The sequence below is a fragment of the Pseudorhodoferax sp. Leaf265 genome, assembly GCF_001422365.1.
GTDB lineage: Bacteria > Pseudomonadota > Gammaproteobacteria > Burkholderiales > Burkholderiaceae_C > Pseudorhodoferax.
The window spans coordinates 111,736-168,239 of the sequence record NZ_LMMT01000034.1; the positions used below are offsets into that span (position 1 = coordinate 111,736).

48 protein-coding genes and 1 pseudogene (2 of these 49 only partly in view) are annotated in these 56,504 nt (G+C 71.0%); 16 read left to right on the top strand and 33 right to left on the bottom strand.

Annotated features, from left to right (window positions below):
* From ASF45_RS22130 to ASF45_RS22170, 9 genes are all read right to left on the bottom strand, one after another.
* A protein-coding gene (locus ASF45_RS22130) for an urea amidolyase family protein (RefSeq protein ID WP_056667998.1) crosses the window boundary here: on the bottom strand, window positions 1-1,111 show its 5' portion. The gene continues 479 nt to the left of window position 1, outside the view; 1,111 of the gene's 1,590 nt are visible here — the first part of the coding sequence; it begins with the start codon at window positions 1,109-1,111; the stop codon falls past the left edge of the window.
* Between the two features lie 20 nt (window positions 1,112-1,131).
* Entirely contained in the window at window positions 1,132-1,887 is a 756-nt protein-coding gene (locus ASF45_RS22135) for a LamB/YcsF family protein (RefSeq protein WP_056668001.1), read from the bottom strand.
* 25 nt (window positions 1,888-1,912) lie between these two features.
* Window positions 1,913-2,701: a putative hydro-lyase gene (locus ASF45_RS22140; protein WP_056668770.1), complete on the bottom strand. Its 789-nt coding sequence runs from the start codon at window positions 2,699-2,701 to the stop codon at window positions 1,913-1,915.
* 19 nt (window positions 2,702-2,720) lie between these two features.
* Window positions 2,721-3,425 carry an ABC transporter ATP-binding protein gene (locus tag ASF45_RS22145; RefSeq protein WP_056668773.1) on the bottom strand — a complete coding sequence of 235 codons (705 nt, stop codon included), beginning with the start codon at window positions 3,423-3,425 and terminating at the stop codon, window positions 2,721-2,723.
* Complete coding sequence (locus ASF45_RS22150) at window positions 3,418-4,191, bottom strand: ABC transporter ATP-binding protein (RefSeq protein WP_056668004.1); 774 nt, start codon at window positions 4,189-4,191, stop codon at window positions 3,418-3,420. The genes ASF45_RS22145 and ASF45_RS22150 overlap by 8 nt, the downstream gene beginning before the upstream one ends.
* Window positions 4,188-5,234 carry a branched-chain amino acid ABC transporter permease gene (locus ASF45_RS22155; protein ID WP_056668007.1) on the bottom strand — a complete coding sequence of 349 codons (1,047 nt, stop codon included), beginning with the start codon at window positions 5,232-5,234 and terminating at the stop codon, window positions 4,188-4,190. Before ASF45_RS22155 ends, ASF45_RS22150 begins: the two co-directional genes overlap by 4 nt.
* Window positions 5,234-6,112, bottom strand: coding sequence for a branched-chain amino acid ABC transporter permease (locus ASF45_RS22160; protein ID WP_056668010.1), 879 nt, complete (start codon window positions 6,110-6,112; stop codon window positions 5,234-5,236). The genes ASF45_RS22155 and ASF45_RS22160 overlap by 1 nt, the downstream gene beginning before the upstream one ends.
* Window positions 6,113-6,128: 16 nt before the next feature.
* On the bottom strand, window positions 6,129-7,376 hold the full coding sequence (locus ASF45_RS22165; protein ID WP_056668013.1) for an ABC transporter substrate-binding protein: 1,248 nt from the start codon (window positions 7,374-7,376) through the stop codon (window positions 6,129-6,131).
* 390 nt (window positions 7,377-7,766) lie between these two features.
* A complete protein-coding gene (locus tag ASF45_RS22170) occupies window positions 7,767-8,210 on the bottom strand; it encodes a VOC family protein (RefSeq protein WP_056668016.1) in 444 nt (147 codons plus the stop codon).
* A 145-nt stretch (window positions 8,211-8,355) separates the two neighbouring features.
* Here ASF45_RS22170 and ASF45_RS22175 point away from each other — a divergent pair, with 145 nt between their 5' ends.
* Window positions 8,356-9,243, top strand: a complete 888-nt coding sequence (locus ASF45_RS22175) for a LysR substrate-binding domain-containing protein (RefSeq protein ID WP_056668019.1) — start codon at window positions 8,356-8,358, stop codon at window positions 9,241-9,243.
* A 263-nt stretch (window positions 9,244-9,506) separates the two neighbouring features.
* Here the strand turns inward: ASF45_RS22175 and ASF45_RS36145 are convergent, their stop codons facing one another.
* The 9 genes and pseudogenes from ASF45_RS36145 to ASF45_RS22220 form a co-directional block, all read right to left on the bottom strand.
* Window positions 9,507-9,758, bottom strand: a complete 252-nt coding sequence (locus ASF45_RS36145) for a hypothetical protein (RefSeq protein ID WP_056668022.1) — start codon at window positions 9,756-9,758, stop codon at window positions 9,507-9,509.
* Between the two features lie 19 nt (window positions 9,759-9,777).
* Window positions 9,778-10,392, bottom strand: a complete 615-nt coding sequence (locus ASF45_RS22185) for a DJ-1/PfpI family protein (protein WP_056668025.1) — start codon at window positions 10,390-10,392, stop codon at window positions 9,778-9,780.
* A gap of 5 nt (window positions 10,393-10,397) precedes the next feature.
* Window positions 10,398-10,682: pseudogene (locus tag ASF45_RS22190) on the bottom strand (cysteine hydrolase); the annotation flags it as partial.
* 79 nt (window positions 10,683-10,761) lie between these two features.
* Window positions 10,762-12,045, bottom strand: a complete 1,284-nt coding sequence (locus ASF45_RS22195) for an FAD/NAD(P)-binding oxidoreductase (protein ID WP_056668028.1) — start codon at window positions 12,043-12,045, stop codon at window positions 10,762-10,764.
* The gene (locus tag ASF45_RS22200) at window positions 12,042-12,293 is read right to left on the bottom strand and encodes a (2Fe-2S)-binding protein (RefSeq protein WP_056668030.1); all 252 of its coding nucleotides are present in this window, start codon (window positions 12,291-12,293) and stop codon (window positions 12,042-12,044) included. Before ASF45_RS22200 ends, ASF45_RS22195 begins: the two co-directional genes overlap by 4 nt.
* Window positions 12,290-13,393, bottom strand: coding sequence for an FAD-binding oxidoreductase (locus ASF45_RS22205; protein ID WP_056668033.1), 1,104 nt, complete (start codon window positions 13,391-13,393; stop codon window positions 12,290-12,292). Before ASF45_RS22205 ends, ASF45_RS22200 begins: the two co-directional genes overlap by 4 nt.
* A gap of 10 nt (window positions 13,394-13,403) precedes the next feature.
* Complete coding sequence (locus tag ASF45_RS22210; RefSeq protein ID WP_056668036.1) at window positions 13,404-14,345, bottom strand: 4-hydroxyproline epimerase; 942 nt, start codon at window positions 14,343-14,345, stop codon at window positions 13,404-13,406.
* Window positions 14,346-14,361: 16 nt separating this feature from the next.
* Window positions 14,362-15,495 (bottom strand): branched-chain amino acid ABC transporter substrate-binding protein, encoded by a 1,134-nt coding sequence (locus tag ASF45_RS22215; protein WP_056668039.1) that lies wholly within the window; start codon window positions 15,493-15,495, stop codon window positions 14,362-14,364.
* A 129-nt stretch (window positions 15,496-15,624) separates the two neighbouring features.
* Entirely contained in the window at window positions 15,625-15,999 is a 375-nt protein-coding gene (locus ASF45_RS22220; protein WP_056668042.1) for a hypothetical protein, read from the bottom strand.
* Between the two features lie 29 nt (window positions 16,000-16,028).
* Between ASF45_RS22220 and ASF45_RS22225 the strand changes: the two genes are divergently transcribed.
* Window positions 16,029-16,235, top strand: a complete 207-nt coding sequence (locus ASF45_RS22225) for a hypothetical protein (protein ID WP_056668045.1) — start codon at window positions 16,029-16,031, stop codon at window positions 16,233-16,235.
* 11 nt (window positions 16,236-16,246) lie between these two features.
* Here the strand turns inward: ASF45_RS22225 and ASF45_RS22230 are convergent, their stop codons facing one another.
* From ASF45_RS22230 to ASF45_RS22240, 3 genes are all read right to left on the bottom strand, one after another.
* Window positions 16,247-17,335, bottom strand: a complete 1,089-nt coding sequence (locus tag ASF45_RS22230) for a DUF3616 domain-containing protein (protein WP_056668048.1) — start codon at window positions 17,333-17,335, stop codon at window positions 16,247-16,249.
* A gap of 67 nt (window positions 17,336-17,402) precedes the next feature.
* Complete coding sequence (locus tag ASF45_RS22235; RefSeq protein WP_056668051.1) at window positions 17,403-17,639, bottom strand: 4-oxalocrotonate tautomerase family protein; 237 nt, start codon at window positions 17,637-17,639, stop codon at window positions 17,403-17,405.
* Between the two features lie 10 nt (window positions 17,640-17,649).
* Complete coding sequence (locus ASF45_RS22240) at window positions 17,650-18,360, bottom strand: SDR family NAD(P)-dependent oxidoreductase (protein WP_056668054.1); 711 nt, start codon at window positions 18,358-18,360, stop codon at window positions 17,650-17,652.
* 104 nt (window positions 18,361-18,464) lie between these two features.
* Here ASF45_RS22240 and ASF45_RS22245 point away from each other — a divergent pair, with 104 nt between their 5' ends.
* Window positions 18,465-19,358, top strand: a complete 894-nt coding sequence (locus ASF45_RS22245) for a LysR family transcriptional regulator (protein ID WP_056668057.1) — start codon at window positions 18,465-18,467, stop codon at window positions 19,356-19,358.
* Between the two features lie 70 nt (window positions 19,359-19,428).
* Here ASF45_RS22245 and ASF45_RS22250 read toward each other — a convergent pair whose 3' ends face one another.
* On the bottom strand, window positions 19,429-21,435 hold the full coding sequence (locus ASF45_RS22250; protein ID WP_056668058.1) for a U32 family peptidase: 2,007 nt from the start codon (window positions 21,433-21,435) through the stop codon (window positions 19,429-19,431).
* Window positions 21,436-21,706: 271 nt separating this feature from the next.
* Here ASF45_RS22250 and ASF45_RS22255 point away from each other — a divergent pair, with 271 nt between their 5' ends.
* Both ASF45_RS22255 and ASF45_RS22260 read left to right on the top strand, forming a co-directional pair.
* Window positions 21,707-23,608: an ATP-binding protein gene (locus ASF45_RS22255; RefSeq protein WP_063887745.1), complete on the top strand. Its 1,902-nt coding sequence runs from the start codon at window positions 21,707-21,709 to the stop codon at window positions 23,606-23,608.
* Window positions 23,609-23,618: 10 nt separating this feature from the next.
* On the top strand, window positions 23,619-24,998 hold the full coding sequence (locus tag ASF45_RS22260; protein WP_056668061.1) for a sigma-54 dependent transcriptional regulator: 1,380 nt from the start codon (window positions 23,619-23,621) through the stop codon (window positions 24,996-24,998).
* Here ASF45_RS22260 and rrtA read toward each other — a convergent pair.
* The 9 genes from rrtA to ASF45_RS22305 form a co-directional block, all read right to left on the bottom strand.
* Window positions 24,964-25,584 (bottom strand): rhombosortase, encoded by a 621-nt coding sequence (gene rrtA, locus ASF45_RS22265; protein WP_056668065.1) that lies wholly within the window; start codon window positions 25,582-25,584, stop codon window positions 24,964-24,966. The two genes, ASF45_RS22260 and rrtA, sit on opposite strands and share 35 nt — an antisense overlap.
* A 105-nt stretch (window positions 25,585-25,689) precedes the next feature.
* Window positions 25,690-26,640 (bottom strand): transporter substrate-binding domain-containing protein, encoded by a 951-nt coding sequence (locus tag ASF45_RS22270; RefSeq protein ID WP_082551230.1) that lies wholly within the window; start codon window positions 26,638-26,640, stop codon window positions 25,690-25,692.
* 224 nt (window positions 26,641-26,864) lie between these two features.
* Entirely contained in the window at window positions 26,865-28,670 is a 1,806-nt protein-coding gene (locus ASF45_RS22275; RefSeq protein ID WP_056668068.1) for a hypothetical protein, read from the bottom strand.
* A gap of 68 nt (window positions 28,671-28,738) precedes the next feature.
* The gene (locus ASF45_RS22280) at window positions 28,739-30,892 is read right to left on the bottom strand and encodes a M14 family zinc carboxypeptidase (protein ID WP_056668071.1); all 2,154 of its coding nucleotides are present in this window, start codon (window positions 30,890-30,892) and stop codon (window positions 28,739-28,741) included.
* Between the two features lie 324 nt (window positions 30,893-31,216).
* Window positions 31,217-31,903, bottom strand: coding sequence for a Fe2+-dependent dioxygenase (locus ASF45_RS22285; protein WP_056668074.1), 687 nt, complete (start codon window positions 31,901-31,903; stop codon window positions 31,217-31,219).
* Between the two features lie 19 nt (window positions 31,904-31,922).
* On the bottom strand, window positions 31,923-34,199 hold the full coding sequence (locus ASF45_RS22290) for a TonB-dependent siderophore receptor (protein WP_063887746.1): 2,277 nt from the start codon (window positions 34,197-34,199) through the stop codon (window positions 31,923-31,925).
* Between the two features lie 104 nt (window positions 34,200-34,303).
* The gene (locus ASF45_RS22295; protein ID WP_056668078.1) at window positions 34,304-36,688 is read right to left on the bottom strand and encodes a TonB-dependent siderophore receptor; all 2,385 of its coding nucleotides are present in this window, start codon (window positions 36,686-36,688) and stop codon (window positions 34,304-34,306) included.
* The gene (locus ASF45_RS22300; RefSeq protein ID WP_056668081.1) at window positions 36,661-37,617 is read right to left on the bottom strand and encodes a FecR domain-containing protein; all 957 of its coding nucleotides are present in this window, start codon (window positions 37,615-37,617) and stop codon (window positions 36,661-36,663) included. The genes ASF45_RS22295 and ASF45_RS22300 overlap by 28 nt, the downstream gene beginning before the upstream one ends.
* 59 nt (window positions 37,618-37,676) lie before the next feature.
* Window positions 37,677-38,174 carry a sigma-70 family RNA polymerase sigma factor gene (locus tag ASF45_RS22305; protein ID WP_056668084.1) on the bottom strand — a complete coding sequence of 166 codons (498 nt, stop codon included), beginning with the start codon at window positions 38,172-38,174 and terminating at the stop codon, window positions 37,677-37,679.
* 170 nt (window positions 38,175-38,344) lie between these two features.
* On the opposite strand from ASF45_RS22305, the gene imuA reads away from it, so the two are divergent.
* From imuA to ASF45_RS22355, 10 genes are all read left to right on the top strand, one after another.
* Window positions 38,345-39,067, top strand: coding sequence for a translesion DNA synthesis-associated protein ImuA (gene imuA, locus ASF45_RS22310; protein WP_056668086.1), 723 nt, complete (start codon window positions 38,345-38,347; stop codon window positions 39,065-39,067).
* Window positions 39,039-40,334 carry a hypothetical protein gene (locus tag ASF45_RS22315; protein ID WP_056668089.1) on the top strand — a complete coding sequence of 432 codons (1,296 nt, stop codon included), beginning with the start codon at window positions 39,039-39,041 and terminating at the stop codon, window positions 40,332-40,334. Before imuA ends, ASF45_RS22315 begins: the two co-directional genes overlap by 29 nt.
* A gap of 76 nt (window positions 40,335-40,410) precedes the next feature.
* The gene (locus ASF45_RS22320; RefSeq protein ID WP_056668786.1) at window positions 40,411-43,635 is read left to right on the top strand and encodes an error-prone DNA polymerase; all 3,225 of its coding nucleotides are present in this window, start codon (window positions 40,411-40,413) and stop codon (window positions 43,633-43,635) included.
* A 75-nt stretch (window positions 43,636-43,710) separates the two neighbouring features.
* A complete protein-coding gene (locus ASF45_RS22325) occupies window positions 43,711-44,586 on the top strand; it encodes a serine protease (protein WP_156473144.1) in 876 nt (291 codons plus the stop codon).
* A 111-nt stretch (window positions 44,587-44,697) separates the two neighbouring features.
* The gene (locus tag ASF45_RS22330) at window positions 44,698-45,198 is read left to right on the top strand and encodes a sigma-70 family RNA polymerase sigma factor (RefSeq protein WP_056668094.1); all 501 of its coding nucleotides are present in this window, start codon (window positions 44,698-44,700) and stop codon (window positions 45,196-45,198) included.
* On the top strand, window positions 45,195-46,163 hold the full coding sequence (locus tag ASF45_RS22335) for a FecR domain-containing protein (RefSeq protein ID WP_056668097.1): 969 nt from the start codon (window positions 45,195-45,197) through the stop codon (window positions 46,161-46,163). Before ASF45_RS22330 ends, ASF45_RS22335 begins: the two co-directional genes overlap by 4 nt.
* Before the next feature lie 72 nt (window positions 46,164-46,235).
* The gene (locus ASF45_RS22340; RefSeq protein WP_056668100.1) at window positions 46,236-48,686 is read left to right on the top strand and encodes a TonB-dependent receptor; all 2,451 of its coding nucleotides are present in this window, start codon (window positions 46,236-46,238) and stop codon (window positions 48,684-48,686) included.
* 70 nt (window positions 48,687-48,756) lie between these two features.
* Complete coding sequence (locus ASF45_RS22345) at window positions 48,757-50,097, top strand: sigma-70 family RNA polymerase sigma factor (RefSeq protein WP_056668103.1); 1,341 nt, start codon at window positions 48,757-48,759, stop codon at window positions 50,095-50,097.
* 176 nt (window positions 50,098-50,273) lie between these two features.
* Window positions 50,274-52,748, top strand: coding sequence for a TonB-dependent siderophore receptor (locus tag ASF45_RS22350; RefSeq protein WP_235581001.1), 2,475 nt, complete (start codon window positions 50,274-50,276; stop codon window positions 52,746-52,748).
* Between the two features lie 37 nt (window positions 52,749-52,785).
* Complete coding sequence (locus ASF45_RS22355; protein WP_369802156.1) at window positions 52,786-54,153, top strand: NAD(P)/FAD-dependent oxidoreductase; 1,368 nt, start codon at window positions 52,786-52,788, stop codon at window positions 54,151-54,153.
* Window positions 54,154-54,157: 4 nt separating this feature from the next.
* Here the strand turns inward: ASF45_RS22355 and ASF45_RS22360 are convergent, their stop codons facing one another.
* The gene (locus ASF45_RS22360; protein WP_056668113.1) at window positions 54,158-54,943 is read right to left on the bottom strand and encodes an alpha/beta fold hydrolase; all 786 of its coding nucleotides are present in this window, start codon (window positions 54,941-54,943) and stop codon (window positions 54,158-54,160) included.
* Window positions 54,940-55,698, bottom strand: coding sequence for an SDR family NAD(P)-dependent oxidoreductase (locus tag ASF45_RS22365; protein ID WP_056668115.1), 759 nt, complete (start codon window positions 55,696-55,698; stop codon window positions 54,940-54,942). The genes ASF45_RS22360 and ASF45_RS22365 overlap by 4 nt, the downstream gene beginning before the upstream one ends.
* A 110-nt stretch (window positions 55,699-55,808) precedes the next feature.
* Between ASF45_RS22365 and ASF45_RS22370 the strand changes: the two genes are divergently transcribed.
* Window positions 55,809-56,504: the 5' portion of a tripartite tricarboxylate transporter substrate binding protein gene (locus ASF45_RS22370; RefSeq protein WP_056668119.1), read on the top strand. 282 nt of this gene lie beyond the right edge of the window; 696 of the gene's 978 nt are visible here — the first part of the coding sequence; it begins with the start codon at window positions 55,809-55,811; its stop codon lies off the right edge, out of view.

Below are 56,504 nucleotides of genomic sequence, written 5' to 3' on the forward strand. Positions count from 1 at the left end.
GGCCGATGAAGGCGAGCGTGTCGGTCGAGCGGCTGCCCAGCACGGGCGCGACGTCGAAGCCGCCGCGCACGGCCAGGTAGGCGCGCACGCCGTGGCGCGGTGCGCCCAGGTGCAGGCGGTCGCCGGGCCCCAGGGCCAGCGCCTGGTGGCTGGAAACCGGCCACCGACGCCCGTCCGGCGCGTGCAGCGTGGCGGGAACATCTGCGCCCGTGACGGCCACCACCAAGTCGCCCTCGCTCTCGACCTCGAAGCCGCCGTAGGCCACGAGCTCGATGCAGGCCTCGCGGCTGTCGTTGCCGACCAAGCGGTTCGCGGCACGCAGCGCGCCCTGGTCCATGGCGCCGCTGGCCGACACGCCCTGCGCCACCTGCCCGCTGCGGCCCTGGTCCTGCAGCAAGGCCTGCAGGCCGGGTCGGCGCAGCAGCAATGCGTTGTCGCTGACGGCAGGCGGCTGTTCAGCCGGCGGCGCGGAGGTCGGAACCGGGCCTGCGAACACGCGCGCGCCCTGTTCGACAAAACGCACCTGGAAGCCCGGCTGCAACAATGCCGGCACCGGACGCGCCAGATCCCACATCGGCAGCTCGGTGGTGCCGATGATCTGCCAGCCGCCCGGGCTGGCCTTGGGGTAGATGCCGCTGAAGGCGCCGCCCAGCGCGACCGAGCCTTCCGGCACCTTGGTGCGCGGCGAGCTGCGGCGCGGCACCTTGAACACCGGGTCGCCGCCGGCCAGGTAGGCGAAGCCCGGCGCGAAACCGCAGAAGGCCACGTTGTACAGGCTGCCGGTGTGGCGCTGCACGACCTCGCGGCGCGTGAGGCCCAGCAGCCGGGCCACATCGTCCAGGTCCTCGCCGTCGTAGCGCACGGGCACCTCGACGAGCGTGGTGTCGCGCGCGACGCGCAAGCCCAGGTCCAGCGCCGCGATGTGGCGCTGCAGCGCCGCGCGCGTGACCGCGGATGGACGGAAGTTCACGAGCAGCGTGCGCGCGGCGGGCACGAGCTCGACGATGCCCGGCAGCGGCTGGGCCTGCAGCGCGTGCAGCAGCGCCAGCGTCTGCTCCAGGTCGGCCAGCTCGACCAGCAGCACATTGAAGTTGACGGGAAGAAAACGCAAAGCGGTCTCCGGTCGGGGCTTCAGGCAAACGGCGCCAGCGTCACGCCGGCGCCTTCCAGCACATGGCGCAGCTGCGCGGCCATGGCCAGCGCACCAGGGCTGTCGCCGTGCACGCAGATCGAGTCGGCGCGCACGCGGGCCAGGCTGCCATCCGCGGCCTCCACCACGCCGTCCTGCACCAGCCGCTGCATGCGCTGGGCCACGCGCACCGGGTCGTGCAGCACGGCGCCCGGCGTGCCGCGCGGCAGCAGCGTGCCGTCGGGTGCGTAGCCGCGGTCGGCGAAGGCCTCGGCCACCACGCGCAGTCCGGCATCGGCGGCCCAGCCGGCCAAGGGCGCACCGGCCAGCACGACCAGCGGCAGGCGGGGGTCGACGGCGCGGATGGCCGCGATCACGTCCCTGGCCTGGCGCGCATCGTGCGCGATGGTGTTGTAGAGCGCGCCGTGCGGCTTGACATAGCGCACCTTGGTGCCGGCCACGCGCGCCAGCGCCTGCAGCGCGCCGATCTGGTAGACCACGCCGGCCACCAGGTCGGCGCTGGCGATGTCCATGGCGCGCCGGCCGAAGCCGACGAGGTCGGGGTAGGCGACGTGGGCGCCAATGGCGATGCCGCGCTCGGCCGCGGTCTTGAGCGTGGCCAGGATGCCGGCCGGGTCGCCCGCGTGGAAGCCGCAGGCCACGTTGGCGCTGGTGACGATGCCGAGCATGGCGGCGTCGTCGCCCATGCGCCACACGCCCAGGCTTTCGCCCAGGTCGCTGTTCAGGTCGATCTTCATGGGTGGTTCTCTCGCTGGGGGCGGCTCAGAGGGCCGCCAGCTCGCTGTTGCGCACGTCGGCCACCAGCATGTAGCCGGGCTTGTGCGTGACGGCCAGCGGCGGGCGCGCCACGCGGATGGCCTGCTGCGGCGTGACGCCGCAGGCCCAGAACACCGGCACCTCGCCCGGGCGGATCTCGACCGGCATGCCGTAGTCCGGGCTGTCGATGTCGGCGATGCCGATGGCGGCCGGGTCGCCGAAGTGCACGGGGGCGCCGTGCACGGCCGGAAAGCGCGAGGTGACCTGGATCGCGCGGATGGCCTGTGCGGTGCTCATGGGCCGCATGCTGACGACCATGTTGCCGCCGAAGCGGCCGGCCGGCCGGTTGGCGATGCTGGTGTTGTACATGGGCACGGGATGGTCGTTCTCGATGTGGCGCACCGGCACGCGGGCGTCCTGTAGTGCGGCCTCGAACGACAGCGAGCAGCCCAGCACGAAGCCGACCAGGTCCTCGCGCCACAGCGCGCGCAGGTCGGCGACCTCCTCGACGAGTTCTCCATCGCGGAACACACAGTAGGCCGGCACGTCGCTGCGCAGGTCGATGTCCTCGCCGAGTTCGGGCACGGCGGGCTCGCCGGGCTCGCTCATGCCGATGACCGGGCAGGCCTTGGGGTTGAGCCGGCAAAAGCGCAGGAACTCGTCGGCGTGGTCGCGCGGCAGGATGGCCAGGTTGCCCTGGGCGTGGCCGGGCGCCTGGCCGGCGGTGTGGTGGCGGAACTCGCCGCGGCGGATGGCCTGGCGCAGGGCGGCAGGCTGCTGCCAGATGTGGGGCATGGTCATGGGGTTCTGTGTCTCACATGCCGAGGTAGGCGCGGCGCACCTCGGGGTTGTCGCTGATCTCCTGGGCCGAGCCGCTCAGCGTCACGCGGCCGGTCTGCAGCACATAGGCGCGGTCGGCGATCTCCAGGCTCTCGACCAGGCGCTGCTCGACCAGAAGCACCGTGACGCCGCTGGCGCGGATGGTCTTGACGGCCTCGAAGATCTCGTCGACGAGCTTGGGCATGATCCCTTGCGAGGGCTCGTCCAGCATGAGCAGGCGCGGGCGCGTCATGAGCGCGCGGCCGATGGCCAGCATCTGCTGCTCACCGCCCGACAGCGTCTCGGCGCGCTGGGGCAGCCGCTCCTTGAGCCGCGGAAACAGGCTGAACACCTGCTCCAGCGGGGCCTCGCGGTCGGCGCGCTTGCGGAACAGGTAGCTGCCCAGGCGCAGGTTGTCGGCCACCGACAGGCGTGGGAACAGCCGCCGGTTCTCCGGGACGTAGGCCAGGCCGCAGGTCGGGATGCGGTGCGGCGGCAGCGCGTCCAGCGCCTGGCCGTCGAAGCGCACCGCACCGGACTGGGGCTTCTCCATGCCGGCGATGGACTTGAGCAGCGTGGACTTGCCGGCGCCGTTGGCGCCCGCGACGACCACGATCTCGCCTTCGGCCACGGCCATGGAGATGTCGGAGATGGCGATCAGGCCGTTGTAGGCCGTCGTGAGGTTGGACACTTCAAGCAGCACGGTGGCGGTCTCCGAGGTAGGCCGAGATCACGGCCGGGTCGCGCACCACGTCCTGCGGTGCACCCTTGCTGAGCACGCGGCCCAGGTTCAGCACCACGGCGCGGTCCACCAGGGGCATGACGATTTCCATCACGTGCTCGACCATGATGACGGTGATGCCGCGGTCGCGGATGCGCCGGATCAGCTCCACGCCCTTGCGCGCCTCGCTGGGCGTGAGACCGGTCATGACCTCGTCGAGCAGCAGCAACTGCGGCTGCGTGGCCAGCGCGCGCGCCACCTCGAGCCGGCGCCGCTCGGGCGGCGTGAGTTCGCCGGCCAGCACCAGCGCGCGCTGCGCCAGGCCGGTGAAGTCCAGCACCTCGGGCGCGGCCTCGCGCGCCGCGCCGGCCCGCGGATGGCGCGCGAAGCTGCCGACCATCACGTTGTCCAGCACGCTCATGCTGTCGAACGAGCGCGGCACCTGGTAGGTGCGCGCGATGCCCAGCGCGCAGCGGCTCGGCGCGTCGAGCGCGGTGACGTCGCGGCCCTCGAACACCACTTGGCCCTGGGTCGGCTTGCGCGCCCCGGCGATGATGGCGAACAGCGTGGACTTGCCCGCGCCGTTGGGGCCGATCAGGCCCAGGATCTCGCCGCGCGGCACGTCGAAGCTGACCTCGGCGTTGGCCACCAGGCCGCCGAAGCGTTGCCAGATGTCGCTCAGCTGCAGGATGGGCCGATCCTGGCCCAGGTCGCGCGCAGTGCGGGCGTCGGTGGCGGGGATCATGCGGCACCTCCGGCGGCGCGGCGGCCGCGGAACTGGCTGAACAGACCGACCAGGCCTTCGGGCTTGAGCACCGCGACCAACATCACGAGCGCGCCGTAGATGATGAGGTCGATGCCGGTGCCCGAGCCGCCCATGTAGCTGCGCGTGATCTCGGTCAGCGGGATCAGGATGGCCGCACCCAGCAGCGGGCCCCACAGCGTGCCCAGGCCGCCCAGCACCACGGGCAGCACCATCAGCAGCGAGAAGCGGAAGTGCATCACGCTGTCGGGGTCGATGTAGGCGACGAAGGCGGCGTAGAAGCTGCCGCCCACCGCCGTCAGGCTGGCCGACAGCGCGGCCGCCGCCATTTTGGAGCTGAACACCGTCACGCCCAGGCTTTCGCTGGCCTCGGGGTTGTCCTTGACGGCACGCCACCAGTAGCCCCAGCGCGAGCCTTCGACCTGGAAGCTGATGAACCAGGTCAGCGCGAACAGGCCCAGCACGAAGTAGAAGTACGGCGCCTTGTCGCGCGCGAACTGCAGCGTGGCCCAGCTGTCCGAGCCCAGCGGCCACTGGATGCCCATGGCGGCGCCGACATAGTCCCAGTTGTGCACCAGCAGCAGGCCGATCTCGGCGATCACGAGCGTGGCGATCGAGAAGTAGTGGCCTTTCAGGCGAAAGCACATCCAGCCCAGCAGCAAGGCCGTGGCGGCGGCCAGCACGGCCCCGACGGCCATGCCGAACCATGGCAGCACGCCGTAGTTCACGTACAGCACGCTGGTGGCGTAGGCGCCGATGCCGAAGTACAGCGCATGGCCCAGCGAGATCTGGCCGCAGTAGCCGCCCAGGATGTTCCAGGCCTGGGCCAGCGCCGCGTACAGCAGCGTGAGGATCAGCACGTTGCGCAGGTAGGCGTCGTGCACGAGCGCGGGCAGCAGCGCGAGCACGGCCAGCACGGCGAGCACGCCCAGCACCTGGCGGCGCCGGTGCGCCTGGTGGTTGGCGACCACGCCGGTGGCGGCCGTGGCCGGCACGGCCGCGGACGAAATGGTGGCGGTTCCCATCACAGCTTCCCGAACAGTCCGCTGGGGCGCAGCACGACCACCAGCAGGTACAAGACATAGACGCCGACGGTCTTCATCGAAGCCGGCAGCACCAGCGTGGTCGTCGCCTCCACGAGGCCGACCACGACGCCGCCTACGAGCGCGCCGAACACGCTGCCGAAGCCGCCCAGCGCCACCACCACGTAGGCGATGCCGCTGAAGGCGCCGCCCACCTGCGGGTGGATGTAGTAGAAGTTGGCCAGCATGGCTCCGGCGACGCCCACCAGTGCCAACCCCAGGCCCCAGCCCAGTGCGAACACGCGGTTGCGGTCGATGCCCACCAGTGCCACGGCGCCCTGGTCCTCGCGTGTGGCTTCCAGCGCGCGGCCGAAGTCGGTGCGCGACATCAGCAGGTACAGCCCGCCGAAGGCCAGCAGCGAGACTGCCGCGCCCGCGATCTGCGGCAGAGGCAGGAACACGCCGCCCAGCTCGACGGTCTGGTTGGCCAGCCAGCCGCCCGAGACCTGGCGGTAGTCGGGCGTCAGGAAGTACTGGGCCAGGCCCTGCATCAGCGTGCCCAGGCCGAAGGTGGAGAAGATCTGCACCATGCCCACGTTGGCCTTGGCGCGCATGGCATAGCGCACCAGCAGCAGGTAGACCAGCACGCCGGCCATGAACAGCGCCGAACCGACGATGGGCACGGCCAGCACCGGGTCCAGGTCCATGCCGACGAAGAGCCCGAAGGTGATGTACATGCCCATCATCAGGAACTCGCCGTGCGCGAAGTTGACGACGTCCATCAGGCCGAAGATGAGCGACAGGCCTGCCGCGATCAGGGCGTACATGAGCCCGATCAGCAAGCCGCTCGTCAGCACCTGCGCAATCGCTTGTGCATTCATGGGGTCAGGCCTCGCCTCAAGCGTTCATCGGCCAGACCGGCTGGGCCATGGCCACGGCGGTCGGGAACACGGTGGCGAAGTCTTTGGCCTTGAACTGCTGCAGCACCGGGCTGGCGAAGGTGTTCTGGCCCGCAGCGTCGAACTTGATGCGGGCCCAGGGCATGATGGTCTTCTCGCCCGGGATGTCGGTGGCGGCCAGCGCGGCGCGCAAGGCCTCGCCCTCGACCGAGCCGGCGCGCTGCAGCGCATCGGCCAGCACCATGGCGGCCATGAACTGGCGCGAACTCGCGTCGTTCAGGTCGCGCCCGGCACGGGCCTTGAAGAGGTTGTTGACGAAGGCGATGGAGGGGCGCTTGCCGCCCGTGTCGAGCGCGAAGCTGGCGCGCGTCAGCATGCCCTGCAACTTGTCGCCGACCACGTCCAGCGCGGCCTTCTCGACGAAGCCGGCAGCCTGGGCCAGGATGTTGTGCGGCTTGAAGCCGAGCTGGGCCGCCGTGTTCATGAGCAGGATGACGTCGGTGGTGTAGCAGGACGGCAGCAGCACGTCGGCGTTGGCGCTCTTGAGCTGCTGCACCTCGGCCGACAGCGAGGGCGAGTTGGCGCGGAACTTCACGTCGGCCACGACCTTGTAGCCGCGCGCGGTGGCGAGCTTGCGCTGCACGGTGGAGGAGTCGGTGCCGAAGATGGTGTCCTCGTAGAACAGCGCCACGGTCTCGACCTTCTTGCCCTGCTGCTTCTGCAGGTCCATGAAGTCGAACATGGCCTCGGAGAACATCTCGTCGTGCGCGGCCGGCCGGAAGAAGAACTTCAGGTTGCGCCGGTGCAGGCTGGGCGAGGACGAGTCGGCGCAGACGAAGGGCACGCCGTAGCGCTCGCAGGTCGCGCCCACGGTAGCGGCCACCGAGGAGTGGAAGCTGCCGATGATGGCGACGGCCTTTTCCTGCGTGATCAGGCGCTCGGCCTCGGAGCGGCCTTTCTGCGGATCGGCCTGGTGGTCGGCGTAGACCACGCGCAGTTTGGCGCCGCCCAGGCTGGCGATGCCGTTGGCCGCTGCGCCGGGCAGGTCGACCTGGGTGGGGGCGTTGATGATCTGCAGCGCCGTCTCGATGGCGTGGCGGGCATCGACCCCCACCTGCGCGTTGGGGCCGCTCATCGGGTAGACGGCACCGATGACGATCTCGCCGCCCGCTGCATGGGCCTGCAATGCGCCCAGGGACAGGGCCGACAGGCTGGAAATCTGGAGCAGTGCTTCTCTACGGTTCATGGAGTTTCCTTCGTGGAAATGGATGGATATTGAGCGGGATCAATATCGCATGATCCGTGCCAGCCTTCTAATCCGGTAAATCCATGATCTGGCGATTTTTTCGCCATTTTTTGAGAATCCAGTTTCCACTGGCGCACCATTCTCGAACTCTCTTTTTCCAAATTGGTGCGCAACGCTGGTGATGGTAAATTTATCTTATAAAAATCAACTACCTAAAGAGATATTTATCGAGCTTGGATTGGAGTCAATTCATTTGAAAGAGAAACACCAGAAGGCCGCGAAAATGATTCGCGGCCTGCATTGGTTTGGATTTTGAGGTTGAATATCTATCGCGACGCGATAAATCCGGGATCGACGTAAATGCTTGCCGAGCCTGAAAATGGCAGAAGATTATTTGGCGAAGAGCCGCTCGATATGGGTGAACGCCTTGACTTCGAGTGCGTTACCGGCCGGGTCCAGGAAGAACATGGTGGCCTGCTCGCCGACCTCGCCCTTGAAGCGGATGTAAGGCTCGATCACGAATGCGGTGCCGGCGGCCGTGAGCTTGTCGGCCATGGCCTGCCATTGCGCCATGGGCAGCACGATGCCGAAGTGGCGCACGGGCACGCCGTGGCCATCGACCGCGTTGCGCTGGGCCACGCCGCACTCGTCGGGCGCGAGATGGGCCACGATCTGGTGGCCGTAGAAGTTGAAGTCGATCCACTCCTCGGAACTGCGGCCCTCCGGGCAGCCGAGCAGGTCGCCGTAGAAGCTGCGCGTCTTGGCGAGATCGTTCACCGGGAAAGCCAGGTGGAACGGAGACATCAGGGTGGGATTGGTGGTGACGTCGATCATGGTGGAGCCGGGTTGGAAAGGGGCCGTGCGAGGCGGGCCGATCCGCTCGGTCCCTGGGCTCGCCAACGATGGGACGTAGTCTAAAAACGCTGAATCAAAAATAAAATCAATATTTATTTGTTCCATGAACAAATAAAATCTATGAATGCTGCGTGAACTCAAGACCTTCGTCGCCGTGGTCCAGGAAGGCACCTTCGCCGCCGCGGGCCAGAAGATCGGCCTGACGCAGGCCGCCGTCAGCGCCCAGATCCAGCGGCTCGAGGAGCACCTGGGCAGCGAGCTGTTCGACCGCGGTGGACGCAACGCCCGGCTCAACGCCCAGGGCATGCACGTGCTGCTGCAGGCCCAGGAGGTGCTGCGGCTGTTCGACGACATGGCCGGCGCACGCCAGACACCAGGCGCACCGGGTCGGGTGGTGCTGGGCGCGATCGCGTCCTCGCAGACCACGGTGCTGCCCTCGGTGCTGGAACGCTTCCATGCGCGGCATCCGGCCGTGCAGGTGCGTGTGGTGCCCGGCGTGTCCTTCAACCTGCTGAACCAGGTCGATGCCGGCGAACTGGACCTGGCCCTCATGATCCGGCCGGCCTTCGCGCTGCAGGCCGACCTGCGCTGGACCCGTTTGTCGCAGGAGGGCTACTGTCTGTTGGCGCCGGCAGCGCTGCCGGCCGAGCTGGGCTGGCAGGAGCTGCTGGCCACGCAGCCGTTCATCCGCTACGAGCGGACCTCGTTCGGCGGGCGCTTGGTGGACCGTTTCCTTCGCCAGGCCGGCATCGCCGTGCGAGAGCGCGTGGAGATCGACGAGCTCGGCGCGATGGCGCAGATGGTGGCGCGCGGCCTGGGCGTGGCGCTGGTGCCGCAGGTCTTCGGCCAGGCGAAATGGCCCGAGGGCGTGCGCGCGCTGGACCTGGGCGCGCAGGGCTTCTTCCGCGAGATCGGCCTGCTGCAGCGCACCAGCCGCCTGCCGCATCCGGCCGTCGCCGACCTGGCGGCGCTGATCGTGCAGGCGCACGCCGGCGCGACCGGGGGCGACTGAGGCCCCGGGGCGCACAGCCCAGCGCGCGCAGCCCCAGGGCGTGCCGACGTGCCGAAGCGGTGCCAGGCACGGCGCCGCTGGGTGTCCGGGGCGAAGCCGACCAATTCGACTGCGCGCTGCATGTCCTGGTCGTTCCGCAGCGCACGCTGCGCCACCGATGGCCTCGTCGCAGGTCCCGGCGATGCGGTGCAACACGAGGTCGATGCGGGTGGTCAGGCCGGCGCTGCTCCAGACCGGCGCGTTCTCGACGAAGACGGGGTTGTTCACCACCTCCAGGCCGGCGCCAGGCCGCGCCACTCGTCCAGCTGGTGGTGCGTGGTCAGGCGGCGACCGGGCAGCACGCCGGCGATCTGCGCGCCGACGCAGGAGGCGGTCTCGGGCTGCGGGCCGGCGAAGCGCAGCTGGAAGCGTTTGGCCCGGCCCTGCGCGCGCAGGCACTGGTTGGCGGCGTGCAGCGCCTCGGCCGGACCGGCCGGGTCCAGGATCGGGCTGCCGGGTCGCAGCGCGAAGACCACGTGATGGGCCGCGCGTCGGTCACGGGGTCTGCTGCCAGGCGTAGTCCAGCTGCCGCGCCGTGCGCTCGGCCAGGGCCAGGCCGGTCAGGCGCGCGACCAGGTGCAGGCTCAGGTCCAGGCCGGCGCTGATGCCGGCGCTGGTCCACAGCCGGCCGGCCGCGTCGTGCGCGACCCAGCGCGGGCCGCCCTGCACCTGCAGGGCCGGGAAGGCGCGGCGCAGGTCGTCCAGGTCTTCCCAGTGCGTGGTGACCGGGCCTGCACCGCCGAGCACGCCGGCCTGGGCGAGCAGGAAGGCGCCCGTGCAGACCGAGGCCACGGTGCCGGCCCGGGCGGCGGTCTGCGCGATCCAGGCCACGGTGGCCGGGCAGGCCAGCGCGCCATCGACCACGCCGCCGGGCACGATCAGCAGGTCGCTGGCCGGGGCGCTGGCAAAGTCGGCATCGGGCAGCACGCGCAGGCCGGCGCGGGCGCGCACGGGGGCCAGCGTGCGCGCGATGCAGCGCACGGCGAACGGAGCCGGCGCATCCGGATGCAGCCGCGCGTGCATGCGCGCGGCCGTGGTGAAGACCTCGTAGGGGCCGGCGAAGTCCAGCGCCTCGACCTCGTCGAACACCAGGATGCCGACGTTCAGCATGCGGCACCCACCAGCGCGCTGTGGCGGCTGCTCTTGTGGAAGCTGGCGGCCGGCGTGAACTCGGCCAGGCCCGCGATGGGCCGCACCTGGCCCGAGGCCAGCGCGAACGGGTTGTCGGCCGTCTGCGGGCCGGCCGCGTGCAGCACGCGCACGATGGGCACGCCGCGCTGCTGGCAGGCCGCGATCGGCGCGTTCTGCGCGGCGAGCCAGGCCGGCAGCGTGGTCGGGTCGTAGAACGGGCGGTGGCGGAACGACTCCTGGGCGTCGATCGGAATCAGACAGGTCTTCATGGCGTGCTCTGTGGCGATGGGGTGGTGCATTCTTCCCTGTGCGAAGGGCCTGCGCCATGTTGCTGCAGACCCGTTTCGATCAGATCAGGACATCATCGTCGCGGTCGCCGAGATCGGCCAGCGTGCCCGCGCGCACCGGCACGAGCGGCGGGCGCGGGGCCGGCGGCGTCCAGCCGAACAGCAGCTGCGCGGCCGCGCCGCAGACGCGGCCCTGGCAGGCGCCCATGCCGCAGCGCGTCTGCAGCTTGGCCTCGGTCCAGTCGGCGCAGCCGGCCAGCGCGGCCAGCGGCACGTCCTCGCAGCGGCACAGCAGCGTCTCGGGCGTGGCCAGCTGGCGCAGCGGCGCGCCGAGCGCAAAGCGCTGGTGCAGCCGCTCGGCGAAGCGGTCCCAGTGCGCGAGCGCGGGGCGCAGCGTCTGCGCCTGCCGGTTCTGCCCGACCGCGGCATGGCCGGCGATGGTGCCCTGCACGAGCGCACGTTCGCTGCCGCCCACGCCCGTGCACTCGCCGGCCGCATGGATGCGGGGTCGGCTCGTGGCCTGCCAGTCGTCCACGGCCAGCGCGGGCAGGCCGTGGCGTTCGACCGTGGCGCAGCCCAGCAGGCGGCCGAGCTCGGTGTTGGGCACCAGGCCGAAGCCGCAGGCCAGGCGGTCGCAGGCGATCTCCTCGCTGTGGCCGTGCGGGCCTTGCAGGCGCACGGCGCGCAGCTGGCCGTCGCCCAGCGCAGCGACCACATGCTGGCCGGCGCGGTAGCCCGCGCTGCGCAGGCCAAGCGCCTGCCAGGCCTTGCCGGGCCAGCGCGGCAGGCCCAGCGCGAAGCGGGCCAGCGCCGGCCACGCGGCCTGCTCGGCCACGCGCAGCACCTGGGCGCCGGCCTGGCGCGCCGTGGCCGCCACGGCCAGCAGCAGCGGCCCGCTGCCGGCGACGACGATGCGCTCGCCGGCCACGGGCATGCCGGCCTTGACCAACGCCTGCAGGCCGCCCGCGCCGGTCACGCCGGGCAGGGTCCAGCCCGGGAAGGGCAGCAGCAGTTCACGCGCGCCCGTGGCCAGCACCAGCGTGCCCCAGCGCAGCCGCCAGGCCTGCTCGGCATCTTCGAGCAGCAGCTCGTCGGCGGCCGTCGCGGCCACCACGCGCACGCCGCTGTACAGGCGCAGCTGGGCATGGGCCTGCACACGCGCGCGCAGCTGGCGCGCGCTGGCCGGCAGCCGCACGCCGGGGCCATCGCGCCAGATCTGCCCCCCTGGGGCCGGGGCGTCGTCGAGCAGCACGGTGCGGGCGCCACTGGCGGCCGCCACGTCGGCCGCGGCGAGCCCGGCCGGGCCGGCGCCGACGATGGCCACGTCGCAGTGCACGCGCTTCATGGCGCGGTGTCCGTGGCGATCCGCATGCCGGCGGCCACCAGGGTCTGGCAGGCCAGCTGGCGCCGGCCGTCGATGGCCACGCGGCATTCCTGGCACACACCCATGCCGCAGACCGGCGCGCGCAGCGTGCCGGTGACGCTGCGCCGCGTGGCGCCGTTGGCCGCGTGGCGCAGTGCCGCAGCGACAGAGATACCGGCCGGCACCTCGACCGCCTGGCCATCGACCACGAGCGCAATGCGCGCCGTCATGCACGGCCTCCGAGCAGCCGCGCGGGTGCGTAGGGCAGGGGATCGAGCGGCGGCAGCGCACCCGTGACGAGCGCGGCCAGCAGCGCTGCGCTGGCCGGTGCCGTGGTCACGCCCAGGCCCTCGTGGCCCAGGGCCAGCCACAGGCCGGCGTGGCGCGGGTGCGCGCCCAGCAGGGGCAGGCCATCGGCCGTGGCGGCGCGCAGGCCGGTCCAGCTGCGGATGGCGTTCAGGTCCGCGAGGCCCGGCAGGTAGTGGATCGCCCGGCGCAGCATGCGCGCGAGCATGGACGGCTCCACCGCGGGGTCGACGGTGTCGAACTGGCGCGAGGAGCCGACCAGCAGCTGGCCCGTGGGTCGCGCCTGCACGTTGAAGGCGACCGAATCGCCCTCGGCGTGGTGGGCGCTCTTGACGTAGCCGAGCTCCACGAGCTGGTGCTGTACGGTGCCGGGGTAGCGGTCGGTGATGAGCAGGTGGCCCTTCTTGGGCCGCAGGGCGATGTCCGGGCACAGCGCGGCCGCGTGCAGGCCGCAGGCCAGCAGCCGGTGCGGGGCGCGGCGCCGGCTGCCATCGGCCAGCTGCACGGCGTCGCCCTCCAGCGCAAGGGCGCGCGCGCGTTCGCGGCGCAGCCGCGGGCCGGCTCCGTGCAGCAGCCAGGCGGCCGCGGCGGGCGCGTAGACCAGGCCGTCGCCGGGCACCTGCAAGGCGCCCAGCAGGCCGGGCCGCAGCGCGGGTTCGGCCGCGCGCAGGGCCGGGGCATCGAGCCAGCGGCTGGCCACGCCCGCGCCGGCCAGGCGGGCCTGCTTGCGTTCGGCTTCGGCCGCTTCCTCGGCATCGGCGGCGATCCACAGCGTGCCGCAGGCGCGCGCCTCGCAGGCCGCGGGCAGCCGCGGTGCCCAGTCGCGCCATTGCGCGAGCGAGGTGCTGCTCAGCGCGAGTTCGGCCGGGTTGTCGTCCATGGCGACCAGGTGGCCCATGCCGGCCGCCGTGGCGCCGGGTTGGCCGTCGTCGAGCACCAGCACGTCCAGGCCTGCGGCGGCCAGCGCCTGGGCGCAGGCGGCGCCGACGATGCCGGCGCCGATCACGATGCAGTCGGCGTCCATGGACCGCGGCTCAGAGCCGGATGCCCCAGGCGAACGGGTCGTCGTCTTCGATCAGCAACACGGCTTCGGCACTCAGATGGGCGCGGCCGCGGATGGTCGGGATCACCTGGCCGTGCTCGCCGGCTTCGTAGCTGGCTTCGAAGCGGCTGCCGATCACGCTGGCCTGCTGCCAGAGCTGGCCCGGCGCGAGCTTGCCGTCGGCCGCCAGGCAGGCGACCTTGGCGCTGGTGCCGGTGCCGCAGGGCGAGCGGTCGTAGGCGTTGCCCGGGCACAGCACGAAGTTGCGGCTGTCGGCATCGGGGTCGTCGGCGAACAGCTCGATGTGGTCGATCTCGGCGCCATCGGCGCCCGTGATGCCCTGGGCCGCGAGCGCCTGGCGCAGCGCCGCCGTGTAGGCCGTCAGCGCCGCCAGGTTGCCGCCGTCCACGCGCTGGCCATGCTCGGCCACGAGGAAGAACCAGTTGCCGCCCCAGGCCACGTCGCCCAGCACACGGCCGTGGCCGGGCAGGTCGACCGCCACCTGCCGGTGCAGGCGGTAGGCCGGCACGTTGCGCACGCTGACGCTGCCATCGGCATGCAAGGTGGCCGTGACCGTGCCCACGGGTGTCTCGATGCGGTGCGCGCCGGGCTGGATGCGGCCCAGGTGCGCCAGCGTGGCGACCAGGCCGATGGTGCCGTGGCCGCACATGCCCAGGTAGCCCGTGTTGTTGAAGAACACCACGCCAGCGGCGGCCGTGGTGTCCTGCGGTTCGCACAGCAGTGCGCCCACCACCACGTCGCTGCCGCGCGGCTCCAGCACGGTGGCGGTGCGCCAGCGGTCGTGCTCGGCCGCGAGCAGCGCGCGCCGCTCGGCCATGCTGCCGCGGCCCAGGTCGGGAAAGCCGGCCAGCACCACGCGCGTGGGCTCGCCGCCGGTGTGGGAGTCGATGACTTCGATGCGGTGCGTGGGCATGGCCTTCTGCCGCCGGTCAATAACTTGCGAGAGGCGACATCTTGCCGCCCTTGAAGGTCGACACCGTCACCGGCGCCTTCTGCAGGTTGCCTTGCGCGTCGTAGGCGTAGCGCGCGGCGACGCCCTCGTAGCCGTTCTTGTGCAGGTAGTCGGACACCTTGAGGGGATCGGTGCTGCCGGCCTTGGCCATGGCCTCGCCCAGGAACATGGTCTGGTCGTAGTAGGCGGGCGCGTAGGCGTCGGCGTCCTGGTTGAAGCGGGCCTTGTACTTGGTGCGGAAGGCCGCGGCCGGGCTGCCGTCCTTGACCATGGCACCGGCCTGGGCGCAGTAGACGGTGTCGTTGACGGCATCGCCGCCGAGCTTGCCCATCTCCGGACTGCACAGCGTGTCACCGCCCAGCAGCTTGGCTGGAATGGCCAGGCGCTTCATCTGCTGCGTCATGGGCGCGGCCTGCGGTGCGTAGCCGCCATAGAAGATCACGTCGGGCGCCTTGCCCTTGAGGTTGGTCAGGATGGCCGAGAAGTCGGTCGCCTTGTCGGTCGTGAATTCCTTGCCGACCACCGTCAGGCCCTGCTTCTCGGCCTCCTTGACGAACTCGTCGGCCAGGCCCTGGCCGAAGGCCGTGCGGTCGTCGATCACGCCGACCTTCTTGACCTTGAGCACCTGCGCCGCGTAGACGGCCATGGACGAGCCGATCTGGTTGTCGCTGGCGATGATGCGGAACAGGTTCTTGTAGCCGCCCTGCGTGACCTTGGGGTTGGTGCCCACGGTGGAGACCACCACGTCGCCGCCGTCGTACACGCGCGAGGCCGGGATCGCCACGCCCGAGCAGTAGGGCCCGAGCACGAACTGGACCTTGCTGTCGACGAACTTCTGCGCCACGCTCACGCCCTGCTTGGGGTCGCACTGGTCGTCCTCGGACGCGAGTTCAAACTTCAGGGTCTTGCCGCCCACGCTGATCTTCTTCGCGTTGAGCTCCTCGATGGCCAGGCGCACGCCGTTCTCGTTGTCCTTGCCGGCATAGGCGTTGGGGCCGGACAGCGGGCCGCTGTGGCCGATCTTGACGACCTGCTCCTGGGCCAGTGCGGGGCCGGCCAGGGCCACGCCGGCGAGCGCGAGCAGGGTGGTGGGATGGAATGCGAACGGCATGCGGTGGTCTCCTTCGGTGTGCTGTGAGGGCTTCGGGACATGTGCCCTGAAGCCGGCGCCATCGTACTGCGGTGTACGCAGCTGCGGGTTTGCCAGGAGAGGTATGCAGCGCCGGCCTCAGCGCCGAAGCTAGGCGCTGGGCGGCGCTCCGAACCCACGCCGGAAGGTGGCACTGAAGCGCTGGGGCTGTCGTAGCCATGGGCCAGCGCGACCGCCGGTACCGAGTCGCCGGCCGCCCACCGTGGCAGGTTCAGCAGCAGCCGCGCATGGCGGCGCAAGCCGGGCATGGCGCGGCATGGGCACTTGCAGCGCCAGCGGTGGCGCGGCCTCGATCTCGTCGAGGATGCGTCGTGGGATCCGCTCCTCCCGCCCGACGGTCGGGTAGTCCAGCCGCAGCGCGACGGCGCGCACGATGAGCGCGCGCAGCAGCGGCATGACCGCAATGACCTGGCATTGCGGCCACAGGCCTGTCCGCGTGCCGGGCTCGACGAACACCGTGCGCATGGCGACGGGCTGGGGCCCATGCGGATCTGATGCACCACGCGCGGCGGCACCCAGACCGCGCAGCCCGGCGGCACGACCCAGCCGGCCTGCGCATCGATGTCGTGCGCGAGCACGAGGCCCTGCCATGGCGCCCGTACCCGGACATGGTGGCTGGGGCGGATCGCCTGTTCCGGCTGCCGGCGGGGCATGTGCGCCTGCCCTTGGCGCTGTCGATCGGCGCGACGCGCGCGGGCTGAACCGCACCAGGCTACCCGCGCTGCAGCAGGTCGCCGAACACCGTGAACGCGCCGTCCATGCGCCCACTGCCCGGCGCGTCGTACAGCACCAGCCATCCCGGCTGACCGGGCAGCAGGCCGGCTGGCAATGCGCAGAAGGCTTCGGCCCGGTCGCTGCCGCACCCGTGCGGCAGCGACGTGGTCTCGCCCAGGGCGTGCTCGAAGCGCACCGGTTCGGTGTTGCCGGCCAGGGTGGCGCGCGCGCCGGGCCAGGTGAACAGCCGGATGTCGCCATCGAGCACCATGGTGGGGCCGGCCAGGATGTACAGGTCGTCGCCGCGCAGGTGCAGGTCGCGGATGCCCAGGCCCTGCAGCTGCAGGAAGTGCTTGCGCACCAGCGTGCCGTGCGCGTCCAGCGGCCGCAGCGCCAGCTGCGCGCCACGCGGCGCCACCGCGATCTCCAGCAGCGCCGACCAGCCGCGCAGCACCGGGCCGCGCAGCCCGAGCAGCAGGCGGTCGCCGCACACGGCCAGGCCTTCGATGTCCAGGCCGTTGTCCTTGCCCGGGATCTTCAGGTAGTGGCCGAAATGCGGATCGTCGGCCAGCGCCTGGGTCAGCGGGTTCTCGCGCGCCTTGCCCTCCAGCCGCAGCGCGCGCCGGCCATCGCGGGCCTGGCGCACCAGCGTGGGTGTGCCGTCCTCGCCTGGCTCGATCGGCAGGCGGGCCAGCAGGCGGCGGTTGCCGTCCAGGCTCACCTTGGCCAGCCGCTGGGCGTTGTCGGCATGGTCGCGGTCGGGCTTGGCGTTCTTGCGTTTGCGGCCGTGCGAGCCCACGATCCAGAGCCAGCCATCGACCTCGGCCATGCCCTCCAGGTCGGCTTCCTCGTCGTCGGCACCCGGCAGGTCGAGCAGGGCGGCCAGCGGGAATTCGCGCGCATCGCCGTAGCGCAGGCGCTCCTGGCCGACCGGCTCCAGCCGGCGCAGGCGCTCGATGCCGGCGGCCTCGTCGCCCACCACCCAGAGCCACTCACCCGTGAACGCGGCGCCGGACAGGTTGGTATGCACCAGGCCGCCGGGCGGAAACTCCAGGCGGACGGCATTGGCAGATCGGATGTTGGGCATGGCGGTGGTGTGTTGACGAGGCAGCAGAGTCTGGCATGCCGCCCAGGCGCTGGGGCGGCACACCGGCTCATCCCTGCTGCGCTCTGCGGCGGGCGCGCCACTGCGGCGTGGTCACGCCGCCCACGCCCCAGTTCTCGAGCTCGACCTCCTCGATGACCACGAAGGTCGTGTCGTGCGGTTTGCCCATGACATCGTGCAGCAGTTGCGACACGCCCTGGATGAGCGCGCGCTTTTGCTCCAGCGTCGTGGCGTCGGCGCCGGGGGCGGTGCCCTCGCGCGTTACCTTGATGTTGACGTAAGGCATGGCCGTCTCCTTACCAGCGGCCGGCGTGCTGGCCGCCGTCGACGTTGATGGTCTCGCCTGTGACGAAGGCGGCGTTCTCCAGATACAGGATGGCGTCGGCGATCTCCGCCACCTCGCCCATCCGGCCCATGGGATGCAGGCCCGCGAGGACCGCATGGGTCTCGGCCGGATGCATCGGCGTCTTGATGATGCCGGGCGCCACGGAGTTCACCCGCACGCCGGCCTGCGCATACTCGATGGCCAGGCCACGCGTCACGGCGTCCAGGCCGCCCTTGGTCAGCAGCGCAAGGCCGGACGGCGCACCTGCAATCGCCTGGTGCACCAGGGTCGTCGTGATCTGCACGATGTGGCCACTGCGCCGGTGCAGCATGTGCGGCAGAACTAGCTGGGTGATGTGGAAGAACCCGGCGAGGTTCACCTCGGTCATGTTGCGCAGGTCGTCGACCGTGTACTCGGTGAACGGCTTGCCGATGAAGATGCCGGCGTTGTTGACGAGCGTGTCGATGCGGCCGAAGCGTTCCAGCGCCGCTGCGACGACGCGCTCGGCCACCGCGCGTTCGCGGATGTCGCCGGCGACGGCCAGCACCCCCTCGTCCGCGCCGGGCTGGATGCTGCGGGAGGTCGCGACGACGGCGAAGCCGTTCTGGCGGTAGGCGGACACGATGCCCGCGCCGATGCCTTGCGATGCACCGGTGACGATGGCGACTTTTTGCGAATGCATGGAAGCTCCTGGAAGATGGTCTGAATGGACTGCGTCGGATGGGCCCGACGCAGTCCATAGCGTATGAACGCACCCCTGGAACCGGTAGCCGCTATCCTTGCACAATGGCTGAGAGAAAACGCACAGAGGTCGACTGGCAGGACGTGCGCGTGTTCCTGGCGCTGGGCCGCTACCGCAGCCTGTCGGCCGCTGCACGGGCGCTGCAGGTCAACCACGCGACCATTGCGCGCCGCATCCAGTCGCTCGAGGGCAGCATGGGCGAAAAGCTCGTGGAACGCAGGCCGGACGGGTACCTGCTCACCGCCGCGGGTGAGCGGGCGCTCGAGGCAGCGACGGGCATGGAGGCGGCGGCGCAGCTGCTGACGCGCAAGGACGGCGCCGACGACGGCGACGTGCGCGGTGTGGTGCGCATCAATGCACCGCCGGCGTTGGCACATGCCTTCCTGGCCGCGCAGCTGGCCCGTGTGACCTTGGCGCATCCCGGCCTGGACATCGACCTGGCGACGGACCTGCACGCCGTCAGCCTCGACCGGCGCAAGGCGGACATCGCGGTGCGCATCGGCAGGCCGAACGACGGGGACCTCATCGCGCAGTCCGTCGGCAAGCTGGCCTGCGGGTTCTACGGGACCAACGAACGTTGCGCGGAGGTGGAGGCAGGCCTGCCACCCGTCTTCATCAGCTTCGACGAGCAGCATTCGGACATGCCCGAGGGCATCTGGCTTGCGCAGCAGTTCCCGCGTGCCCGGGTCGCCTTCCGGGCGGAGAACCAGCTGCTGCAAGCGACCGCTGCGCGCGCTGGCGCCGGCATCGCGCTGCTGCCGCACTACATCGCGAGACAGCTGCCCGGCCTGCGGCCCTGCGCGCTGACGCCGCTGCCGCCCGCGCGCGAGGTGGTTCTGCTCATCCGCGGCCAGGACCGCCATGCGCGCCCGATCCGTACCGTGATGCGGCACCTGGTCGATGCCTTCAAGGAGAGCCGGGCGCTGTTCGGTGCCTAGGCTTGCCGCCAGCGGCCGGCGATTGGCCTGGCCGACCCGTGCCAGCCGCAGCCGCGGCTGACGGGGCCCGTCAGTGCGCGGCCTGCGCGTCCGGCCGCGTCCTGTAGAAGGTCAGCGGCTGCGCCTGGGCCTCGTTCAGCACGGCGCGCTTGATCTTGCCCACCACGTGCATCTCGCAGGGCTTGCAGTCGAAGCGCAAGGTCAGCTTCTCCTTGCCGTTGATCAGCGCGAGCGGCTCGGCCTTGACCTGGCCCTGCACGCCCTTGACGCCCTTGGCCTGCTTGGGGCACAGCGACAGCGAGAAGCGCACGCAGTGCTTGGTGATCATGAGCGAGACCTCGCCTTCTTCCTCGTGGCTCTCGTAGGCCGCGGCGATCACCTTGACGCCGTGACGCGCGTAGAACTGGCGGGCCTGGTCGTTGAACACGTTGGCCAGGTAGGTCAGCGTGTCCTCGGGGTAGGGCACGGGCGGCTCCACCGCGACGGCGCGCTGCGGGCGCTGGTAGGCCGCCAGGCGCGCGGCCTCCAGCCGTTCACAGGCTTCGCGGCGCAGCTGGTTCACGAGCGAGGCCGGCACGAACCAGGGCTGGGCCAGCTCGACGGCGATGTCGATGGGCGCGAAGTCGGTGGCGCCGAAGCGGCCCAGGTGTTCGCGCAGGCTGGCGAGGCCGCGTTCGGCGTCGCGCGCCGGTTCGTGCGCGTGGCGCGCCGTGGCCTGCGCCTGGTGGCCGTCTTCGTCGGTCAATTGCAGCACGAAGCCCTGTGCGGTCTGGCCGAAGTGCACCCACACGCCGATGCGGCGCTCGCTGGACTTCTTGTCCAGCATGCGCACCCAGTCCATGTCGCGGTTGCGGTTCACCTCGGTGCCCTTGCGCAGGTCGCGCAGGCCGGCCAGTTCGTCCTTGGGGAACACGCGCCAGCGGTTCAGCCTGGTCGGGCTGGCCGGCTCGGCGCGGTTGACGGCCAGGCCCACGAGCTCCTTCTGCAGGTCGTAGTAGCACAGGCCGTCGCCGTTGTGCAGGATGGTGGCGGCGTCCGTGGTCTCGATCTCCACCCAGTTCGGGCCGACCTGCGTGACCCAGCCGATCGCGCGGCCCGGGTTCTTGGGCGTGTCGAAGGCGCCGATGTCCTCCTTGCGGCCGTTGACGAAGTAGTCGGTGAACTCGCGGTTGAAGTTCTGGTCCGGGTCGGGCGTGAACGTGAAGCTGGTGCGGCCACTGGAGGCGCGCGCCAGCGGCGCGTGCACGGGATCGTTCTCGCGCGCCTCGATCAGTTCGTCGATCAGCTTGCGGTAGTGCGCCGTGATGTTCTTGACGTAGGCCATGTCCTTGTAGCGGCCTTCGATCTTGAAGCTGCGGATGCCGGCATCGACCAGCGCGGCGATGTTGGCGGACTGGTTGTTGTCCTTCATCGACAGCACGTGCTTGTCGTGCGCGACGAAACGGTTCTGGCTGTCCACCACCTGGTAGGGCAGGCGGCAGGCCTGCGAGCAGTCGCCGCGGTTGGCGCTGCGGCCCGTGTGCGCATGGCTGATGTAGCACTGGCCGCTGTAGGCCACGCACAGCGCGCCGTGCACGAAGAACTCCAGCTGGCTGCGCGCCGGGTCCAGCACGGCATGGATGGCGCGGATCTGCTGCAGCGTGAGTTCGCGCGCCAGCACGATCTGCGAGAAGCCGGCGTCCTGCATGAAGCGCGCCTTCTCGGGCGTGCGGATGTCGGTCTGGGTGCTGGCGTGCAGCTGGATCGGCGGCATGCCTTCGAGTTGCAACAGGCCCATGTCCTGCACGATCAGCACGTCGGCGCCCGCGTGGTAGACGTCCCAGGCCATGCGGCGCGCGCCGTCGAGTTCGTCGTCGCGCAGGATGGTGTTGAGCGTGATGAAGACCTTGCTGTTGAAGCGGTGCGCATGGCGCGCCAACCGTTCGATGTCCTGCACCGCGTTGCCGGCCGAGGCGCGCGCGCCGAAGCCGGGGCCACCGATGTAGACGGCGTCGGCGCCGTGGTCGACGGCGGCGATGCCGATGTCGGCATCGCGGGCGGGCGCAAGCAGTTCGAGCTGGTGGGCGAGCAGGGACATGGCGAAGCGGCGCGCACCTGGGCGGTGGCGGCGGTCTGTTGCGTGGGGAGGCGCGGATTTTATCGGCACGCGCGCCCACGCCGCAGCCTTCTGCTGCACGGCGCATCGGTATGTGCACCAATGGCGTGCACGCCCGGCTTGTGGTCCAGTTGCAGCCTTTGCGTGCCGATCGGGCACACGATTTGCAGCATCTGTGCAAGCACCACAGACGGCACCACGCCACAGTGAACATGACAAGCCCCTGGGCTGAAGACTCCGCGGGGCAGGGCCGGTGAATCCCCAACTGCGTTCCTCGATCCGCCACGCCGCCTGGAAGAGCGCGGCCTGGCTGCTGGCGCTGGCTTTCGTGGGCCTGAGCGGCGCGGGCGGCTACCTGAGTTTCGAGCGCCGCGGGGTGGCCAACCTGCAGGCCGACGTGCGCCACCGGCTGGAGCTGTTCTCCTCCGCCGTGGAGGGCATGATCCAGCGTCTCGAAGACGTGCCGGCCACGGTGCAGCTCAGCGAGGAGGTGCAGCGCCTGTTCCATGCGCCGCGCCGGGCCGCCGTGCGCGAGCGGGCCGACCGTTACCTGCAGCGCCTGAACGCCTTCATGGGCGGCATCGCCATCTACGTGCTGGACGAGCGCGGGATCATCGTGGCCTCCAGCGGCAGCACCCCGCCGGACGCCATGCCCGAGGAGGACTTCTCGTTCCGGCCCTACTTCCAGGAGGCGCTGTCCGGCCGCGTCGGCCGGCACTTCGCGATCAGCCTGGTCGCCAACCGGCCGGCCTACTTCGTCTCGCACCCGATCCGCGACGGCGCCAAGGTCGTGGGCGTGGCCGTGATCATGATCAACCTGGACCCGATCAACCAGATCTGGGACATGCTGGGCGCGCCCGCCCTGCTGGCCGACACCAACGGCGTGGTGATCCTCTCGTCCGACCCGGCCTGGACCTACACCACGCTGCAGGACCTGCCGATCGAGCGCCGCGTCGACCTGCAGCTCAGCCGCATGTACAACCGCATGCCGCTGCCGCGCTTTCCGCTGCAGGTGGAGCTCAAGGTCAATCCCGAGACGCTGTCCATCTACGGCAGCCTGCAGCGCGCCAACCGCTACTTCGGCTTCCAGGAGCTGGCGCAGATCGTCTCGGGCCGCAGCATCAACGGCATGGACTGGCGCGTGATGCTGTTCACCGACGTGGACGGCGCGCGCCGCGACGCGGTGCTGGCCGGCGCCGTCTCGGCGACCGGCGCCGCCTTCCTGATCCTGCTGGTGCTGGTCGTGGCCCAGCGCCGGCGCATCCACCGCCACCGGCGCGAGTCCGAGCGGCTGCTGGAGCAGGCCAACCTCTCGCTGGAGCACAAGGTCGCCCAACGCACGGCGGCGCTCACGCTGGCCAACGCGCAACTGGTCAAGGAGGTGGCCGACCGCCGGCAGACCGAGGCCACGCTGCGCGCCACCCAGGGCGAGCTGGTGCATGCCGGCAAGATGGTGGTGCTCGGCCGCATGGCCGCGGGCATCACGCACGAGCTCACGCAGCCGCTGGGCGGCGTGCGCACCTTCGCCGGCAATGCCATGGAGTTCGCCAAGCGCCAGGACCTGGACAGCGTGCTGCAGAACCTGGAGATCATCGCGCGGCTGACCGAGCGCATGGGCACCATCATCCACCCACTGCGCAGCTTCGCGCGGCGCACCGAGCCCTCGCTGAGCTTCATCGACGTGGGCCAGTGCATCGCCAACGCGCTGTTCCTCTACCAGACGCAGCTGGCCCACCTGGGCGTGGTGGTGGACAACCGCACCGCGGGCGAGCAACTGCCGGCCTGGGGCGATGCGCACCGCCTGGAGCAGGTGCTCGTGAACCTGATCGGCAACGCCATCGACGCCATGGCCGAGACCCCCGCCAAGCAGCTCACGCTGGTGGCCGAGCGCGCGCCAGCGGCCACCGAGGCGACCGCCGACGACGGCCGCCCCTATGCCCTGCGCATCGACGTGGAAGACACCGGCTGCGGCCTGCCGCCGGACTTCGCCTCGCACCTGTTCGAGCCCTTCTACACCACCAAGCAAAAGGGGCTGGGCCTGGGCCTGACGATCTCGCGCGACATCGTGCAGGACTTCGGCGGCGCGCTGCGGGCCTGGAACCACGACGGGCCCGGCGCTTGCTTCAGCATCTACCTGCCCTGCGCACCCCCATGAGGAGAACAAGATGAACGACGAGATGACCGTGCTGCTGGTCGAGGACGACCCCGACATGCAACTGGCCTGCCGCCAGGCGCTGAGCCTGGCGGGGATCCGCTCGCGCGCGCTGGACGCGGTCGAGCCCGCGCTGCCCATCATCACGCCCGGCTACCGCGGCGTGGTGGTCACCGACATGCGGCTGCCCCAGGGCGACGGCCTGAGTCTGGTCAAGTACGCGCGTAGCGTCGACCCCGAACTGCCCTGCATCATGATCACCGGCCATGGCGACATCAACCTGGCCGTCGATGCCATGCGCGAGGGGGCCTACGACTTCATCACCAAGCCGTTCTCGCCCGAGAAACTGGTCGACTCGGTGCGACGTGCGCTGGACAAGCGCCGCCTCGCGCTGCAGGCCAGCCTGGCCCGGCCGGCTTCGGCGCCCGCGGCCGGCCAGGGCAGCGACGGCCTGGCCCGCCTGGTGGGTTCCTCGGCCGGCATGCAGGCCGTGCGGCGGCTGATCGCCGAGATCGCCAGCTCGCCCGTGGACGTGCTCGTGCACGGCGAGACCGGCACCGGCAAGGAACTCGTCGCGCAGTCCCTGCACGAACTCTCGGGCCGGTGCAAAGGTCCGTTCGTCGCGCTCAATTGCGGCGGCATGCCCGACAACCTGCTCGACAGCGAGCTGTTCGGTCACGAGGCCGGCGCCTTCACGGGCGCGCAGAAGCGGCGCATCGGCAAGATCGAGCACGCCAACGGCGGCACGCTGTTCCTGGACGAACTGGAGAGCATGCCCATGGGCATGCAGGTCAAGCTGCTGCGCGTGCTGCAGGAACGCAAGCTCGAGCGGCTGGGCTCCAACACCGCCATCCCGGTCGATGTACGCGTGGTCGCAGCGACCAAGGAGAACCTGGTCGAGAAGGCGCGCAGCGGGCAGTTCCGGCTCGACCTGTACTACCGGCTCAACGTGGTGACCGTGGACCTGCCGCCGCTGCGCCGACGCAGCGAGGACATTGCCGAGCTGCTGGCGCATTTCTTCGTGCTGGCCGCCAGCCGCTTCGGCCGGCCGGTGCCGCCGGTGGGCGCCGACCTGCTCGAGCGGCTGGCCGGCTACGACTGGCCCGGCAACGTGCGCGAGCTGCGCAACCTGGCCGACTGCATCGCACTGGGCGTGTCCACACCGCTGCTGGGCGCGACGCTGCAGTACGCTTGCAGCGACCTGGCGTCGCCGCGCTCGCTGGCCGAATCGGTGGAGCAGTACGAGCGCAAGCTGATCCTCGAGGAACTTCGGCGCAACGACGGCAGCCTGGCCCGCAGCGCGCGTGCGCTGCGCGTGGCCAAGACCACGCTCAACGACAAGATCCGCCGCTACGGCATCAGCGTGGCGCCGGCGGAGCCGCGGGACGGTTGAGGCCCGGCAGCCGGCGTACCGGGGCCGCCAGCATCAGCGCGGCGCAGGCCAGGCCGAACACGTGGGCCTGCACGATGATGTTGCCGCCCACCAGGGCCTCCTCGTGCCGGTCCGGCCCGCGGAGCAACTGGGCACCGAGCCAGGCCGCGATGGTGCACAGCGCCGCGATGCTGACCGGGTCGAGCCGGCGCACGCCGGGCCACAGCGTCAGCAGGAACAGCCCGTACAGCACGCCGGACAGGCCGACGTAGTGCGCCAGGTGGGGCAGCAGCAGCACGAACAGCAGCGAGATGCCCAGCGCCAGCACGGCCACCTGGCGCAGCAGCACGCGCGGCGCCGGCGGCGTGTCGGCCAGCAGCATGCAGACCAGCAGGCCGAGTGCGTTGAGCGCCCAGTGGGCCCAGCCCAGGTGGACCAGGTGGCCGGTCCACAGGCGCCAGAGTTCGCCCTGCAGCACGGCGCCGCGCTCGTAGCGCAGTGCCTGCAGCCAGGCCTCGGGCAGTGCCTGCAGCGCGCCCAGCAGCACGGCGGCCGCTGCCGCGGCGAGGAGGGCGCGCTGCCGGGCGCGTGCGGGGGCGGTTGGCATGGGCGGTGCTCCGGTTGTGCGCGCGTCAGTCGACTGCATGCTGCCCCAGAAGCTTGGTCGCGCGCACGCGCGCCGATGGCAAGAGCCTGGGCAGAGGGCGACGGCTCATTGCAGCGGCCTGTCGTTGGGATGGGCGAACAGCTCCAGCACGTCCTGCGACGGCGGCCAGTTCAGGTTCAGGCCCTTGGCGGTGATGGGCCGCTCGAACCACTTGCGGTACAGTGCCAGCAGCTCGCCCGATTGCATGAGCCGTGCGATCTCCTGGTCGACGATGCGTTTGAGCTGCAGGTCGCCCTGGCGCATCATGCAGCCGTAGGCCTCGCGCGTCATGGGCTGGCCCACGACGATCCAGTCCAGCGGCTGCTGGGCCTTGGCGCGCTCGCCGTAGAGCAGGGCATCGTCCATCATGAAGGCGTCGGCCTGGCCGCGTTCCAGCGCGGCGAAGGATTCCTCGTGCTCGCGCGCCGCGAGGATCTGGAACTTCAGCCCGGAGGATTCGGCGAAGGTGCGGATCAGGCGCTCGGAGGTGGTGCCGGATGTCACCACCACGCGCTTTCCGGCCAGGTCCCTGAAGTCCTGGATGCCGGCGTCGCGGTGCACCATGAGCCGCGTGCTGATGACGAAGAACGAGGTCGAGAACAGCACCTGGCGTGCGCGCTCGACGTTGTGCGTGGTGGAGCCGCATTCCAGGTCCACGTTGCCGCTGACCACCATGGGGATGCGGTTCTGCGCCGTCACCGGCACCAGCTTGGTGGTCAGCGCGGGCAGCCGCAGTTCGCGCCGGATCGCCTGCGAGATGAGCGTGGACAGGTCGTGCGCGTAGCCCACCACCTGCTTGCGCGAGTCGTAGTAGGAAAAGGGCACGGAGGACTGCCGGTGGCCCAGCGTGATGGTGCCGGTCTGCTGGATCTTGCGCAGCGTCTCGCTGGCCAGGGCGGGTGCGGCGCCCAGCAGTGCCAGCGCGGCCACGGCCAGCATCCGGCGTCGCGCCTGCCGCAACCCCAGCAGGAGCAGCAGCGCGGGCAGGGGCCAACCCGGCGCACTGCCGCCCGACATGCCATCGCGCACGCCGGTGTCGACCACGGCGACGACGTCCGCTGCCGGTCGGGCCTGGCCGGGCAAGGCCGTGGCCAGGTCGGCAGCGGCGATCAACAGCGCAATCGGGCAGATGGGTCGCATGGACAGGCGTGCAATCGGATCGAAACGCCCGGCCGGTGCGCAGGCTGTCACGCGCACCGCGCCGGGCAAGGCACCGCGCAGGCGGTGCGATTCTCAGGCGCTCAGAACGGCACCGCGCAGCGGGCGGTCGCGTCGGTCGGGCGGGCTGTGGGCACCATCGTCACGAAGCTGGCTGGCGTGCCGTAGACCATGCGCCGCTGCGCATAGGCCGCGCTGGCGCCGGTGCCGGTGCCGATCACGAACTGCTTCAGGATGCCGTCGGACGGGTCGATGTTGGTAAACGGGGCCGCTTTCGCGACGCAGGCCGCGGTGCTGGCCGTGGCGGGGCGGTCGAACGCGACGACCGTCGCCGGTCCCTTCACATACAGGTACTCGACTGTCTGGCCGGCGCCCGTGCCCGTGGTGAGGCTGAAGTAGCGCCCCGACCAGATGCGCGAACGCGTGGCCTCGCTGAAGCCCGTCACGGCCTGCGCGCCCAACGTGCTGCCCAGCTTGACCAGGCGCAGGCCCGACAGCGAGATGCTGCCGTCGGACTGGATGTGGGCCACGCCCGGGTTGCTGGGGACGGACAGGTTGCCGTTGAAGTCGATCGTGGTCGCGCCGAACTCCACCACGTCGGCATTGCCGGCGCTGACGGCGTAGCTGCCGACCTGCACGCCCACGCTGCGCGCCGTCTCCAGCGCCGTCGCGGTGCCGGTCTGGCGGTCGTTCTGGTAGTAGAAGGTGCTGTGGGCGTAGCTGCCGTCTTCGAACATCACCATGTACTCGGGCCGGGCCAGGCCCTGGGGCCGCACCCAGCCGCCGACCAGCGGGTTGCTGGCGCTGGCCACGCGGCTCAGGGCGGTGCCGTCCAGCGTCATGGCGTTGCCCGACACCGTGGCGCTGTGGGCGCCGGCGGCCGGGCCGCGCGCATTGGCGGCTTCGATGAGTTCCAGCGTCAGCGTGGAGCCGCTCAGGCTGTAGCGGCCATAGCGGTAGCCCAGGCCATTGTCGAAGGCGTAGTTGGCGCCGACCGGCGTGGCGACGACCTGGTGCACGAAGGTGCCGTCGCCGCCGAACAGGAACACCTCGCGCGTGGTGCCGTCGGTGCGCACCCAGGCGCCCTCGATGGGCTGGGCCGCGGTGGCGGCCTTGGCCTTGGCCGCGCCGGCCAGCGTGGCAGCGCTGGGCACCAGGCTGTCGCGCGTGGCCAGGAACAGCGCTTCGCGCTGCTCCGGCGTCAGTGTGGCCGGAATCTGGTAGAGCAGCTGCTGCAGCGAGCCCGGCGCCACGGCGCTGTAGGCCTCGAAGGCGGCGCGGCTGCCGCCACCCACGCCAGCGCTGACCTCGGCGAAGCCGCGCGTGAGCAGTTGGCCCAGTGCCAGCATCTTTTGTTGCGCGACAGTGGGCGCTGCGCCGTCGGCAGCCTGGTAGTTGTCGTAGAGCTGGATGCCGCCGACCTGGCCGGCCGTGCCGACCAGGAAGGACAGCAGCGTCTCTTCGGCCTGCGCCAGGTTGGCCGAACGGCCCGAGTCGACCTCGGACTGCAACAGCGTGGTGTAGGGAGAGATGACGGCATGGCGGCCCAGCGGCGCGGTCAGCACGTAGGGTGCGACGACGGGGCCCTCGGACGTGGTGCTGGTCGTGGAGGCCTGCACCAGCACGGTGGCGTCGGCGGCCTGCGTGGTGGTGATGGTGAAGCTGCCGTTGCTGGTCATGGCCGACGGTTCGCCGGCATCGCAGGCGCGGTTGTCGTTCAGGTCCAGGCAGGCGGTCGCGTTGTTCAGGCCGCGGTCGAGCACGGTGCCGGTGACCTGGCGTTCGGTCGGGGCCGGCGCGTCATCGCCGCCGCCGCCACCGCAGGCGACCAGGAAGGTGGACGCGGCCAGGGCCAGGGCCGAGAGGGCGCAGGTGTTGCGGGAATGCATGTGGTTTCCTCGAATTCGTTCTGGTGGGCTGCCGGGCCCGCGGCGCGGGCCCGGCGCATGGACTGGGCTCAGAGGCCGCTGGCCGCGGCCTGCTTGCGGCGACGTTGCAGGGCCAGGCCAGCCAGGCCGGCCAACACGGCCGCCAGGCCGCCGATCGCACCGCCGCCACCGCTGCTCTTGGCCTCGGCGACGTCCAGGAACGCGGCCGACACGGCGCCGGGCTTGCCGTCGCTGTTGGTGCCCTGCACATAGACCATGTGGCGGCCCGGCGCCAGGCCGGTCGTGTCGATCTGGCCGAACGCGCGCTTGGTCGCGTCCGGGAAATCGGACTTGGCCTGGTCGGAGGTGCCCAGTTCCAGCGGCTTGCCTTCGGCACCGGCCTCCCAGGGCATCTGGTCGATGTAGACCTTGGCGCTGGCGATGTTGTAGACCACCGGGTAGGGCGGCGGCAGGATGGTGGACTGGCCCGCGTTGCTGTAGCGGTAGCGGTTGTCGTCCACCAGCGCGGAGACGTTCACCTTGGTGCCGGCGGGCACGGCTGCGGTCTGCTCGACCTTCACGTCGACCGTGTCGGGGCCGAACGGCAGCTGGTAGACGCGGTGCAGCGCGCGGCTCATGTAGTGGAAGCCGTTGAAGTTCTCCGGATAGGTCTCGCGGTCGAACACGCCGCAGTCCTCGTAGAAGGAGCGGCCCATTTCCACCGTGTACGAGGGCGCGCCCAGGAAGCCGTAGAACGCGTCCTTGGTCGTGCCTTCGGTGTTGTAGCTGAGCAGCTGCTGCGACGAGTAGTTGTTGTGGTAGGCCAGGCGCTGGGCGATGACGGCCATGCCCTTGTTGTTGGGCGTGTGGGTGTTGAAGCCGTTCTCGGCACGCTCCACGCCCCAGGGCCACAGGATGGCGCGCGCATTGCTGTGCAGGTCGACGAACATGCCGCCCGGGTAGTCTTCGGACGCGCCGGTCTGCCAGTCGAGCTCGCCGCTGCCGTTGTTGGCGCGGTTCTGGGGGTTGCAGTAGGGGCCGGGGGTGCCGACCAAAGGCTTGCCTGCGCTGTCCACCGCCCACTTGTTGCGGCCGTCCGGCAGTGCGCCGCCTTCCCACTTGCACTGCGCCTGGTTCCAGGTGCCGCGCACGTAGTTCAGCACGGCCTGCGTTTCGGGTTCGGAGGCTGGGCTGGTGCCGCGGAAGGTCTCGCCGCAGATGTTGCCGTCCGAGCCGCCGGCACCGCCGGTGGCCCAGCCGAACGGGTAGTTGCGGTTCAGGTCGACGCCCGAGCCGAGCTGGCCGTTGGTGCCGGTGGTGCACAGCGCGGTCAGGTAGTTGGTGTTCTTGCGCTGGCGGGCCGAGCGGTCCTGTTCGGCGAGCTTGCGGCCGTCGGGGTTGTGGATGATGTAGTGGTACTGGTTGTTGTCCAGCATCATCGTGGCGTTGGGGTCCTTGCCGTAGTTGTCCAGCAGCCACTCGATGAACTTGGTGCCGACTTCCTGCGGGGCGTATTCCCGGGCGTGGATGCCGCCGGTCCAGACCATGCGTGGCACTTCCTTGCCTTCCTGCTTGGCGAAGTTGCCGACGACGATGGCGCGCACATCGTGCGGCTGGGCCGGGAACAGCGACAGGTTGAAGCGCTGCAGCAGGCTTTGCGGGATGAACTTGGCCAGCAGGCTGGTGTAGCTGGACCAGGAGTTGTCGTACTGGTTGTTGACGACGGTAGGCTCCTTGATCTGCGTCTTCATCCAGGCCGGGCCCAGCGTCTTGAGCTGCACCAGGTCCGGGTACTTGGCCTTGAGCTCGTCGAAGGTGGCGTAGGTCTGCTCCACGGTGCGGTAGCAGGAGTGCGTGCCGTCGGCGACCGAACTGGGCTGCTCGCGCGAGGAGCGCTGCAGCGCGCCGGAGGCCTGGTCGCGCGAGCGCGATGCGATGAAGGACTTGATCCGCGCCGTCTCCTCCACGTCGATCTGCACGCCGATGCCCAGGGCCTCGACGGCATGGAGTTCGGTGTCGCTGACCTCGGCATGGACGGTGCGGGTCTTCTGGTCCACATAGGGGTGGTCCAGCATGCCCGTCAGCTTGGACAGCTGGTCCTCGGAGGCGTAGGGGATCTTGACCGCATAGACCTGGTCCGGGTCACCGCCATGGGCATGGATGACCCCGGCGGCGCAGGCGAGGACGACGGAGGCCACGATGGCGGCGACCGGGGTCAGGCGGGGCGGATGGATTCGTTTCATCGAACGCTAACTCCTCAAAATGGACGTTTAGGCCGAAGGCTGCGGGCATCGGGGCGCCTGCAGGCCAGCGCTGGCCTCGAGCTCTTGGCGACCCGGGCTGCGTTCGGGAAGGGCAGCGGCCAGGGGCACACTGAACACAAGGCAGTTCACGTGCCAGCACCTGCGCGGCGTCAAAGCGCCTGCAAGTGCTTGTTTTGAAAGGAGAGCAATGCGGGGTGTGCCGCGCATCGCGGTCGGAAAACCGAACGCAAGGCGCTCGGGCGTTCGGAAGTCCGTGCGGTGACCTGCAGCGAGGCCGTGCGCATGGGCGCCTTCAGTCCGCTGTTAGAACTCCAGCCACATCCGCAGCAGGTTGTGGTAGGTCGCGGTGAGGCCGATCACGGCCGGATCGGTTTCGCCCACACGGCTGCGCAGGCTCATGAGATGCTGGTCCATGTCGTACAGCAGGCGGCGCTGCTCGTCGCTGCGGACCATGCTGTGGACCCAGAAGAAGCCAGCCAGGCGCGTGCCCTGCGCGACCGGCTCGACCCGGTGCACGCTGTGGCCGGGGTACAGCACCACGTCGCCGGCGGGCAGCTTGATCTTTTGCTGACCGTAGGTGTCTTCGATGACGAGTTCGCCGCCCGCGTACTCGTCGGGCTCGGCCAGGAACAGCGTGCAGGAGATGTCGGTGCGCACGCGGCCCGCGCCGCCAGGCAGGTAGCGCACCGCGCTGTCCACGTGGTTGCCGAAGCTGTTGGCCTCGCCGCCGTAGCGGTTGAACAGCGGCGGCGAGATCTGCTTGGGCAGCGCGGCGGAGAAGAACAGCGCATGCCGCGCAAGGCCGGCCAGTACCAGCTGCTGCAGCTGCTGTGCGGCTTCGCAGGACTCAGGCAGCTGCTGGTTGTTCTTGGCCTGCGCCGATTGCTCGCCCGCCGTCCTGCGGCCATCGCTCCAGGGCGCGTTGGCCAAGATCTGCCGGGCCCGGCGCACCTCTTCGGGCGTCAGGACCTGCTGGACGTGGACGAGCATCGGATGGCCTTTCCCGGGGTCAGAACTTCACGCCGAGCGTGAACTTCGCAGTGCGGGCTTCACCGGGCGTGTAGAAGCCAGGATACAGCTGGTCGCCGTAGACCTTGTTGGTGAGGTTGCTGACGTTGAGCTGCGCGTACACGTTGTCGGTGAACTGGTACTCGACCATGGCGTCGTAGGCAATGTAGCCTGGTGCGCTGGCCGTGGTGGAGGCGGCGCCGGTCGTGCCCTGCAGCGGGCGGTTGCGGGCGGCCCCACGTGCGCCGCCGGCCACGCGCAGCTTGGGCATGAGCTGGTAGCTGATCCAGGTGGCGCCCGAGTGCTTGGGCGTCAGGCCCACGGGTGAGCCCACGATACCGGCGGCCACCGCGGTGCCGACCTTGTCGATCTTGGCTTCGTGGGTCCAGGCGTACGACAGGTAGACCTCCAGGGCCGGCGTGATGCGGCCGACTACGTCGAACTCGACGCCCTGCGAATGGCGCTTGCCGGACAGCACGGGGAAATTGCCCGCGAAGTCGGAGTCGGTGGTGCGCTCGTTGTACTTCTCGGTGCGGAAGATCGCGGCACGCGTGGACAGCTGGCCGTCCAGCCAGTCGAGCTTGCCGCCGATCTCGATGTTGCGGCTCTTCTCGGCCGGCACGTCGGCCGTGCGCTGGTCGGTGTACTGGTAGGTATCGGCCGAGGTGTTGAACGAGGTGCCGTACGAGATGTGGTAAGACTGCGTGGCCGAGGGCTGGAACAGCACGCCGAAACGCGAGCTCCACAGCGAAGAGTACGACAGGTCGCTGGAGGTCTTGACGGCCGCGGCGCTGATGGTGTTCATGTCCGCCTTGAAGTTGTCGTAGCGCAGACCGCCCAGCAGCTTCCATTGCGGCGTCAGGTTCACCACATCCTGGATGTAGGCGCCGTAGGAGTGGCCGGAATAGTCGCTGCCCGGGCGGTAGACGGGGTCAACGGCGGTCCGGGTGCCGTCGTTGGGCGTGCCGACCGAGGTGCCGCCCTTGTTGAAGTTGGTGCCGACTAGGCCGGTGCCCGTGACGGCCACGAAACGGTCGGCTGACTCGCGTGCCGCGTCGACGCCGGTCAGGATCTCGTGCTTCATGCCCAGCCACTGGAAGCTGTTGCTGTAGTCGCTCTGCACGTAGGTGCCGCGGATCTTGTCCTTGCGGGGTGCCAGTCCGCTGCGGGTCATGGCGGTCTGGTCAGTCAGCGTGGCCGCGGTGACGGCCGGCGTGCCGGCCGGGCAGGTACCGGTGGCGGTGAGAGCTACGCCACAGTAGCCAGCCGTGGTGCCCCAGGAAGCACGGTGGAACACGCCGCTGCGCATTTGCGTGCGCAGCTCGCCACCGCCTCCAGCGAAGCGGTGCTTCCAGGACGCCGCGCCGTAGGTGGCCTCGCCGCGCAGGTAGTCGCTGTCGGTGCCGTAGAAGTTGCGCGCAGAGATGTCCTTGGCGACGCTGCCGGACAGGTAGCGCAGCGAGGACATCGGCACGTTGTCGGTGTTCAGGTAGAACAGGCCGACCGAGAACTCGTCGGCCGTGCCGATGCCCCAGCGGTAGGTGGGCGCGATGCCTTCCTTGTCGATCTCAGCGCCGAAGTTGCTGGCCTTTTGCTTCATGACGTTCACGCGCAGCGCGGCGTTCTCGCCCACGATGGCATTGAAGTCGCCGGTCACGCGGATGCTGCCGCCTGTGCCGACGGTGGTCACCACCTCCTGCTCGGTGATGAGCTTGGGCTGCTTGGTCACCTGGTTGATCACGCCGCCGGTGGAGCCACGGCCGAACAGCATGGAAGCCGAGCCGCGCATGACCTCGATGCGGTCGTAGTTGAAGCTGTCCCGGTCGTACTGCGAGGGATCCTTCATGCCGTCGATCAGCAGGTCGCCCGTGGTGGCCACCGGGAAGCCGCGCATGCGGATGTCCTGGTCCGTGCCATTCTCGGTAGCGGCGAAGGTGATACCGGCGGTGTAGTGCAACGCCTGCTTGAGTGTCTCCAGCTTCGCGTCGTCGATCAGCCTTTCGGTCATGACGGTGATGGACTGGGGAATGTCGCGGATTTCCTGTTGACCCTTGCCGATGGTGGTGCGGTTGGTCTGCAGGTTCTCCTTGGAGTTCTCTTCCGCGGTGGCCTTGACGTTGACCTGGGGCAGGCTGGCGCCCGTGGCCGTGGTCTGGGCGCCGACAGCGCAGGACGCCACCATCAGGCCGAAGCCGGCGGCAAGCGCCCCCAAAGGCAGGATGGGGTTGGAGGCGTCGGGCTGTTGCGCGGTTGCGCGCAAGTGCTTGGTGTGGGTCATGGTCGTTACGTCGTTGCTGGTGGACAAGGAAGTTCTGTGCTGAGAGCTCTTCCACCACCTGCCGCACGAGATCCGAAAAGGGGAACTGCGGTATGTCGCGAGCTTCAGAACGCCGTGCTCAACGCCAGCCGCAGCGTGCGCGGCGCCCCCGGCATGGTGTTGTTGTTGCTGTGCGCGAACGCGTAGTAGCGCCGGTCCAGCAGGTTCTCGACGTTGGCCTGCACGCGCAGACCGGGCGCGGGCGTGTAGTACAGCGCGGCGTCCACCCGCGCGTAGCCGGGCAGGCGCACGCTGTTGTCGGTGCTCGCGAACACCATGCCGCGCAGGCTGGCTCCCAGGCCCATGGCCCATTGCGGGTTCAGCGCCACGCGGTTCCACAGCGAGAGGCTGTGGCGCGGCACGTGCGGCATGACGGCGCCCGCGGGCGCGGCCGGCGATTGCGTGGCGCGCACGCGGCTGTCCTGCCAGGCGTAGGCACCCATCACCTGCCAGCCGGGGCGCCAGTTGCCCGACAGGCCCAGTTCCAGGCCACGCGTGCGCTGGCCGTCGATCAGGGCCTGGGTGTTGGTGGCCATGTCCGTCACGCTCGCGTTGCGACGGTCCAACTGGTAGAGCACGGCGCTGGCTTCCAGGCCGGGCCGTGGGCGCCATTTGGCACCGAGTTCGTGGTTGACGAACTGCTCGGGGCGCAGGGCCTGGTTGCCCGGGTTCAGCCCGATGAGCTGCTCGCCGGCGCGTGGCGCATAGCCCACGCTGCTGCCCAGGTACAGCGAGAGCGCGTCGTGCACCTGCCAGAGCAGGGCGGCGCGCGGCGACCAGAGCTGGTCCTGGCTGGACGGCGCGCGGTTCTGGGCGATGTCCTGCATGCGCACCGAGAGGCTGTCGTGCCGCAGGCCCAGCGTGGCCTGCCACTGGGGTGTGAAGCGGATCCTGTCCTGCAGGTACAACGCGACCTGGCGCGCCTCGCTGCGGCTGTTGGGGTCGCCCGGCCGGCTGCGCCAGGTCAGCGGCACCCAGGACGTGGGTTGCGAGACCGGCAGGTAGAGCGTGGTGCTGCCGTCGGCGAAGAACCCGGTCTCGCGCCAGTTGTCGCCGGCCTGGCGCGACAGCTCGATGCCGGCCAGCAGCTGGTGCTCCACGGCGCCCTGCATCCAGGACCAGCCGAGATCGGTCTGGCTGCTGGTGTTCTGGCGCCGCGTGCGGCTGTTGTGCGCCAGCAGCGCCACCTCGCGCTGGCCGGCGTTCTCGCGCACGCTGCCGGCGAACACGTTCTGGAAGAACTTGTCGTAGTCGGCATGGCGCAGCCGGCTTTGCAGGCGCAGGCCATCGCCCAGGTCCACTTCGAGCTGCGCGCTCAGCGCATTCAGGCGCACCCAGGTGAAGCTCTCGTCGGGGTTGCCGAAGAAGCTGGCGCGGTCGGTGGCGAGCGGTCGGCCGTTCCAGGACGGGATACCGCGGTCGTCGGTGCGCCTGTCCTGGAAATGCTCGTAACCCAGGGTCAGCTGGGCCCGGCCCGGCAGGCGCCAGCGCACGACCGGGTTCACCCCCAGGCGGCGCAGCTGGAAGCCGTCGCGCCAGCCGTCCGATGTCTCGTGGAGCAGGTTCAGGCGCGAGGCCAGGTCGGTGCCGTGGACCTGCGTGCTGTCCAGCGTCACGCGGCGTTGCCGGTCGGTGCTGGTGGCCAGTGTCAGCTCGCGCCTGGTGCTCCAGTCCGGTGCCTTGCCCACGCGGTTGATCAGGCCGGCCACCGCGCCATGGCCGACCAGCATGGCATCGGGCCCGCGCAGGGCTTCCACGCGCTCGACGTTGTAGAGGTCGCGGTAGTAGGGCATGTCGTCGCGCAGGCCGTCGACGAGGAAGGCCGCCGTCGTGCTGAGGCCGCGGAACACCGGCGTGTCGCGGTTGCCTTCGCCCTGGGCCGCGCCGACGCCGGGCACGTAGCGCAGCAGCTCCGCGATGTTTTGCACCGCCAGGTCGGCGATGAAGTCCTGTGTCAGGACCGTGAGCGACTGCGGCAGTTCCTGCAGCGGCGTGGCGCTGCGCGTGAGGGCCGGCGCGGCGGTGCTGGTGTAGGCCGGCGCGTCGACGAAGGCGGGCGCGCGCACCGTCACCTGGGGCAGCACGGTGGGCGTGGCGGCGGCATCGGGGGGGCGGGCCGCGGGCGGCGGCGGCGTGGCGGCGGCCTGGCGCAGCGTGTAGTGCGGGCCTTCCTGCACCAGCTCCAGGCCCGAGCCCTCCAGCAATTGGCCGAAGGCCTGCGGCAACGCGTAGCGGCCCTGCACGCCGGGTGTGCTGCGCGCGTCCAGCAGGCGCGCATCCGCCGAGAACAGCACACCGGCCTCGGCCGCGAGCTGGGCCAGTGCGCGGCCCAGCGGACCGGCAGGAATGCGCCAGTCGCGCACCGCGGTGGCGGCGGGCTGTGCCCAGGCCGATGCGACGGCCAGCAGCAGGGCGCAGGCGCTCAGGCGGCTTCGATGCGCACGAACCATGGCATGGGCCGGAACACGCGCACCGGCAGGCTGCGTTCCAGCGCCTGCCAGATCTGCTCGGGCTGGTCCAGCGGGTAGGCGCCGACCACGCGCAGCCCGGCCACCTCGGGCGCGCAGGCCAGGTGGCCGCGCCGGTGGCGTGCGAGTTCGGCCACCAGCTCGGCCAGGCGCATGCCATCGGCCACGAGCATGCCGCGCGTCCAGGCATCGCCGTGGGGTGGGGCGGCCTGGGCCGTGCCGGCGCCCTGGGCGTCGAAGCGCAGCTGCTGGCCAGTCGGCAGCAGCAGGTCCTGCGCCAGCGTGCGCGGCTGCACGCGCACCGCGCCTTCGAACACGGTCACCTGGCAGGCGTCGCCCTCGCGCCGGACGGAAAAGCGCGTGCCTTCGGGGCGCAGCCAGCCTGCATCGAGCGCGACCTCGAAGGGCCGCGCCGGCTGCGCGCTGTCGGCCGCCGTGTCGATGCGCAGTTCGCCGCGCAGCAGTTGCAGCTGGCGTTGCCGGCCGTCAAAGGCCAGGCGCACGATGCTGTCGGTGTTGAGCCAGAGCCGGCTGCCGTCGGGCAGCAGGGCTTCGCGGCGTTCGCCCACGGCGGTGGCGTGGTCGGCCGTCCAGCGCTGCCAGCCTTGCTCGCGCAGACCGGCAAAGGCCAGCAGGCCACCACCGGCGGCCAGGCCCATGCGCTTCATGTGGTGGCGGCGGCTGCGGTCCAGCTGGCCGAAGGCGCTGCGGGTCGCGCTGCGGTCCAGCCGCGGCGACAGTTGGTCGAACTGGCGGCTCAGCGCCTCGACGCGGTCCCAGGCCTCTGCGTGGCGCGGATCGGCAGCCAGCCACTGGCGCCAGCGCTGGCGTTCGCCTTCGTTCGTCGCACTGTCCTGCAGGGTGGCGAACCATTCGGCCGCTTCGCGCAGCACGGCATCTGCCGTGTTCATTGGACTAGCCTCCACGCTGTGCGCGGAGGTGCGCGCCTCTTCGGGCGGCCGGGCGAGGCTCATGCATGGTTCAGCAGCAGGCTGTGCATGGCCTGCGCCATGTACTTCTTGACCATGCGGTCGGAGACGCCGAGCTCGGCAGCGATCTCGGCATAGCCCAGGCCGTCCAGCCGCGCCAGCAGGAAGGCCTGGCGTGCCTTGGTGGACAGGCCGGCCAGCAGTGTGTCGACTTGCTGCAGCGCCTCCAGCGCCAGCGCCTGTTCTTCGGGTGAGCCAGCCAGGGTCTGGCCCTGCGTGGCCAGCGCGTCCAGGTAGGCGCGCTCCAGTTCCAGCCGGCGCCAGTGCGAGACCACCAGCCCGTGCGCCACCGTGGTCAGGAAGGCGCGGGGCTCGCGCAGCGCGGCGGAGGCCTGCGACAGCAGCACCTTGAGGAAGGTGTCGTGCGTGAAGTCCTCGGCCTTGTGCGGGCAGCCCAGCTTGCGGTGCAGCAGCGTCTGCAGCCAGCTGCGGTGCTCGGCGTACAGGGAGCCGACGGACTCTGGGTGGGTGGGCTGCATGGGCAGGGCGAAAAGGACTGAAAACGTTTCTCATTCGATTCTACGGTCCGCTCTCTGGCGCACCGCTGCGGCTGGTGCCGGGTGTGACATCCATAAGACAGTGCGGCGGCTTGACCGGGCCGGCGCGGGCTGGATAATGCTGTACGAATAACCAGTAAATTGTGAACCCCATGGCGTCCTCTTCTTTGCCGGAGCGGGCCGATGTCTGGCGTGGCGATGCGCTGGGCCTGGCCCCGGCCGCTGCCTTGCCCAGCGGCCACGCGGTGCTGGACGCCGAACTGCCCGGTGGCGGCTGGCCCGCGGCCGGGCTGACCGAGCTGCTGCAGGCCCGCTCGGCCTGCCACGACTGGCGCGTGCTGCTGCCGGCACTGGCGCAGCTGGTCGCCGCTGCGCGCGGCCCGGTGGCCCTGGTCGGTGCGCCCCAGGGCCTGCAGCCCTTCGCGCCGGCACTGGCCGCGCAGGGCCTGCCGGCCGCCCGGCTGCTGTGGGTATGCACTGAGGAAGACAAGGCGCGGCTGTGGGCGGCCGAGCAGGCGGTGCGCTGCGCCGATGTGCCGGCCGTGCTGGCCTGGCTGCCGCGCGTGCGGGCCGACGGGCTGCGCCGGCTGCACCTGGCCGCGCTCGACCATGGCAAGCCGCTGTTCGCCTTCCGGCCGGCCGCGGCGCAGGCCGAATCTTCGCCGGCGCCGCTGCGGCTGCGGCTGGAGGGCGAGGCGGCACTGCAGGTGCTGGTGTTCAAGCGCCGCGGCCCGCCCATGGCCAGGCCGCTCACGCTGCCGGCCGAGGCGCCGGCACTGGCTGCACTGCTGGCACTGCGCCGGCGTGCCAGTGCTGCGCAGCCGGCCGTGCCAACCGAGACCCGCCATGGCCTGGATCGCCCTGTCACCGCCTGAGGAGCAGCTGCAGGCCTGGTGCTGGCAGGCGCTGCGCTTCACGCCGCGCGTGGCCGTGGAGCAGGGCTGCGTGCTGCTGGAGGTGGCCAGCACGCTGCGGCTGTGGGGCGGCCTGCGCGCGCTGTTGCAGCAGTTGCTGCAGCCGGGCGCATTGCAGCCGTGCCGGGCCTGGGCACGCGGCCGCACGGCCCCGGTCGCGCTGGCACTGCTGTTGCTGAAATGCCAGGACCGTGCACCGCCCGAGCAGGTGCCGGACGGCTTGCCGCTCGACACGCTCGCAGCCGCGGCGGCGGCCCTGGCCGTCCTCGAGCGCACCGGTTGCCGCAGCTTCGGCGCATTGCGCGCGCTGCCGCGTGCCGGCGTGGCGCGCCGTTTCGGTGCCGCCTTGCTGGAGGCGCTGGACCAGGCCTACGGCGAGCGCCCGGCCGCATACGACTGGTGCCGGCTGCCGCCCGTGTTCGACCAGAACCTGGAGCTGCCCGCCATCGCCACCGCCGCGCCCGAGCTGCTGTGGACCGGCCAGCGCCTGCTGGACGCGCTGCACACCTGGCTGCGCGCGGGCCAGCGCGGTGTGCTGGCGCTGGAACTGGAGTGGACGCACGACCTGCGCCGGATCGACGGCCGCAGCCTGCCGCGCCTGGACCGCCTGCCCATCCGCACGGCCCGGCCCACCCAGGACATGGCACACCTGCGCCGGCTGTTGCTCGAGCACCTGCAGCACCGGCACCTGGCCGCGCCGGCCAACCACCTGCGCCTGCGCACGCTGGAGGTGGCGCCGCTGCCCAATGCCAGCGCCAGCCTGCTGCCCGAGGAGCGGCAGCAGGGCGAGCCCCTGCACGCGCTGGTCGAGCGCCTGGCCGCGCGCCTGGGCGCGGACCGCGTGCTGGTGCCCCGGCTCGTGGCCGACCACCGGCCCGAATGCATGCAGCGCTGGGTGCCCGCGCAGGAGGCGCAGCAGGGCGGCGCGCCGACCGCCGAGGAACTGGCGCCCGACGCCGCGCTGTACCCGGCCTGGCTGCTGCGCGAACCCTTGCCGCTGGACATGGACCGGCAGGGCCAACCCGTCTTCCATGGTCCGCTGCAGTTGCTGGCCAGGCCGCGCCGCGTGGATGGGGCGGGGTGGTGGGATCTGGACGCCGCCCAGCCCGCCATGCGCGACTACCGGCTGGCCCGCAGCGCGACAGGGGGCCTGCTGTGGCTGTACAGCGAGCGGCCGCACAGCGGCCAGGCCGAACCGCGCTGGTTCCTGCAGGGCGCCTATGCCTGATCCCTCGCGCAATGCCCAGGAGAAGGACGAAGAACGCGATCCCTGGCAATGGCCCTTGCCACAGCCCGTGTCCGACATGGCGGATCCGCTGGGCGATTACACCGAGCTGCATTGCATCAGCAACTTCAGCTTCCAGCGCGGCGCCTCGCACCCGGCCGAGCTCGTGGTGCGGGCCTACCGCCTGGGCTACCGCGGGCTGGCGCTGACCGACGAATGCTCCGTGGCCGGCGTGGTGCGTGCGTACATGGCGCTCAAGGACTACGAGACCATGCTGGAAGAGGCGGAGCAAAAGCACGGGCAGCGCTACAGGCGTGATTTCCGGTTCCTGCCCGGCAGCGAGTTCGCCTTGCCCGGTTGCCGCCTGGTGGTGTTGCCGCACGACCTCGTGGGCTGGGGCCAGCTGTGCGAACTGATCTCGCACGCGCGCCGGCACCAGCAGGTCGACAAGGGCGACTACCGCATCGGCTGGGACGACGACTGGGCCTCGCTGCGCAACTGCGAAATTCTCTGCGTGCCCGACCGCCACTCTGCGCCGGACCCGCTGCGACTGCGCGCCACCTTGCGCCGGCTGCATGCGCTGTTCGGCCGACGGCTGTGGCTGGCGGTCGAGCTCGCCGGCGCGGCCGACGACGCGCTGTGGCTGCGCCAACTGCGCCAGCTGTCCGCCTTGACCGGCGTGTCCCTGGTCGCGGCCGGCGGCGTGCTCATGCATGCGCGTGCGCGCAAGCCCCTGCACGACGTGCTGACGGCCGTGCGCCTGGGCAAGCCCGTGGCCGACTGCGGCTTCGCGCTCGAGCCCAATGCCGAGCGGCGGCTGCGCTCGCGCGTGACCTTGCGGCAGATCTATCCGCAAGAGCTGCTGGCGGCGACCGAGACGGTGCGCCAACGCTGCCAGTTCGACCTGAAGGAGATCGCCTACCACTACCCGCGAGAAGCACTCCCCCTGGGGCTCTCGCCCACCGAAGCCTTGCGTCGGCTGACCTATGCCGAGGCCGAGCGACTGCGCTATCCGGGTGGCATGCCCGAAGACATCCGGCACCAGGTCGAGACGGAGTTGAAACTCATCGCCGACTGCGAGTACGAAATGTTCTTCCTGACCGTGCACGACATCGTGCGCGAGGCGCGCCGCCTGGGCATCCTGTGCCAGGGCCGTGGCTCGGCCGCCAATTCGGTGGTCTGCTACTGCCTGGGCATCACCGCGGCTGACCCGCAGCTGTCGCACCCGCTGATGGAACGCTTCATCAGCAAGGAGCGCCGGAAAGATCCACCCGACATCGACGTCGACTTCGAGCACGAGCGCCGCGAGGAGGTGATCCAGTACATCTACCGGAAGTACGGCGCCGACCGTGCCGCCATCGCTGCCGTGGTCATCAGCTACCGGCGCCGCAGCGCGATCCGCGACGTGGGCGCGGCACTGGGCATTCCGGCCGCGCTCGTCGATGCCTTCGCCAAGGAGCACCACTGGTTCGACGCCGGTCTGATCGGCGAGCGCCTGCCGGTGCTGCTGGAGGCGCTCAAGATCGACATCGATCCGCGCCGCGTGCTGCAGTGGGTCGTGCTGGCAGAGCAGTTGCGCGGTTTTCCGCGCCACCTGAGCCAGCATGTGGGCGGCTTCGTGCTGACCGAAGGCCGGCTCACCAGCCTCGTGCCCATCGAGAAGGCCTCCATGAAGGACCGCTCGGTGATCCAGTGGGACAAGGACGACCTGGAGCGCATGGGCCTCATGAAGGTCGACGTGCTGGCGCTGGGCATGCTCACGGCACTGCGCCGCTGCCTGGACTTCGTGAACCCGCTGCGCGGCCGGCAATGGGACCTGTCCGGCATCCCCATCGAGGATGCCGAGACCTACGACATGATCTGCCAGGCCGACACGGTCGGCGTGTTCCAGATCGAGAGCCGCGCGCAGATGTCCATGCTGCCGCGGCTGAAGCCGCGCGTGTTCTACGACCTCGTGGTCGAGGTCGCCATCGTGCGGCCCGGGCCGATCGAAGGCGGCATGGTGCATCCCTACCTGAAGGCCCGCGCGCAACGTGACAAGGGTGAACCCATCCGTTACGAGAAACCCGCTCTGATCCCCGCCTTGGAGCGCACCCTGGGCGTGCCCATCTTTCAAGAGCAGGTCATGCAGTTGGCCGTCATCGCCGCCGGCTTCACCAACGGCGAAGCCGACCAACTGCGCCGCTCCATGGCCGCCTGGAAGAAGGAGGGCGACATCACGCCCTGGCGCAAGCGCTTGATCGACGGCATGGTGGCCAAGGAGTACAGCGAAGAATTCGCCGAGCGCATCTACAAGCAGGTCTGCGGCTTCGGCGAGTACGGCTTCCCCGAGAGCCACGCCTACAGCTTCGCCTTGCTGGCCTATGCCAGCAGCTGGTTCAAGTGCCACGAGCCGGCGGCCTTCCTGGCCGCGCTGCTGAACTCCCAGCCCATGGGCTTCTACCCGCCGTCCCAGCTCGTGCAGGACGCGCTTCGCCACGGCGTCGAAGTGCGCGCGGCCGACGTGTCCTACAGCGACTGGGACGCCGCGCTGGAAGATGCGCCCGGCATGCGCGCGCGGCCCGCACCAGAAGGCCAGCCCGCCGTGCGCCTGGGCCTGCGCCTGGTCAAGGCCTTCAACAAGCCGGCCGCCGAGCGCATCGTCGAAGCCCGCGCCGCCGGCCCCTTCGCCGACGTCGAAGACCTCTCGCTGCGCGCCGCGCTGGACCGGCGCGAACTCGACGCGCTGGCCGCGGCCGATGCCTTGCAATCCCTGGCCGGCCACCGCCGCCAGCAGGTCTGGGAAGCCGCCGCGCGCCACCGCGCGCCGGCCTTGCTGCGCGGCGCGCCCGTGCACGAGGCCCAACTGTCGCTGCTGCCGGCCAAGGAGGGCGAGGAGATCCTGTTCGACTACGACGCCACGGGCCTCACGCTGCGCCGCCACCCGCTGGCCCTGCTGCGCGAGCGCCTGGCGCGCTGGCGCATCCTGAATGCCGCGCAGTTGAACGAACTGCCGCACGGCCGGCGCGTGCGCGCCTGCGGCCTGGTCACGGTGCGCCAGCAGCCCGGCACGGCCAAGGAAACCATCTTCGTGACGCTGGAGGACGAGACCGGCCCGGTCAACGTGATCGTCTGGAAACGCGTGCGCGAGCAGCAGCGCGAACCGCTGCTCAAGGCGCGCCTGCTGGCCGTCGAGGGCCTGTGGCAGCGCGACGTGGACAGCGGCGGCCAGGTGCGCCACCTCGTGGCCGAGCGGCTGCGCGACCTCACACCCTGGCTGGGCCGGCTGGGGCAGCAGCGCAGCCGCAGCCGGGATTTCCATTGATTTGCGGAAACCCCGGACCCATCTGCTCGGTTAGCATCCGAAACATCTGTGTGACACCTTGCAGCGCGTCTTGACATGCCACTTGCCGGATCGCAAAAACTGACCGATGAGGTGGGCTACTGCGTTGCACGCATCGAGTGCGACACGCCCACTGGCGTGCAGTGCGGCACCGGCTTCTTCTTCGCCTTCCAGCTGGAGAACGGCAAGCGCAGCCCCTGCCTGATCACGAGCCGCCACGTGGTGCACGGCGCGCGCAGCGGCCGCTTCTTCATCACGCGCAAGGACGCCGATGGCCGGCTGCAGCCCCAGCAACCGCTGGAATGCCGCATCCCCGATTTCGAGGACAAGTGCCATCCGCACCCCGATCCCTCGATCGACCTGGTGCTGGTGTTCGCCGGTGCCAGCCTGCAGGCCATCAAGGCCGAAGGCAACGACTACCACATCACCTACCTGTCGCGTTCGGCCATCCTGCCGCGCGAGCAGCGCGCCGAGCTGGCCCACCTGGAAGCCGTCGCCGTGCTGGGCTATCCGCTGGGCCTGTGGGATCCGCAGCAGCTGCAACCCGTGGCGCGCCTGGGCATCACGGCCACCCACGCCGACCTGCCGTATGGCGGTGCGCCGCAGTTCCTGGTCGACGCCCCCTGCCACCCCGGCATGGGCGGCGCGCCGGTGTTCCTGTGCACGCCGGCCACCGCAGGCGAGGGGAGCATGCCAGCGCAGCGCTCGCCCGGCGTGGCCCTGCTGGGCGTGCTCTATGCACAGCGCCATGCCCACTTGCAGGGCGAGACGGGGGTCGAACCGCTGGTCGGCCGCATGCGTGCCGGCCGGCCCGTGCCACCGACGCCTCTGCCGGGCCCGGCGCCGCTGGGCGCGGTGCTCAGCACCGACAAGATCCTGGATTTCGAGCCGCTGGTGCGGGCGATGATCCACGGCTACATCAGCAAGTACTGAACCAGGGGTCGGTGCGGCCTCCATGGCCGGCATGGTGCCCAGGACGCGCCTTGCAGAGCGCAGCAGGTTTCGGCGGACCTACAATGAGGGAATAAGAATTCTTCTCATCCAGTGAATCCGCACCAGCCCCTGATCCAGTTCTACCAGCAGCACCACAGCTGGCTGCGCGGCTGGCTGCAGCGCCGGCTCGGGCATGCGGGCGATGCGGCCGACTTCGCGCACGACACCTACCTGCGCGTGATCGAATCGCGCACCGCGCTGGAGGACATCCGTGAGCCGCGCGCCTTCCTGACCACTGTGGCGCGGCGCGTCATGGTCAGCCACCTGCGCCGGCGCGAGGTCGAGCGTGCCTACCTCGACGCGCTGGCCCACCTGCCCGAGAACCTCGCACCCTCTCCCGAGGAGCGTGCCATCGTGCTGGAGACGCTGCTGGAGATCGACCGCATCCTGGACGGCCTGCCGGCCAAGGTGCGCCAGGCCTTCCTGTGGGCCCAGCTCGACGGCCTGTCCTATGCCGAGATCGCCGAGCGGCTGGGCGTCTCGCTGAGCTCGGTCAAGCAGTACATGGCGCGCGCCATCCGCCAGTGCTATTTCCCACAGAGCGCGGCATGACGGGGGCCACCCTGCTGCCGGCGGCCGTGGTCGATGCCGCCGTCGAATGGCTGGTGCACCTGTGGTCGGGCGAGGCGACCGAGGCCAGCCGTGCGCAATGGCGGCGCTGGCGTGCCGCGGACCCGTTGCACGAGCAGGCCTGGCGCCATGTCGAAACCACCGATGCGCGCTGGCGCACGGGCGCACCGGGCCTTTCCGCCGCCCTGGCCGGTCGGCCGGTGGCCCCGCAACGGCGCCGTGCGTTGGGCGGCATGGCCGCGCTGGCCGTGGCCGGCCTGGCGGTCTATGCCGGCCGCGAGCAGATGGCCACGCGCGGCTGGCTGGCCGAGGTGCGCACCGCCAAGGGCGAGCAGCGCCGGTTGCAGCTGCCAGACGGCACCCAGTTGCTGCTGAACACCGCCACCGCGCTCGACATCGATTTCAGCCCCACGCTGCGCCGGCTGCGCCTGCACAGTGGCGAACTGTTGATCGCCACCGCGCCAGACACCCAGGTCCTGAGGCGTCCCTTCGTGGTCGACACGCCGGCCGGCCGTGCCCAGGCGCTCGGCACGCGCTTCACGGTGCGCCACGACGCCGACGGCCCGCACGCCCAGGCCACCCGGGTCGCCGTGTTCGAGGGCGCGGTGGAACTGCGCGGCGCGGCCTCCGTGCTGCGCATCGGCGCCGGCCAGGCCGCCCGGCTGCAAGCCGATGGCATGGCCGCCGAAGCGCTGCCACCGCCGCCCGCGCCGGCCTGGGCCGACGGCGTGCTGGTGGCCTCCGACATGCGGCTGGACGCCTTCGTGGACGAGCTGCGCCGCTACCGGCCCGGCCTCATCCAGCTGGCGCCAGAGGTGGCCGGCCTGCGCCTGTCGGGTGTGTTCCCGCTGGCCGACACCGACCGCATCCTGCAGGCCCTGGTGCAGGTGCTGCCGGTGCAGGTGCGCGTGCCCGTGCGCTACTGGGTGCGCATCGGGCCTGCCTGAGGTCTGCACCTTTTCGCGCCTCGCGCGACAAGGAGGGGAGAGCCACCTTTTCCTCCTCCTTTCCCGAGCACCATGCACGCATTTCCCGCCACCACGCTTTCCGCCGCACTCGCGGCCTTCTGCGCCATCGCCGGCCCGCTGGCCACACCTGCCGCACGGGCCCAGACCGCCGCGGCCCAGCCCGTGGCCTACAGCATCCCGGCCGGCCCGCTCGATGCCGCGCTGACCGCCTTCGCGCGCAGCTCCGGTGTGCTGCTGGCCTACCAGCCCGAACTGGTGCGCGGCCTGGCCAGCTCCGGCGTGCAAGGCAGCCTGCCGCCCACGCAGGCCCTGGCCACGCTGCTGGCCGGCACCGGCCTGCAGGCGGTGGTGGCCGAGAACGGCACCTGGACGCTGCGCCGCGCCGCCGAGCCCGCAGCCGCCGCGCGCCCGGCCGCCACCGCCACCGGCGCCGCCGGCGTGGCACTGCCCGAAGTCCGCGTGACGGCCCAGGCCGAACGCGACGGCCGCACCGAAGGCACCGAGAGCTACACCGCCGCCGGCCCCAGCGGCGCCGCCACGGGCCTGGCGCTCACGCTGCGCGAGACGCCGCAGTCGGTCAGCGTCATGACGCGCCAGCGCATGGACGACTTCCACCTGGAAACGCTGGCCGACGTGCTGGTGCAGACGCCCGGCGTCACCGTGAGCCGGCAGGCCGACATGACCACCTTCAACGTGCGCGGCTCCACGGCGAACCTGAAGATCGACGGCAACCGGCTGCTGTCCAGCGGCTGGGGCTGGAACAGCCACATCATGTATTCGCTGGACGACATGGCCGAGATCGACCGCGTCGAGGTGCTCAAGGGCTCGTCGGGCCTGGTCAACGGCGATGGCGCCTACGGCGGTACCGTCAACCTGGTCCGCAAGCGGCCCACGCGCGAGTTCCAGGCCAGCGCCAAGGTCGGCGTGGGCAGCCGGAACACCTACCGCGCCGACGCCGACATCAGCGGCCCACTCAACGCCGCCGGCACGCTGCGCGGGCGACTGGTGGCCGCGCACAAGGACGCGGACTCCTTCCGCGACCGCCAGCACAACCGCAACAGCACGGTGTACGGCACGCTGGAGGCCGATCTCACGCCCGACACCGTGCTCGGCGTGGGCCTGACCTACAAGGAGCGCACGCTGCGCGGCGCCGCCGGCACCACGCCGATCCAGGCCTTCTCGGGCGATGGCGTGGCCGTGGCGCGCATGCCGCGCTCCTACAACAACGGCGCTTCCTGGGCCGGCTACGACCAGGAGTCGCTGGGCCTGTTCGCGCGGCTGGAGCACCGCTTCGCCGGCGGCTGGTCGGCCCGGCTGCAGCTGGCGCGCGACACCGTGCAGACGCCCGACATGCGCATCGGCTACCTGCGCTACGCGCTGCCGGGCCAGGTGCAATACAACCGCTACACCGACATCCACGACCGCAACGACAGCCTCAGCCTGGACGTGCAGGGCCCGTTCCAGCTGTTCGGCCGCCAGCACGACCTGCTCGTGGGCATCGGCAACACACGCGCGCGCACCACGCTGCTGCGCGGCAGCAGCCTGAACGCCACGCTGGCCGCGGCCGGCGTCACCTACGCCGGTGGTGGCGCCGGCATCGCCGAACCGGACTGGAACAGCCTGTCCTATTCCAACGACCTGTTCAGCCGCAGGAACCGCTACGCCTACGCCACCAGCCGCTTCAACCTGGCCGACCCGGTCAAGCTCATCGTCGGCGCACGCGTGACCGACTACGACCAGAACGACGTGACCGACATCGGTTGGTACAACTACCAGATGCACGAACGCGGCGTGGTCACGCCCTACGCCGGCCTGGTCGTCGACGTGGCGCGCGACATCTCGGTCTACGGCAGCTACGCCAGCATCTTTTCGGCGCAGAGCGCCAAGGACGCATCCGAACGCGCGCTGCCCCCGGAAGAGGGCAAGACCTTCGAGATCGGCGCCAAGGGCGAGTTCTTCGACAAGCGCCTGAACGCCAGCCTGGCCTACTTCTGGATGCGCACCGACAACACCGCCGAGGAGGTGGGCCTGAACGACAACGGCGAGAGCATCTACCGGGCCGTGGACGGCGTGATCCGGCGCGGCTACGAGCTCGAACTCTCGGGCGAACTCGCGCGCGGCTGGCAGGCCCAGGGCAGCTACGTGCAGAACGACAGCAGCCTGAGCAGCACCTCCACCACGCCCAGGCACCAGTTCAAACTCGGCAGCAGCTACCGCTTCGCGGGCGGCGCGCTGCAAGGCCTCACGCTGGGCGGCGGCATGCGCTGGCAGAGCGCTATCTCCACCAGCCGCGGCGCGGCCACGCTGCGCCAGGACGCCTACTGGCTGTTCGACCTCATGGCCCGCTACCAGATCGACCGCCACCTGAGCGTCACGCTCAACGTGGACAACGCCTTCGACAGGAAGTACTTCTCGGGCGTCACCAACTTCACGAGCCAGGGCCTGTTCTACACCTGGGGCGCGCCGCGCAGCGTGAACCTTGGCGTGCGCTACGACTTCTGAGTCGCCAGGCGCGGGCGCTGCCGGCGCAACGAGAGGATGAGAATAGTTCTCGATAGAATGCGCCGCATCCATGAAGCGCGAACCGGCCACCATGCCGCCAGCGGACGGCATGGCGGCCGACTGGTCGCCGGTGCCGGCTGGCCTGGCCAGCCTCTACCGGCGTTGGCGTTTGCCGCTGGTGCGCCTGTTGCAGGGCCGCCTGGGCAGCCGCGCCGACGCCGAGGACCTGGCGCAGCAGGTGTTCGTGCGCATGGCCGCCACCGGCCGCATGCCGCTGGCCGGCAAGGAGCAGGCCTACCTGGCCCGCTCGGCCACCCATGCCGACATCGACGCGTGGCGCCGGCGCGGCGGCACGCAGGCCCTTGAACTGGTCTCGGCGCAGGACTGCGGCGACGCGCTGCAGTCCCTGCCGGCCGATGCGGCCAGCGACCCGCTGGACACCGCCCACCACCGCCAGCAGCTGGCCCGGCTCGATGCCGCGCTGGCCGAGCTGCCCGCGCGCCAGCGCGAAGCCTTCACGCTGCATGCCGTGGAGGGCCTGACGCAGGAGGACGTGGCGCAGCGCATGGGCATCTCGCTGCGCATGGTGTCGCGCCACATCGGCCGCGCGCAGGCGCATTGCGCGCTGCGGCTGCGCCATGGGCCGGTTGTGCCAACGTCGAAACCGTCCACGCGCCGCACGACCCTGGCCCGCGGCGCGGTACTGGGGCTGCTGGGCTGCCTGGCGCTGGGCGGCGGCTGGCACGCCTGGAACGGGGCGCCGCCGCAGCGCCTGCACTTCGCCACCGGCCCGCACGAGACACGCGAGGTGACGCTGCCCGATGGTTCGCAGGTGGCGCTGAACATAGGCAGCCGGCTGGAGGTGCGCTACGAGCCGCGCCGGCGCGTGCTGACCCTGGCGCAGGGCGAGGCCTTCTTCCGCGTGGCGCCGGACCCGCAGCGCCCCTTCAGCGTCGATGCCGGGCACAGCCGCGTGACCGTGGTCGGCACCGCCTTCAACCTGCGCGCAGCGCCCGCGACGCTGGTGCTGCAGGTGCAGCAGGGCCAGGTCGAGCTGCGGCCCGACCTGCGTGCGGCCCAGGGTCCCGTGCTGCGGCTGGGCCCGGGCGCCGGCATCGCGGTGGACATCGCCACCGGCCGGCACCAGGCCGTGCCGGCGCCGGTCCAGACGGTGGGCGACTGGCGCAGCGGACACCTGCGCCTGCAGCGCATGCCGCTAGGCGAGGTGGCCCAGGAACTGGCCCGCTACCTGGGCCGGCCCGTGCGGCTGGCCAGCCCGGAACTGGCGCAGCTGCCGGTGTCGGGCTACCTGGCCACCGCAGCGCCCGAGGGCTTCCTGGAACTGCTGCCCGACCTGGTGCCCGTGCGCGTGCACCGCGAGGCCGGTGGCTGGACGATCACCCAGCGCTGAATTTTTTTGGTGCGCAGGTTCGTGTTGCGCGCCGATCGCGCGTCTTTCACAGCAACGGCCGGAATTTCCCGGCCGTCCGGCTGCCAGCCACCTGCCCCGGACCACCGGGGCCCAGCCAACGGCCGCACACCCGCGGCGCGCTCAGCGCGCCGCCATGGCAACCACAGGATGTGCAGATGCGGACACGCAGGATGGGGGGCGCGCGCGGGCGCGCGATGGAGCAGGCGGGCACGGCCCGGGGACCGTCGGCAGCGCTGCTGCTGACCGGCGCGCTGGCCGTGCTGGCGGCACCGCAGGCGCGGGCGCAGCAGCCGGCGCAGTTCGAGATCGCGGCCCAGCCGCTGGCGGTGGCGCTCGGTGCCTTCGGCCGGCAGGCGGGGGCGCAGCTGTTGTTCGACGAGGTCGAAGTGGCCGGGCGCCGCGGCCAGGCGGTGCAGGGTCTGCTGCTGCCGCGCGAGGCGTTGGCACGGCTGCTGGCCGGCAGCGGCATGGCCATTGCCAGCGAGCGTGCTGGCGGCTTCGTGCTGAAGGCGGTGGCACCGCCGCCGGCCGAGGGTGCGTCCGGTGCGGTGCTGGCCCCGGTCACGGTCAAGGCACAGGCGCTGGCCGACGGCACCACCGAGCGCAGCGGCAGCTACACCACGCGCTCCACCGCCACCGCCACGGGCCTGCCGCTGTCGATCCGCGAAACGCCGCAGTCCGTCAGCGTCATCACGCGCCAGCGCATGGAAGACCAGGGCCTGACCCAGCTGACCGACGTGGCGGCCCAGACCGCCGGCCTGGTCGTGGCCCAGGGCGGCAACGTCGGCTCGGACAGCTCGCCGATCTACTCGCGCGGCTTTGCGGTCGACAACTACATGGTCGACGGCATCAAGATGCTGGAGAGCTACTCCAGCATCTTCCAAAGCCAGGACATGGCCTTGTACGACCGCGTGGAGATCGTGCGCGGCGCCACCGGCCTCATGAACGGCTCCGGCACGGCCAGCGCCGCGATCAACATGGTGCGCAAGAAGCCGACGCGCGCGTTCCAGGCCTCGGCCCGGGTGGAGGCCGGTTCCTGGGACCACTACCGCGCCGACCTGGACGTGGGCGGCCCGCTGAACGCCGCCGGCAGCCTGCGCGGCCGCCTGGTCGCGGCGAAGCAGGACGCCAAGTCCTACATCGACCGGCTGCAGGAAGACCGCACCGTGCTGTATGGCGTGCTGGAGGCCGATCTGGCGCCGCACACGCTGCTGCGCGCCGGCCTGAGCGAGCAGCGCCACGACTCCACCGGCCATGCCCGAGGCGGCCTGCCGGCCTACTACAGCGACGGCACGCGCACGCACTGGGCCCGCTCCGACTCGGCGGCGCCGGGCTGGTCGTACTCCAAGCGCCACAGCACCTCGGGCTTCGTCGCGCTGGACCGCGCGTTCGACAACGGCTGGGAGCTCCAGGCCACGGCCATGCGCACCGTCACCTTCTCCGATGAACTGGTCGGCTACGCCAGCGCCGGCAACCCGGTGCGCGAGACCGGGGCCGGCGTGGGCATCTGGGCCACCCACTGGGAGTACAAGCCGCGCCAGAACGTGCTGGCGTTGCAGGCCAAGGGCAGCTTCGGCCTGTTCGGCCGCGAACACGATCTGGTGGTGGGCGCCACGCACGCACGCACCCAGCGGCACAGCCCGTCCTACACCAACTGGACCCATGCCGGCTGGAGCAACGCCATCGACAACATCTACACCTGGGACGGCAGCAGCCCCGCGGCGCCGCCCAACCCGGCCGTCGGCACCAACGCCATGGACGAGCGCAGCAACAGCGCCTTCGCCTCGGTGCGGCTGCGCGCCACGGATGCGCTGTCGCTGATCGCTGGCGCGCGCGTGACCGATTGGCGCCGCGGCACGGCGAGCACCAGCAACCGCACGGGCGTGACGACCACCACCTTGCTGCGCGAGACCGGCGAGGTGATCCCCTATGCCGGCGTGGTGTTCGACATCGACGCGCACTGGTCGGCCTACGCCAGCTACACCACGATCTTCCAGGCGCAGAGCCAGAAGACCGTGGACGGCAGGTACCTGGACCCGCTGATGGGCAACAGCCGCGAACTGGGCATCAAGGGCGCCTTCTTCGACGACCGCCTGAACGTCTCGGCCGCGGTCTACGAGACGCAGGAGGACAACAAGGCCATCGCCATCACCGACAGCTTCGCGCCCGATGGCTCGCAGGCCTATGAAGCCACGTCCGGCACCAAGAGCCGCGGCTTCGAGCTCGAGCTAGCCGGCCAGCTCGCGCGCGGCTGGGAGGTCTCCACCAGCTTCGCGCGCAACCAGACGCGCGACCGCCTGGGCGCCCCGCTCAACACCAACGTGCCGCAGAGCGTGGCCAAGCTGTACACCTCGTACCGCCTGCCGGGCGTGGGCAACGGCCTGGTGGTCGGCGGCGGGCTGCGCTGGCAGAACCAGATCTACACCGACAACCTGGGGCCGGCGCGGACGCGCTTCGTCCAGGGCGCGTATGCCGTGGTCGACCTGATGGCGCGCTATGCGGTCACGCCCAAGCTGCAGGTCTCGGTCAACCTGCAGAACCTGTTCGACAAGTGGTACTACATGAGCACCGGCAACAGCTACTACGGCGCGCCGCGCTCGGTGCGCGTGGCATTGGACCTGCGCTACTGAGGGCAAGCCGGCGGCGGTGCCGCATGCGCTGCCCATAATGCCCCGCATGCAAGCACCATCTCCTGCCGGCGCGCGCCCGCGCGTCGTCATCGTCGGCTGCGGCTTCGGCGGCCTGGAAGCCGCGCGTGCGCTGGCCGGCGCGCCGGTCGACGTGACCGTGGTCGAGAAGACCAACCACCACCTGTTCCAGCCGCTGCTCTACCAGGTGGCCACGGCCGGCCTGGCCGCGCCCTCGATCGCGGCCCCGGCGCGGCTGCTGTTCCGGCGCCAGCCCAACGTGACCACGCTGCTCGGCGAGGTCACCGGCATCGACGCCGCGGCGCGCAGCGTGCAGCTGGCCGATGGCGAGCGCCTGGCCTACGACCACCTGATCGTGGCGGCCGGCGCCACGCACAGCTACTTCGGCCACGGCGACTGGGCCGTGCATGCGCCCGGACTCAAGACGCTGGCCGATGCCTTCGAGATCCGCCGCCGCGTGCTGCTGGCCTTCGAGGCGGCCGAGCGCGAGCACGATCCGGCCCGGCGCCGCGCGCTGCTGACCTTCGTCGTGATCGGCGCTGGGCCCACGGGCGTGGAGATGGCCGGCACGCTGGCCGAGATCGCGCGCCACACGCTGACCGGCGAGTTCCGACGCATCACGCCGGCCGATGCCGAGGTGCTGCTGGTGGAGGGCGGCGCGCGCGTGCTGCAGGCCATGCCGCCCGCGTTGAGCGAACGTGCACGCGAACAGCTGCAGGCCCTGGGCGTGCGCGTGCGGCTGGCGGCGCTCGTCACGCGCATCGACGCCGAGGGGCTGGACATCACACTGGACGCCAACATGCCGCAGGCACGCACCGAGCGCATCGCCAGCCGCTGCATCACCTGGGCGGCCGGGGTCGCCGCCTCGCCGCTGGGCCGGCTGGTCGCCGAGGCCACGGGCGCGAGCCTGGACCGCGCCGGCCGCGTGCAGGTGGGGCCCGACCTGAGCCTGCCCGGCCACGCCGAGATCAGCGTAGTCGGCGACCTGGCCGCCGCCATGAGCCATATGCCGGGCCAGCCGCCCAAGCCCGTGCCGGGCGTCTCACCGGGCGCCAAGCAGATGGGGCGCTGCGCGGCGGCCAACGTGCTGGCACGCATTGCGGGCCGGGCCACGCAGCCCTTTCGCTACCGCGACTGGGGCAACCTCGCGACCATCGGCCGCCATTCGGCCGTGGCCGACGTGCCCACGCCGTTCGGCCCGCTGCGTTTCTCGGGCTACTTTGCCTGGCTGTTCTGGCTGTTCGTGCACATCTTCTTCTTGATCGGCTTTCGCAACCGGCTCATCGTGCTGATGGACTGGGCCAGCGCCTACTGGACCTTCCGCCGCCACGCACGCGTGGTGCACGACGTGCAGGCGCCGCCAGCGCCGCCAGTGCCACCGAGGTAGCGCATCAGCCGACGCCGGCCAGCAGCCGCGCCACGGCCGCCAGCACCGGCTGCGGCTGCTCGCGGTGCGGCACATGGCCGCAGCCGGGCAGCAGCAGCGTCTCGGCCGTGCCGGCCACGCTGGCCGCGATGCGGCGCGGGTGCACGAGCGAGCCGTACGCGTCGTCCTCGCCATGGATGGCCAGCACCGGGCAGCGCACGGCCGGCAGCACGGCGTGGATGGACCAGTCGGCGAAGGCGGGCGACAGCCAGGTCTCGGTCCAGGCGGCGAGCACCCAGCGCGCCTTGTCGCCGTGGTAGCGGGCCAGGCGCTCGATCTGGCCGGGCTCGGTGAACTGCGCCTTGGCCACGCGGATGCCTTCGAGCGTGCGGTCCTCGGCAAAGGTCTGCGCCGACTCGGTGACGAGCGCCGTGCAGCGCTCGCCGAACGCGGCCGCCGTCTCCACGGCCATGGCACCGCCCACGCTGTGGCCGAAGGCCACGAAGCGCGCCAGGCCCAGTTGCTCGGCGAGGGCCGGCACATTGGCCTGCGCCTCGTGGCGCACGAAGGCCGGCGTCAGCGTCTCGCTGCAGGCATCGGACTGGCCGAAGCCGAGCCGGTCGTAGGCCACCACGCGCCGACCCGCCGCCTGCGCCAGCGCGGCCGGGAAGTCGCGCCACAGCGCCACGCTGCCCAGCGAGTCGTGGAACAGCAGCACGGGCGCGGTGTCGGCAGCGGCGCCCTCGGGCGTCCAGCTGCGCGCGAACAGCCGGCCGGCCGGCGTGGCGACCAGGTGATCCGATGTCGTCATGCGGGATCGCGCACGTCGGCCACCGGGTTGGCGCCGAAGTCGGGCCGCGCCAGGTAGGCCAGCACGCGCGCCGCCGCCTCTTCGGGCGAGGTCAGCTGCCCGCCCGCATGCATCTTCGCGAAGTTGCCCTGGTCCGGGAAGCGCGCCACGTCGGCGCCGCGCAGCTGGGCCTGCATGTCGGTGTCGATCACGCCGGGCGCGAGCGAGCAGACCTTGGCGCCGTTCGGCCGCGCCGCCTCGTCCAGCGCCATGCAGCGCGTGAAGTGGTCCATGCCGGCCTTGGCCGCGCAGTAGGCCGACTGCGAGGCCTGGGCGCGCCGGCCCAGGCCGGAGGAGATGTTGAGCACGCGGCGCTGGCCGCTCCAGCCGCCCGTGGCGCCCAGGAAGGCCGCGCACAGCTGCATCGGCGCCTCCAGCCCCACGCGCAGGGCGCGCGCCAGGTCGGCCGGGTCGGAGTCGCTGAGCGGCACCAGCGCGGGGATCACGCCCGCGTTGTTGATCAGCGTGGCACTGGCCCAGCGCGCGCCGTGGTGGCCGCTGAGCCAGTGGTCCAGCCGCGCAGCCACGGCCGCGCCGTCGGCCAGGTCGGCCTGCCATTGCGTGCACTGGGCGCCGCCGGCCTGGGCCAGTTCGGCGTTGGCCTGGCGCGCGATGCACAGCAGGTGCTGGCCTTCCTGCAGCAGCTGCCGGGCCATGGCCAGGCCCATGCCGCGCGAGGCGCCGGTCAGGATGGTGAGGTGGGAGGAGGTGGTCATGGCAGGGTCGGGAGCGGGGAGGCGGCCATGTTAGGCCAGCGCGGGCGCGACACCTGCGCGGGCGGCCCGGGGCGACACTGCGCGGTGACAAGACACCAAGGAGACACACCATGCCGACATTCCGCCGCCAACTGCTCGCCGCCGCTGCCCTGGCCCTCGGCGCGGCCGCCGCGCCGCCCGCCTTCGCGCAGGCCTGGCCCGAGCGGCCGGTCCAGCTGGTCATCCCGTACCCGCCCGGCGGCAGCGCCGACCTCGTGGCCCGGCCGCTGTCGATCAAGCTGCAGGAGCGCCTGGGCCAGCCCGTGGTGCTGGAGTACAAGCCCGGCGCAGGCGGCACGCTGGCCTCGCAGTACGCCGCGCGCGCCAGGCCCGACGGATACACCTTCATCATGGTGCTGGCCGCGCACGCCATCAACGCCAGCCTGTACCCCAGGCTGCCCTACGACACGCGCAAGGACTTCGCCCCGGTCTCGCTGGTGGCCAACCTGCCGCTGCTGGTCACGGGCAGCAGTTCGCTGAAGGCGCGCACGGTGCCCGAGCTCATCGCCGAGGCCAAGGCCCACCCTGGCAAAGTGACCTTCGCTTCGGCCGGCAACGGCAACACCAGCCACCTGGCGGCCGAGTACTTCAGCACGGCGGCCGGTGTGAAGATGACGCACGTGCCCTACAAGGGCAGCGCGCCCATGGTCAACGCGCTGCTGGGCGGCGAGGTGAACCTGGCCTTCGACAGCGCCTCGACGTCGCTGCCGCATGTGAAGGCCGGCAAGCTGCATGCGCTGGCCGTGACCGGCGAGCGCCGCATGCCC

Excerpts from the sequence above, each read along its gene's own strand:
- ASF45_RS22185 (WP_056668025.1), bottom strand. The coding sequence starts at position 10,392 with ATGCTGAACGTCGGCATCCTGGTGTTCGACGAGGTCGAGGCGCTGGAC.
- ASF45_RS22225 (WP_056668045.1), top strand. The coding sequence starts at position 16,029 with ATGCACCACGCGCGGCGGCACCCAGACCGCGCAGCCCGGCGGCACGAC.
- ASF45_RS22365 (WP_056668115.1), bottom strand. The coding sequence starts at position 55,698 with ATGACCACCTCCTCCCACCTCACCATCCTGACCGGCGCCTCGCGCGGC.
- imuA (WP_056668086.1), top strand. The coding sequence starts at position 38,345 with ATGGCGTCCTCTTCTTTGCCGGAGCGGGCCGATGTCTGGCGTGGCGAT.
- rrtA (WP_056668065.1), bottom strand. The coding sequence starts at position 25,584 with ATGCCAACCGCCCCCGCACGCGCCCGGCAGCGCGCCCTCCTCGCCGCG.
- ASF45_RS22285 (WP_056668074.1), bottom strand. The coding sequence starts at position 31,903 with ATGCTCGTCCACGTCCAGCAGGTCCTGACGCCCGAAGAGGTGCGCCGG.
- ASF45_RS22165 (WP_056668013.1), bottom strand. The coding sequence starts at position 7,376 with ATGAACCGTAGAGAAGCACTGCTCCAGATTTCCAGCCTGTCGGCCCTG.
- ASF45_RS22350 (WP_235581001.1), top strand. The coding sequence starts at position 50,274 with ATGCGGACACGCAGGATGGGGGGCGCGCGCGGGCGCGCGATGGAGCAG.
- ASF45_RS22315 (WP_056668089.1), top strand. The coding sequence starts at position 39,039 with ATGGCCTGGATCGCCCTGTCACCGCCTGAGGAGCAGCTGCAGGCCTGG.
- ASF45_RS22250 (WP_056668058.1), bottom strand. The coding sequence starts at position 21,435 with ATGTCCCTGCTCGCCCACCAGCTCGAACTGCTTGCGCCCGCCCGCGAT.
- ASF45_RS22200 (WP_056668030.1), bottom strand. The coding sequence starts at position 12,293 with ATGACGGCGCGCATTGCGCTCGTGGTCGATGGCCAGGCGGTCGAGGTG.
- ASF45_RS22280 (WP_056668071.1), bottom strand. The coding sequence starts at position 30,892 with ATGAAACGAATCCATCCGCCCCGCCTGACCCCGGTCGCCGCCATCGTG.
- ASF45_RS22275 (WP_056668068.1), bottom strand. The coding sequence starts at position 28,670 with ATGCATTCCCGCAACACCTGCGCCCTCTCGGCCCTGGCCCTGGCCGCG.
- ASF45_RS22290 (WP_063887746.1), bottom strand. The coding sequence starts at position 34,199 with ATGACCCACACCAAGCACTTGCGCGCAACCGCGCAACAGCCCGACGCC.
- ASF45_RS22345 (WP_056668103.1), top strand. The coding sequence starts at position 48,757 with ATGAAGCGCGAACCGGCCACCATGCCGCCAGCGGACGGCATGGCGGCC.
- ASF45_RS22325 (WP_156473144.1), top strand. The coding sequence starts at position 43,711 with ATGCCACTTGCCGGATCGCAAAAACTGACCGATGAGGTGGGCTACTGC.
- ASF45_RS22300 (WP_056668081.1), bottom strand. The coding sequence starts at position 37,617 with ATGAACACGGCAGATGCCGTGCTGCGCGAAGCGGCCGAATGGTTCGCC.
- ASF45_RS22215 (WP_056668039.1), bottom strand. The coding sequence starts at position 15,495 with ATGCCGTTCGCATTCCATCCCACCACCCTGCTCGCGCTCGCCGGCGTG.
- ASF45_RS22340 (WP_056668100.1), top strand. The coding sequence starts at position 46,236 with ATGCACGCATTTCCCGCCACCACGCTTTCCGCCGCACTCGCGGCCTTC.
- ASF45_RS22305 (WP_056668084.1), bottom strand. The coding sequence starts at position 38,174 with ATGCAGCCCACCCACCCAGAGTCCGTCGGCTCCCTGTACGCCGAGCAC.
- ASF45_RS22260 (WP_056668061.1), top strand. The coding sequence starts at position 23,619 with ATGAACGACGAGATGACCGTGCTGCTGGTCGAGGACGACCCCGACATG.
- ASF45_RS22355 (WP_369802156.1), top strand. The coding sequence starts at position 52,786 with ATGCCCCGCATGCAAGCACCATCTCCTGCCGGCGCGCGCCCGCGCGTC.
- ASF45_RS22240 (WP_056668054.1), bottom strand. The coding sequence starts at position 18,360 with ATGCATTCGCAAAAAGTCGCCATCGTCACCGGTGCATCGCAAGGCATC.
- ASF45_RS22360 (WP_056668113.1), bottom strand. The coding sequence starts at position 54,943 with ATGACGACATCGGATCACCTGGTCGCCACGCCGGCCGGCCGGCTGTTC.
- ASF45_RS22155 (WP_056668007.1), bottom strand. The coding sequence starts at position 5,234 with ATGGGAACCGCCACCATTTCGTCCGCGGCCGTGCCGGCCACGGCCGCC.
- ASF45_RS22210 (WP_056668036.1), bottom strand. The coding sequence starts at position 14,345 with ATGCCCACGCACCGCATCGAAGTCATCGACTCCCACACCGGCGGCGAG.
- ASF45_RS22295 (WP_056668078.1), bottom strand. The coding sequence starts at position 36,688 with ATGGTTCGTGCGCATCGAAGCCGCCTGAGCGCCTGCGCCCTGCTGCTG.
- ASF45_RS22335 (WP_056668097.1), top strand. The coding sequence starts at position 45,195 with ATGACGGGGGCCACCCTGCTGCCGGCGGCCGTGGTCGATGCCGCCGTC.
- ASF45_RS22135 (WP_056668001.1), bottom strand. The coding sequence starts at position 1,887 with ATGAAGATCGACCTGAACAGCGACCTGGGCGAAAGCCTGGGCGTGTGG.
- ASF45_RS22320 (WP_056668786.1), top strand. The coding sequence starts at position 40,411 with ATGGCGGATCCGCTGGGCGATTACACCGAGCTGCATTGCATCAGCAAC.
- ASF45_RS22230 (WP_056668048.1), bottom strand. The coding sequence starts at position 17,335 with ATGCCCAACATCCGATCTGCCAATGCCGTCCGCCTGGAGTTTCCGCCC.
- ASF45_RS22175 (WP_056668019.1), top strand. The coding sequence starts at position 8,356 with ATGCTGCGTGAACTCAAGACCTTCGTCGCCGTGGTCCAGGAAGGCACC.
- ASF45_RS22245 (WP_056668057.1), top strand. The coding sequence starts at position 18,465 with ATGGCTGAGAGAAAACGCACAGAGGTCGACTGGCAGGACGTGCGCGTG.
- ASF45_RS22140 (WP_056668770.1), bottom strand. The coding sequence starts at position 2,701 with ATGCCCCACATCTGGCAGCAGCCTGCCGCCCTGCGCCAGGCCATCCGC.
- ASF45_RS22235 (WP_056668051.1), bottom strand. The coding sequence starts at position 17,639 with ATGCCTTACGTCAACATCAAGGTAACGCGCGAGGGCACCGCCCCCGGC.
- ASF45_RS22150 (WP_056668004.1), bottom strand. The coding sequence starts at position 4,191 with ATGATCCCCGCCACCGACGCCCGCACTGCGCGCGACCTGGGCCAGGAT.
- ASF45_RS22170 (WP_056668016.1), bottom strand. The coding sequence starts at position 8,210 with ATGATCGACGTCACCACCAATCCCACCCTGATGTCTCCGTTCCACCTG.
- ASF45_RS22270 (WP_082551230.1), bottom strand. The coding sequence starts at position 26,640 with ATGTCGGGCGGCAGTGCGCCGGGTTGGCCCCTGCCCGCGCTGCTGCTC.
- ASF45_RS22195 (WP_056668028.1), bottom strand. The coding sequence starts at position 12,045 with ATGAAGCGCGTGCACTGCGACGTGGCCATCGTCGGCGCCGGCCCGGCC.
- ASF45_RS22160 (WP_056668010.1), bottom strand. The coding sequence starts at position 6,112 with ATGAATGCACAAGCGATTGCGCAGGTGCTGACGAGCGGCTTGCTGATC.
- ASF45_RS22205 (WP_056668033.1), bottom strand. The coding sequence starts at position 13,393 with ATGGACGCCGACTGCATCGTGATCGGCGCCGGCATCGTCGGCGCCGCC.
- ASF45_RS22220 (WP_056668042.1), bottom strand. The coding sequence starts at position 15,999 with ATGCGCACGGTGTTCGTCGAGCCCGGCACGCGGACAGGCCTGTGGCCG.